The sequence below is a fragment of the Saccharothrix deserti genome (assembly GCF_009769385.1).
GTDB classification, from domain to species: domain Bacteria; phylum Actinomycetota; class Actinomycetes; order Mycobacteriales; family Pseudonocardiaceae; genus Actinosynnema; species Actinosynnema deserti.
Window position 1 is genome coordinate 57,672 of sequence record NZ_VKAB01000002.1, and the last position, 57,671, is coordinate 115,342.

Genomic DNA, 57,671 nt, shown 5'->3' on the forward strand with positions numbered 1-57,671 from the left:
CGATGATCGACTTCACCGAGGCGACCTCGGCGTCCTGGCCGGTGACGATCGGGTACGGGTTGCCGCCGGTGCCGTAGCCGCTGCTCTTGAGCGCGGACAGGATGCCGATGGACAGACCGTCGTAGGGCGAGAGCACGCCGTGCACCTGGGCGCCACCGTAGGTGGAGGTCAGCAGGTCTTCCATGCGCTTCTGGGCCGTGGCCGGGTCCCAACGCAGGATGGCGACCGTCTTGAAGTCGGTCTGGCCGCTCTTGACCACCAGCGTGCCCTTGTCGATGTGCGGCTGGAGCACCGACATCGCGCCGTTGAAGAAGAACGTCGCGTTGTTGTCGTCCGGCGAACCGGCGAACAGCTCGATGTTCAGCGGGCCGGTCGCGGTGCCCGGGGTGCCGTCGGCGTTGAGCACCTTCAGCCCGGTCAGCAGCGAGGTCGCCTGCTGCACGCCGACCTTGAAGTTGTCGAACGTCGCATAGTAGTCGACGCTGTCGGTGTTGCGCAGGAGGCGGTCGTAGGCGATGACCGGGATCTTCGCGTCCTCGGCCTGCTGCAGCTGCGACGTGATCGCGGTGCCGTCGATCGAAGCCACGATGAGCAGCTTCGCGCCCTTGGTGATCTGGTTCTCGATCTGGTTGGCCTGCGTCGGGATGTCGTTCTCGGCGTACTGGAGGTCGACCTTGTAGCCCTTGTCCTCCAGCGCCTTCTTGATGTTGTCGCCGTCGTGGATCCAGCGCTCGGACGACCGGGTCGGCATGGTCACGCCGACCAGCGCGCCCTCGGTGGTGCCGGTCTGGGTGTCGACGGACTTCTCCGCCGAACCGCAGGCGGTCAAAGTTAGGGCTGCTGCCGCCACGGTGACGGCGGCGAACCGTGGAAACTTCATCGTTTCTCTCTCCTCGGGGTGGTGCCAAGCCCAGATCTGCTAACGCAGGCCCTGCGCGAGTCGGAAGTACGCCTGGTTCCAGCGCAGGCGATCGCTGAACGACGTGGTCGTCGTGTCCTGGTCGATGACCACCAGTTCGGTGTTCACCATGTTCGCGAAATCGCGCAGCACGTCCGCGCCCACCGCCTGCGTCATGACGGTGTGGTGCGGACCACCAGCGGTCAGCCACGATTCAGCCGACGTGGACAGCGACGGTGCGGGCTTCCACACCGCGCGTGCCACCGGCAGATTCGGCAGCGGCTCGTCCGGCGGCACGACCTCGACCTCGTTGGCCACCAGACGGAACCGCTCCCCCAGGTCGGCCAAGCCGACAACCACGGCGGGACCCTCCGCCGCGTCGAACACCAGCCGCACCGGGTCCTCCCGACCCCCGATGCCCAGCGGGTGGATCTCGCACGAGGGCTGGTCGGCCGCGATGCTCGGGCAGACCTCCAGCATGTGCGCACCCAGGATCTTCGGCTCCCCAGGCCCGAAGTGGTACGTGTAGTCCTCCATGAACGACGTGCCGCGGCCGGTGCCGGTGCCCATCGCCTTGACCGCGGCCAGCAGCGCCGACGTCTTCCAGTCGCCCTCGCCGCCGAAGCCGTAGCCGTCGCCCATCAGCCGCTGCACGGCCAGACCCGGCAGCTGCCGCAGCCCGCCCAGGTCCTCGAAGTTCGTGGTGAAGGCGCCGAAGCCGCCCTCGGTGAGGAACCGGCGCAGGCCGGCCTCGATGCGGGCCGCGTAGCGCAGCGACTCGTGCCGCTCCGCGCCGCGGTGCAGCGCGGGCGCGAGCCGGTAGGTGTCGGCGTAGTCCGCGACCAGGACGTCGATCTCCTCGTCGGACACCGCGTCCACGACCTCGACCAGGTCGTTCACGCCGTAGGTGTTCACCGAGACGCCGAAGCGCAGCTCCGCTTCCACCTTGTCACCCTCGGTGACGGCGACGCCCCGCATGTTGTCGCCGAACCGCGCCAGCTTCATCCCGTTCAGGTGGCTGTAGCCGGTGGCCGCGCGCACCCAGCCGTCGATCCGCTCGGCCAGCAGCGGGTCGCTCGCGTGACCCGCGACGGTCTTGCGCGGCACACCCAGCCTGGTCTGGATGAAACCGAACTCGCGGTCGCCGTGGGCGGCCTGGTTGAGGTTCATGAAGTCCATGTCGATGGTGGACCACGGTAGCGCCTCGTTCAGCTGCGTGTGCAGGTGCAGCAGCGGTTTGCGCAGCGCGTCCAGCCCGGTGATCCACATCTTGGCGGGCGAGAACGTGTGCATCCACGCGATCACGCCGATGCACGACGGGTCGGAGTTGGCCGCGAGCATCACGTTCCGGATGGCGGCGGTGTCGGTCAGCACCGGCTGCCACACCACCTCCGCGGTGATCCTCCCCGACTCGGTGAGCATCCGCTGGATCTGCTGCGACTGCTGGGCGACCTGCTCGAGCGTTTCCGGGCCGTAGAGGTGCTGGCTCCCGGTGAGGAACCAGACTTGCGGCTTCCCAGCAGGCGACATGCGGGGCTCCCCTCGTGGGCTCATTGCCCGTAGACGTTCTGGTAACGCGCGTGAAGGCTGTCGATGTGGTGCTGTTCGATCGGGTCGGGCTTGCCGAGCTGGTGTGCGAAGTGGACGGTGCGCGCCACGTCCTCCAGCATCACCGCGGCCTTCACCGCCGACCGCGCGTCCTTGCCGACCGTGAACGGGCCGTGGTTGCGCATCAGCACGGCCGGCGACCGGCTCTCGCGCAGCGTCTCCACGATCCCCTGGCCGATCGAGTCGTCACCGATGAGCGCGAACGGCCCCACCGGGATGTCGCCGCCGAACTCGTCGGCGATCATCGTGAGCACGCACGGGATCGGCTCGCCGCGTGCCGCCCACGCCGTGGCGTACGGGGAGTGAGTGTGCACCACGCCGTTCACCTCGGGCATGTGCCGGTACACGTAGGCGTGCGCGGCGGTGTCCGAGGACGGCGAGTAATCACCCTCCAGGAGGTTGCCGTACAGGTCGGTGACGACCATGGCCTCAGGGGTCAGCTCGTCGTAGGACACGCCGGACGGCTTGATGACCATCAGGTCCTGGCCGGGCACGCGCGCCGAGACGTTGCCCGCGGTCCAGATGACCAGCTCGTAGCGGGTCAGCTCGCGGTGCAGGTCGGAGACCGTGCGGCGCAGGTCGGAGACGACGGACATGGACTCACTCCCCCTTGGCGGCGCGACGCCGCGCCTTGAGCCGGTGCATGACCTCGTTGACGCCGCGCCCGAAGTAGTCGTGCAGCTCCTGGTACTCGACGAACATCCGCTCGTAGGCCTCGACGTTCGACGGGATCGGCAGGTAGACGCCGCGCTTGACCGAGCCCATCGCCTTGGCGGCGGCGCGGATGTCCTCGTAGGCCTTCGCGGCGACGGCGGCGTGCATCGCCGAGCCGAGCGCGGGACCCTGCTCGGAGCCGATCACCGACAGCGGCAGGTTCGTCACGTCGGCGTAGATCTGCATCAGCAGCGGGTTGCGCAGCAGGCCGCCCGCGATCACCAGCTCGGTCACCGGGATGCCCGCGTCGGTGTAGGAGTCCACGATCACGCGGGTGCCGTAGGCCGTGGCCTCCAGCAGCGCCCGGTAGGTGTCCTCGGCGCGGGTGGCCAGCGTCTGCCCGACCACCACGCCCGACAGCTCGTGGTCCACCAGCACCGAGCGGTTGCCGCTGTGCCAGTCCAGCGCGATCAGGCCGTGCTCGCCGATGCGCTGCTGCGCGGCCAGCTCGGTCAGCAGCTCGTGCACCGAGATGCCTCGCTCGCGGGCCGTCTCGTGGTACTCGGCGGGCACGTTGTGCTCCACGAACCAGGCGAAGATGTCGCCGACACCGCTCTGGCCCGACTCGTAGCCCCACAGGCCGGGCACGATCCCGCCGTCCACCACGCCGCACATGCCGGGCACGTCGCGCAGGATGTCGCCGTTCATCACGTGGCACGTGGAGGTGCCCATGATCGCGACCATCTGGCCGGGTTCCACGGCCTGCGCGGCGGGCGCGGTCACGTGCGCGTCGACGTTGCCGACGGCCACCGCGATGCCCGGCCTCAGGCCGGTCCACTCGGCGGCCTGCTCGGTGAGCCCGCCGGCGCGGTCGCCCAGCTGGCCGAGCGGGTGCTCCAGCTTGTCGGTGACGAAGTCCTTGAAGTCCGGGTTCAGCGCCGCCAGGAACTCGTCGGACGGGTAGCCGTCCTGGTAGATGCCCTTGTAGCCGGCCGTGCACGCGTTGCGCACGTAGACACCGGCGAGCTGCCAGACGATCCAGTCCGCGGCCTCGACCCAGTGGTCCATCTCCGCGTAGACCTCGGGGGCCTCTTCGAGCAGCTGGAGGCCCTTGGCGAACTCCCACTCCGAGGAGATCAGGCCGCCGTAGCGGGGCAGCCAGCTCTCGCCGCGCTGTTCCGCGAGGTGGTTGATCCGGTCCGCCTGCGGCTGGGCCGCGTGGTGCTTCCACAGCTTCACGTACGCGTGCGGGTTGCTCTCGAACTCCGGCAGCTCGTTGAGCGGCGTGCCGTCCGCCTTGACCGGGACCATGGTGCACGCGGTGAAGTCGGTGCCGATGCCGACCACGTCCGCCGGGTCCACCCCGGCGTCGGCGATGGCCGCGGGGACCGCGTGGCGCAGCACGTCCACGTAGTCCTGGGGCACCTGCAACGCCCAATCGGGGGGCAACGCGCGGCCGCCGGGCAGGGCCCGGTCCAGCACGCCGTGCTTGTAGTCGTGCACCGCTGTGCCCAACTCGAGGCCGTCGCGCACCCGCACGACGACCGCGCGGCCCGACAACGTGCCGAAGTCGACACCCACCACCAACGGATCGCTCGCCATGGAGAGGAGTGTTATCGCTAACATTCACGACGTCAAGACCCGCCTGCAACGTGGTCTTAACGACTTGGTGAGCGTGCACAAAACGAGGTGCTCAGCAGGGTGTCGACCGGCACGGCCCACAGCCCAAGCCTAGGGGTGTCCGCGCGCCGTGCGGAGACGTGGATACGGGGGAGAGGGTACGGAAGTGTGACGCCGCCTACACAGGCGGCGTCCACTACGAGCCGGACGACGTCACTCCGAGGGCGGAGCGACGCTGTCCCGTTGCACCAGCGACGGCGCGATGGTGCGCTGCGGTGCGCCCACGTCGCCGTCGGAGACCTGGGCCAGCAGCAGCTCCAGGGTCTCCTTGGCGACCGCGTCGAAGTCCGGCTTGATGGTCGTCAGCGGCGGGATGAAGTACGCCGCCTCCGGCACGTCGTCGAACCCCACGATGCTCACGTCGTGCGGCACCCGGCGACCGCGTTCGCTCATCGCCCGCAGGATGCCGAGCGCCAGGTGGTCGTTCGCCGCGAAGATCGCGCTGACCTCCGGCATCCGGGCCAGCATCTGGCCCGCCCGGTAGCCGGAGGACGCGCTCCAGTCCGCCGGCACGACCGGCGGCACCTCCAGGCCGGCCGTCTCCAGCGCCGACCGCCAACCCCTTATGCGACCGAGGCTGTCGAACCAGTCCGACGGGCCCGACACGTGCCACACCGTGCGGTGGCCCGCGCTGAGCAGGTGCGTGGTGGCCGCGAAGGCGCCCGCCGCCTGGTCGACCGTCACCAGCGGGGTGGACCGCTCCGGGTCGCCGTCCACGGTGACCAGCGGGATGCCGGCGGACACGTCCCCGACGGCGTCGTTGGCCGACGCCGTCGGCGCGATGACCACTATTCCGGCGACCCGCTGGTCACGGTGCCGTTCGACGGCGTCCGAGATGGAATTGCGGTCCAGCACGTTGACCCGGCCGACGCTCACCGCGAACCCGGCCTCGGCCGCCGCCGCCTCGAACGCGGCGAGCAGCGACGCGGGGCCGTAGAGCGTCGAGTTCTGGGCCACCACGCCGATCAGCTGGGATCGGCCGGTGACCAGCGCGCGGGCCGCCTTGTTGGGCCGGTAGCCCAGCTCGGCGATGGCCGCGCGCACCCGCAGCCGGGTCTGCTCCCGGACGTTGGGGTGCCCGTTGAGCACCCGCGACACCGTCTGGTGCGAGACCCCGGCGAGCCGGGCGACATCCGTCATCGCGGGATCGCGCGAGGTCCTGTGGTCCACTTGCTGCTCCATCTCCCGGGGGGGAACTACGCCTTCGATTTCGATGTTAGCGATAACAGCCCCTGGTCACGCAGGTTCTACCGGTCCCATTGTCCATCAGGGACCGGTTCCCACCCGATCAGGGGACGCGATCATCCCAGCCGGAATGTCGCCCGTTCGCGGGCGCGCCGGTCGTCGCCCGGCTTGGACACCACGAGCCGCCCGTTGTCGTGCGCGAGGTACGCCTCCGGGTCGCCCGCCAACCGCAGCGACACCGCGCCGCGATCGGTCAGGCCCGGCACCCGGACGAACGACGCGGCCCGCCCGTAGGCGTCGGTGTCCTCGTACGGGTCGACCCGGACCGCGGTCGGGTCGACGACCCGCGCGTAGCGGTCCGGGAAGTTGACCGACTGCACCGCGACCGTGCCCGCGCCCAGGAAGCCGGGCACGAACCGGAACTGCGAGTCGGCCACCTCGCGGACGTTGCCGTCCACCCGGAGCCGGTACTCGTAGTGCCGCACGAACAGGTTCGGCGCGTCGAGCGGCGACAGCCGCACCAGCGGTCCGCCCTTGCCCACCGGCACGCCGAAGCTGGGCGTGCCGTCGGCGTTCCAGTGCACCCGCTGCACGCGGGTGTGCCGGTTCGGGTCGAACAGCGGGTCGCCGGTGATGTCCCGGTAGTCGCGCGCGTGGTAGACCAGCACGTCCTGGTCGCCGACCGTGGTGAACGAGTTGTGACCGGGGCCGTACTGCCTGGTCGCGTCGTTCGTGGTGAAGATCGGCGTGGGCGTCTTGGTCCACGACCGCGCGTCGAGCAGGTTGGCGTTCTCGTCCGCGGTGAGCAGCCCCATGCAGTAGCGGGCGTCGGTGGCGCTGGCGGAGAAGGTCACGAAGACCCGGCCGTTGCGGATGAGCACCGCCGGGCCCTCGTTGACCTTGAAGCCCTGGGTCTCCCAGGACAGCGTGGGCGTCGCGATCCGCACCGGCGGCGTCTTGAGCGCCAGCGGTGAGGCCATCTCGGCGATGTAGAGGTTGCTGTTGGTGGCGATGCCGGGCTCGCTCTGCGCCCACAGGAAGTACCGCTTGTCGCGGTGCTCGAAGGTGGTCGCGTCGAGGGTGAACGTGTCCCAGGCGGTGATCATCTGGCCGCGCAGCTCCCAGCCGCCCTCGCGCGGGTCGTCCTTGGACGACTCCAGCACGTAGGTGCGGATGCGGAACGGCTGGTCGGAGTCGCCGGCGGCGAAGTAGACGTACCACTTGCCGTCGATGCGGTGCAGTTCCGGCGCCCAGATGTAGCCGCCCATCTTCCCGGACGCCGGCCGCCGCCAGGCGGTGCGCTCGCGGGCGTCGGCGAGGCCGTCGAGGGTGGACGCGCCGCGGATCACGATCCGGTCGTACTCGGGCACCGAGCCGGTCAGGTAGTACATCCCGCCGACCGGAGGGGTGATGAACGGGTCGGCGCGCTGCTCCACCAGGGGGTTGCGGGTGGGCAGGCCGCCGCCGGGCGCGGCGGCCGCGGTCCCGGCCTCGGGCTGGCTCTCCGCCGCCACGGCCGTCGAGGCGGACAGTCCGCCCACCACGGCCAGCGCGCCGCCCGCGCGGAACAGGCTTCTGCGGTCGAGGGTCACGTTGATCTTTCCAATCCCGGTCATCGACGGCGGTCCTTGATCCGCAGGAACGTCACGGAGTTGGGCGGGAAGGTGTGGGTGAAGGAGCTGGACACGCGGACCTGCGTCTGCCTGGCCTTGACGGGCTGGGTGAACTCGGTGTTCACGTCGTCCGGCAGGCCCTCCAGCACGGTCGCCTTGGCGGTGGGCACGACCCAGGTGTCCGGGCCGAGGTCGATCTTCGTGCGGGCCGCGTTCGACTGGGCGTTGACCACCTTGACGATCAGCTCGCCGGTCGCCTCGTCGCGGGTGACCACCTGGCGGAACGGCTCGGCGACGGAGTCGTCGGTGAACTCGCCCCACTTCTGCCCGTCCATGAACAGCTGCACCTTCCGGCCGCGCACCTCGATCCGCAGGTCGTAGGTGCGGCCGGTCTCGACCTTGGTGGCGTCGGTGATCAGCGTGCTCTTCGCGCCGCCCTCGGCCTTCTCCACGGCGGACTGGGTGTTGTTCCAGCCGCCGAGGTTCCACCAGTAGTAGTTGCCGGTGTCCTTGACGCCGAAGGCGACCAGGAAGCCCTCGCGGCCGGACTGCTTGGTGGCCTTGACGTTGAGCGTGTAGTCGCGCCACGTCGGGTCGCCCGCGGTGACGAGGGTGTTCTCGGCGGCGGCGTCGGACTGCACGTAGGCGCCGTTCACCACGCTCCACGCGCCCCGGCCGCTGCCGGTCCACTTGCCCGCGCCCGCGGAGAAGTCATCGGCGAACAGTTCCTGGCCGGCCGCCGAGGTGACCTTGACGTCGTCGTAGGACGCGGCCGTCGCCCAGGTGGAGAGGCCGACCGCGCCGGTGATCGGCTCACGGGTCGAGGGCGTGCCGGACGCCGTGCTGCGCACCACGTGGTCGCCCACGTTGGTCATGAACAGCTTCTGCATCTCGTAGGAGGTCGAGCCCCAGGAGGCGTGGTTGTTGAACCAGATCATGTCCGGCCGCCACTGCACGTAGTCCTCGTTGGCCAGCAGCGGCGCGTACGAGGCGAGCTTCACGACGTCCGCGTTGCGCTCCAGACCGGTCATGAACGCGGCCTCGGCCAGCGCGTTGGCGAACCGGTTGTCCTGGGAGGCGTACTCGCCGAGGAACACCTTGGGCCCGTTGCGGTCGTAGCTGTCGTACCGCTCGTTGTTCTCCAGGAACCAGCTCGGGCTGTTGTAGTAGTGCTCGTCCACCATCTTCACGCCGGCGTCGCGGTTGAGCTGCCAGAGCCGGTCGAAGGTGGTGCCGGTGTCGTCCGGTCCGGTGTTGCCGACGACCGTGATGTCGGGGTGCTTCGCCTCGATCGCGGCCTTGAACTGGGTGAACCGGGCGAAGTACGCGTCGGGCAGGTTCTCCTCGTTGCCCACCGCGACGTGGGTGAGCTCGAACGGCTCCGGGTGGCCCATCTCGGCCCGCTTGCGGCCCCAGGTGGAGTCGGCCGTGCCGTTGGCGAACTCGATCAGGTCGAGCGTGTCCTGGATGTGCCGTTGCAGCAGCGCCGGGTCGTCGGTGGCGCGGTTCTGGCCGCACCCGGTGACGAGAGCGGGCACCACGGGCAGCGGCATCGCGCCGATGTCCTCGGAGAACTGGAAGTACTCGTGGTAACCGAGCCCGTACGACTGGTTGTAGCCCCAGAAGTTCCAGTTGGTGGCGCGCTGCTCGACCGGGCCGATGGTGTCCTTCCACTGGTACGAGCGGCGGCGCTCGAAGTTCGGCGCCTCGTAGCCGTAGTGGCTGCCGGTGTTCACCAGGCACCCGCCGGGGAAGCGGACGAAACCGGGGTCGAGGGCGGCGATCTTCTCCGCCAGGTCCTTGCGCAGGCCGTGGCCCTTGTAGGTGTCCTGCGGGAACAGCGACACCATGTCCAGCCGCAGCGTGCCCGTGCCGCCCGCGTTCAGCAGCAGTCGGCCGGTGGTGGAGGACTCGCGCGCCTCGAACGTGCCGGTGTACTTGGCCCAGCCGTCACCGCTCACCTGGATGTTCACCGGCGGCGCGAAGTACTTGCCCGCCGGGTCGGTCAGGCCGACCGTCATCGGCGTGCCGGCGGCCTGGTCGGTGCGGGCCCAGACGGAGAAGTCGTACCGCTTGCCGCTCTCCACGGCGATGCCCGAGTTGTACCCGGAGTTGATCACACCGGCGGGCAGGCCGAGGCGGAGGTAGCGGCGGTTGCGCTCGTTGAGGCGGGCGTCGTCGTCCACCACGTCGAGCGTGCCGCCGGTCGGGGCCCACCCGGTGAGCGGCGTGTAGGCGGCGTTGTCCGCGCGGTCGTACTCGAACGATCTGTTCTGCACCAGCTCCGCGTAGAGGCCGCCGTCGGCCGCGCGGTTGATGTCCTCGAAGAAGACGCCGTACATGCTGTCGTCGATCGACGCGCCCTTGACGGTCGGGTCGATGCTGAGGGTGTAGTCGGTGTCGGCCGCCGTGCCCGAAGCGGGCACGGCGACCAGCAGGCTCGCGGCGAGCGCCGCGGCCATCACAACGCGTGACATTCGTGCTCCAGGGATCAGGGGAAGGCGGCGCGGAGGCGGTCGAGTTCGGCCTTGGTGACGGGCAGCACCGTGCCGTGGCGCGGGCGGCTCGGCAGTTCGTAGCCGGTGGCGAGCTGCCACTTGCCGGAGGCGAGGTCGGTGGTCTCGAACGGGACGTAGCCGCGTCCGCCGAACTCGTCGATGAACAGGTACCACTTGTCCTCGGTGTTGGACTTGAACACCGTCGGACCCTCACCCTGGTTGATCGCCCCCTTGCCGATACAGTCGGCGACGAAGTCGTAGGAGGTGTCACGCAGCTCCGCGGACCTCTCGGCGAGGATGAACTTGCTGCACGGCGTGGTGGACGTGTTGTTCCGCTCGTCCTTGGTGAACCGGTAGTACTCCGCGCCGTGCTTGATCACGGTGGAGTCGATGACCGAGTAGCCGGGGTCGACCCACACCTGCGGCTCGCTGAACGTGCGGAAGTCGCGCGTGGTCGCGTACAGCATCTTGTTGTAGGTGTTGCCCGTGTGCTCCGGGTCGTTCTCGGCGTAGATCTTGGAGGCCCAGAAGACCACGTACGCGCCGATCGACTCGTCGTAGTACGCCTCGGGCGCCCACGTGTTGCCCGCCGTCTCCGGCGAGACCTGCACGTGGCGCTGCTGCGACCAGTTGACGAGGTCGGTGGACTCCCACACCTCGATGTAGCGGCTGCCCTTGCGCTGCACCAGGTCCCAGTTGCCGTTGCCGTGGATCTTCAGGTCGGTGGCGATCATGTAGAACTTGTCGCCCTCGGGCGACCGGATGATGAACGGGTCGCGCACGCCCTTGTCCCCGAGCGAGGACGTCAGCACCGGGTTGCCCTTGTTGAGCTCGTCCCACTTGAGCGCGTCGTTGCCGCGGCTGGCGGCGAAGTAGACCTGCTCGCCGTTGGCGGAGCCCTCACCGGTGAAGTAGCCGAACACGTAGCCCTCGTAGGCCTGCTTCTCCGGCAGCGGGGTCACGGTGACCTTGAACTTCTTGCGGGTGGTCTCCTCGCCCGCGCGGATCTCCGCGGTGAGCTGCACCTTCACCGGCTTCTCGCCGAACGCGGGCCGGGTGACCTCGCCGGTGGCCGTGATGACCTCGGGCTTGGCGCTCTTCCACGTGATCGTGGTGCCGTGCAGGCCCGTGGTGGGCAGGGTGATGTTGCCGCGGATGTCGTCCTGGTCCCACACCACCAGCGCGGTGTCGGCCTCGGCGACCTTCTCGTCGTCGGTCAGCTGCGGGCGCACGGTGACCTGGAAGTCGCGGGTCTGGCCGAACGCGCTCGCGGTGAGCGTCACGGTCGCGGCCGGGCTGCCGGGCGCGGGACGGGTGACGACACCCGTGGTGGACACGGTCGCGGCGTCGCTGGACTGCCAGGTGATCGTGGAGCCGTACGGCCCGGTGACGGGCAGCGTCAGGTTCTCCGTGACGGCCGAGGTGTCGCCGAGGTCGATCGCGGCGAGGTCGATCCGGCCCCTCTCGTCGTCCGGCACGAAGCCGAGGTCGTGCGCTTCGGCGGCGGTGAGGGCCCGGTTGTAGAGGCGGAAGTCGCGGACCGCGCCCTTGAGGTGGCGGTCGCCGCTGTAGACCGAGCGGCCGATGTAGTTGGCGGTCGTGGTGCCGCCGCCGATCATGGCCGGGGTGATGGTGACGTCGGTCTTGCGGGCGACTTCGACGCCGTCCTCGTACAGCACGGCGGTGCCGCCGCCGAGCGTGTAGGTAAGCGTTTTCCAGACGCCCCTGGCAAGGTTGCGCCCGGTGGACACGGTCTGCTCCGTCGACCAGTTGCCGGTGGCGATCGAGGAGCGGTACGCGTTGCCGGTGGTGAACAGGTAGCCGTTGCCGACCGTGCCCAGCGAGTTGCCGAGGCCGTAGATGAAGTAGGGCGCCGCCTGGTCCGGTGCGATGCGCACCTGCAGCGAGACGCTGACGTCGGTCAGGCCGCTCAGGACGTTGTCGGGCAGCTTCACGTGGCCGTTGACACCGCCCAACTGGAGGCCGTCCGCACCGGCCGGGGTGGCATCACCGACGATGGTGCCGTTGCGCCCGCCGCCGGAGGTGTCCGCCGCGACGGCTCCGGCCGCCTCGGCGAGGGGGTAGTGCAACACCAGGCCGTCGGCGGCAGAGGCCGACGGTGCGCTCAAAGCCGCCGCGGCGAGCGCTACAACGATTGTCGCAACGAACGGACGTGGGCGGTGACGAAGGGAGACCATGGGACGTCGCTCTCGTCTTGCGTGCGGCACGTGGCCGCGGATGAACAGGGCATCCGGTTGTCGAAGTGGGCCGAGTCACAAAAGTGAGCGCTAACATACGACTGGCTAACAAACGTGTCAAGAACGCTAAGTTCGGGTTTCGGAGGGGTTGACGACGCCAATGTGAGCGTTCACTCTGTGCGCCAGGTGACCGCCGTCACGCGGTTCGCGTCACGTCAGTGTCTCGGGTTCCCACGGAGGAAGACCAGTGTTGAAGAAGATCACGACCGCCACCGCCGCGGTCCTGTTGGCCGCGCTGACCGCGTGCGGGTCGGGTGGCGACGCCGCGTCGTCGTCCGGGACCGCCGACGACGGCAAGATCACCATGGGCTTCGCCCAGGTGGGCGCTGAGAGCGGCTGGCGCACCGCGAACACCAAGTCGATCCAGGAGTCCGCCGCGGCGGCCGGGATCGACCTGAAGTTCTCCGACGCGCAGCAGAAGCAGGAGAACCAGATCAAGGCGATCCGGTCCTACATCCAGCAGAAGGTGGACGTCATCGCCTTCAGCCCGGTCGTGGAGACCGGCTGGGACACGGTGCTGCTGGAGGCCAAGCGCGCGAACATCCCGGTCATCCTGACCGACCGCGCGGTCGACTCCGAGGACACGTCCCTCTACAAGACCTTCCTCGGCTCGGACTTCGTCAAGGAGGGCGAGAAGGCCGGCGAGTGGCTGAAGGCCAACGCGGGCAGCGCGGTCAACGTGGTCGAGCTGCAGGGCACCACGGGCGCGGCGCCGGCGATCGACCGCAAGGAGGGCTTCGAGAAGGCCATCGCGGGCTCGAACCTGAAGATCGTGGCCAGCCAGACCGGTGACTTCACGCGGTCGGGCGGCAAGCAGGTCATGGAGGCGTTCCTGAAGTCGGTCCCGCAGATCGACGTCGTCTACGCGCACAACGACGACATGGGCCTGGGCGCCATCGAGGCGATCAAGGCCGCGGGCAAGGTGCCCGGCAAGGACATCAAGATCATCACCGTGGACGCGGTGAAGGACGGCATGACCGCGCTGGCCGCCGGTGAGATCAACTTCATCGTCGAGTGCAGCCCGCTGCTGGGCGACCAGCTGATGGACCTGGCGAAGAAGGTCCTCAAGGGCGAAGAGGTGCCGGCCCGCGTGGTGACCGAGGAGACGACGTTCACCCCGGAGCAGGCCGCGGCCGCGCTCCCCACCCGCAAGTACTAGTCACCACAAGCAGCGGCCCCCGCCACCCTCCGGGTGTGGTGGCGGGGGCCGCACCCACTCATGTGAGGGGAGTTGTCCGGTGACCGAGCCGGTCGTCGACATGCGGGGCATCTCGGTGGAGTTCCCCGGAGTGAAAGCCCTGCAAGAAGTGGATTTCCGGCTGTTCCCCGGTGAGGTCCACGCGTTGATGGGCGAGAACGGGGCTGGTAAGTCCACGCTCATCAAAGCGCTGACCGGGGTGCACCCGCTCGCGGCGGGCGAGATCCGCTACGCGGGCGAATCCGTGTCGTTCGGGGGGCCGGCGCAGGCGCAGGCCGCCGGGATCAGCACGGTGTACCAAGAGGTCAACCTGTGCGTGAACCTGACCGTGGCGGAGAACATCCTCCTCGGGCGTGAACCGCGGAAGTTCGGGCGCATCGACGGCAAGGCGATGCGCGCGCGTGCCGCCGAGCTGTTGGCGCGCATCGGGCTGCACATCGATCCGGGTTCGGTGTTGGAGAGCCACCCGATCGCCGTGCAGCAGCTGGTCGCGATCGCGCGCGCGGTCGCGGTGGACGCGCGGGTGCTGGTGCTGGACGAGCCGACGTCGAGCCTGGACGCGGACGAGGTCGCGGAGCTGTTCCGGATCATCCGGGTGCTGCGCGACGAGGGTGTCGCGGTGCTGTTCGTGTCGCACTTCCTGGAGCAGGTGTACGAGATCTCCGACCGGATGACCGTGCTGCGCAACGGCCGGTTGGTCGGCGAGTACGCCACCGCCACGTTCAGCCGGATCGACCTGGTGTCGGCGATGCTGGGCCGTGAGATGGGCGTGCTGGAGGAGATCGAGCGCCGCAGCGGCACGCCGGGCGACCCGCTGCTGGTGGCCGAGGGCCTCGGCCGCAAGGGTTCCGTCGCGCCGTTCGACCTGGAGATCAGGTCGGGCGAGGTGGTCGGCCTGGCCGGGCTGCTGGGTTCGGGCCGCACCGAGGTGGCGCGGCTGCTGTTCGGCGCGGACAAGGCCGACTCGGGCCGGGTCCTGGTGGACGGCAAGCCGGTGCACCTGCGCGGGCCGCGGTCGGCGATCGAGGTCGGCGTCGCGTTCTGCTCGGAGGACCGCAAGGCCGAGGGCGTGGTGGCGGACCTGACCGTGCGGGACAACCTGATCCTGGCGATGCAGGCCGCCCGCGGCTGGGCGCGGCCGGTGCCGCGCAAGCTGGCCGACGAGCTGGTGGCGAAGTACATGGAGATGCTGGACATCCGGCCCGCCAACCCCGAGGCGATCGTCGGCAACCTGTCCGGCGGCAACCAGCAGAAGGTGCTGTTGGCGCGGTGGCTGGTGACCGAGCCGAAGCTGTTGATCCTGGACGAGCCGACGCGCGGTATCGACGTCGGCGCGAAGGCGCAGATCCAGAAACTGGTGGCGGACCTGGCCACGGAGGGCATGGCTGTGCTGTTCATCTCCGCCGAACTGGAGGAGGTCGTGCGGATCGCCGACCGGGTCGTGGTCATGCGCGACCGGCAGAAGGTCGCCGAGTTGGACGGCGAGGTGGGCGTGGACGACGTGATGGCGCTCATCGCCGGCGGCGGCGACGTGAACGAGATCGAGGCGGTGGCGTCGTGAAGAACCGACTGCTCTGGCCGGTGCTGGCGCTGGTCGCCCTGCTGGTCCTGAACGTGGTGGTGACGCCGTCGTTCTTCTCGCTGCGGCTGCAGGACGGGCACCTCTACGGCAGTGTGATCGACATCCTGCGCAACGGCGCGCCGACGCTGCTGATCGCGTTGGGCATGACGCTGGTGATCGCCACCCGCGGCATCGACCTGTCGGTCGGCGCCGTCGCGGCGATCGCGGGCGCGGTGACGTGCACGTACATCGCCTCCGGCGGTGACCCGTGGATCGGCATGGGCATCGCCCTGCTGCTGTGCGCGGTGCTGGGCCTGTGGAACGGGTTCCTGGTGTCGGTGCTGGGCATCCAGCCGATCATCGCCACGCTGGTGCTGATGACGGCGGGCCGCGGTATCGCGATGCTGATCACCGAGGGCCAGATCATCACCGTCGACTCGCCGACCTACCGCGAGGTGGGCGCGGGCTTCCTGGTGCTGCCGATCGCGATCCTGATCAGCCTGGCCGTGCTCGGCCTGGTGGCGCTGGTGACCAGGCGGACCGCGCTGGGCCTGCTGATCGAGTCGGTCGGGGTCAACCCGTCGGCGTCGCGGCTGGCCGGGGTGAAGTCGCGCACGATCATCTGGACGGTGTACGTGTTCGCCGCGGTGTGCGCGGGCATCGCCGGTTTGATGATCAGCTCGAACGTGAGCGCGGCGGACGCCAACAGCGCCGGTCTGTGGATCGAGATGGACGCGATCCTGGCCGTCGTCATCGGCGGCACGTCGCTGGCGGGTGGTCGGTACTCGCTGACCGGCACGCTGCTCGGGGCGTTGATCATCCAGACGTTGACCACGACGGTGTACACGGTCGGCATCGCGCCGGAGATCACGCTGGTGTTCAAGGCCATCGTGGTGATCGCGGTGTGCCTGATGCAGGCGCCGATTCGGATTCGGGTGAGGCAAGGGGTACCCGCGTGAAGAGTTCAGTGATGACGCCGCCCGCCAAGCCCGCCGGGACGTCCGGCGGCTTCGGCCAGGTGGTGTCCAAGGTGCCGTCGCGGTTCCTGCCGGTGATCGCGACGTTCGTGGTGTTCGTGGCGACGTTCGGCGTCGGCTCGGCCCGGTACGAGGGTTTCGCGTCCGGGCAGGTGATGGCGAACCTGTTCATCGACAACGCGTTCCTGATCGTGCTCGCGGTCGGGATGACGTTCGTGATCCTGACCGGCGGCATCGACCTGTCGGTCGGTTCGGTGGTGGCGCTGTCGACGATGATCGCGGCGGCGGCGCTGCAGGCCGGGTGGCCCGCGTGGCTGGTGGTGATCGTGGTGCTCGCGGCCGGGTCCGGTCTGGGTCTGGCCATGGGCTGGGTGATCCACCGGTTCGGCGTGCAGCCGTTCATCGTGACGCTGGCGGGCATGTTCCTGGCCCGCGGGCTGTGCTTCGTGATCAGCGTGGAGTCGGTGTCGATCAAGAACCCGACGTTCCGCGACCTGGCCACCGGGTCGATCGAGCTGCCCGGCGGCGTGACCATCACCTACGGCGTGGTGATCGCGCTGGTGGTGGTGATCGCGGCGATGTACGTGCTGCACCTGACCCGGTTCGGGCGCACGGTGTACGCGGTGGGCGGCAGCGAGTCGTCCGCGCGACTGATGGGCCTGTCCACCACGCGGGTGAAGATCGGCGTGTACGTGATCAGCGGGTTCTGCTCGGCGCTGGGCGGGCTGCTGTTCAGCCTGTACATGCTGTCCGGGTACAGCCTGCACGCGGTGGGCATGGAACTGGACGCGATCGCCGCGGTGGTCGTCGGCGGCAGCCTGCTGTCCGGCGGTGTCGGGTTCGTGATCGGGTCGGTGGTGGGCGTGCTGGTGTTGGGCACGATCCAGACGCTGATCTCGTTCGAGGGCACGCTGTCGTCGTGGTGGACGAAGATCGTGATCGGCGCCCTGCTGCTGGCGTTCATCGCGTTGCAGCGGATCATCGTCCGGAAGACCTAGGGTTCGTCGCGGGACTTGATCGACGGGAGGGACCGGCGTGCCGCGCCGGTCCCTCCCGCGTTCGCCGTCAGTCGACCGGGTGCAGATGCGGGTGGTCGGGTGGGATGAGGCCGCCGTGGTCGAGGTAGGCCGTGAGCACTTCGATCACCACGTCGCGCGGCACGACCTGCCGCGCCGGGATCTCCTGGGTGTGGGCGACGTAGTCGAATGGGACGGTCCCGACGGCCTCGGGATCACCCACCGTCGACCGTGGCGGGTCGGCCATCTCCTGCACGAACCCGTGGTCGGTCCCGATGCCCACGTACAACATCGGGAAACCGTAGGGGTCCTCGAAGATGGTGATCTCGGCGACCGACGGGACTGGACCGCCGGTCAGCGCGGTCAGCCGCTCGACCAAGGCGGCCAGCTCATCATGTGTGGCGACCGACAGCGGCGTCTCGCCGGTCTCGTGGTCGAAGATCGCGCTCAGCGTTGCCGCGGCGCTCGCTGCCCTCCGAGAATCGTCTTCATGTAGCCGTTCGTACCGTAGACCGTCAGCGTCGAGCCCTTCGAGAGGATCAGCCCGACCAGGGTTTCACAGCCGTACCGGCCGGCGCACGACCGATTGTTGATCACGACCGTGGCGTGCCGGATGCCGTTCTCGCGCATGTGCATGGCCAGCGCACGCCTGTTCGCGAACACGACAACGTCCCGCCCACCGACTTCGCACGTAGGCGCTCTCCGGTCGGCCTTTGCGAGTACCGGTGCCAACTCTCGCGGCATGGTTGCTCCACCACCGGGACTCTGTGTCCTTGGGGTTGATGGCTTCTCTGGCCATCTTCGCCGCCAGGCGCTTCGGGTTGGGGCCTTCGAGGGATCGCGAGCGATTGCAAGGGACGTGTCCCAGTCAAACTGCAACATCCGCGACACCACCGACGCCAGGCAAACAGGCGCACCTCGTCGATCAAGAACCCGACGTTCCGCGACCTGGCCACCGGGTCGATCGAGCTGCCCGGCGGCGTGACCATCACCTACGGCGTGGTGATCGCGCTGGTGGTGGTGATCGCGGCGATGTACGTGCTGCACCTGACCCGGTTCGGGCGCACGGTGTACGCGGTGGGCGGCAGCGAGTCGTCCGCGCGGCTGATGGGCCTGTCCACCACGCGGGTGAAGATCGGCGTGTACGTGATCAGCGGGTTCTGCTCGGCGCTGGGCGGGCTGCTGTTCAGCCTGTACATGCTGTCCGGGTACAGCCTGCACGCGGTGGCCGGGGTGCGGCTCATCGCGCGTGCCCCCGGTGCTTCACGTGATCGTTGATCCGTCGCGTGATGTCGACCGCGTGCTGTCCCTTCCGAACCCACAGCACGACGGGTTCGGGCGCCCCGGCGAAGTGCAGCACCGCGGTCCGCTCGGGCAGCTCGGACCGCAAGCCGTCCGGGTCGTGGTCGACCAGTTCGCATCCCTCGAGCAGCGACAGGTCGAACACGACCGCCGGAACGACCGAGAACCAGCGCCACCGCCACGGTTCCAGCGACTTCGAGCGCAGGGACGTCGAGGTGAGGACCAGGTACAGGCGTCCGCGCACGAGCTTGCGCGGTTCGACAGCGCCTTCGCCGACCCTGGCGGCCACAGGTCACGACGCGCTCACCCGCGGTCGCGGGTCCTGGCGTTGGCGGCGGCGATCCCGTCCACCACGGCGACGGCGAAGACGAACACGACTGCCGCCACGAGCACCACGACCGACACGTCCGTGCCCCATCCGAGCAGCATCGTGGTGATGAACAGGGCAGCGGCGCCGACGGCGAACACCTTGGCGCACAAGCGCAGTTGCGACCTCCACCGTTGCTCCACAGCGCCCCTCCCGTGTATCTCTCGCACGAGAGCCCAGGGTCGCAAAGCCCTGTGGTCTGCGGCGGCGCTTGGCAGGTTCGCGCCATCACTCCCAGCCGGCCAGCAGTTCGGCCGCTTCCCGGGTGCGCGGGTGGTTCGCGCCCTGCACCCGGGCCATCTCGGCCAGCACCGCGCGCAGTTCGTCGACCGCTTCGGCGCGCTGCCCGGCGCGGTGCAGGAGTTCGGCGCGTTGCTGCCTGATCCGCAGCACGCGCGGGTGGTCGGGGCCGAACACGGCCTCGACCTCCGTACGCAGGGCGGCGAGGCGGCCCACCGCTTCCGGGTCGCCCGCCACCCCGTGCCAGAAAGCCAGGTTCGACCGGTAGGTCAGGGTCGTCGGGTGGTCCGCGCCGAGTGCCCGTTCGGCGTCGGCGCCCGCCGTCTCGAACTCGGCGATCGCTTTCTCCAGGTCGCCCGCGACGGCACGCCAGTAGGCCAGGTTGTGCCGCGCGATGAACGTGTCGTGGTGCCCGATCCCAGCCACCTCCACCAGCCCGTCGAGCGCCTCCTGGTAAGTGCCCACCGCGCCGCGCGCGTCACCGGTCTCGCCGATCCAGCGGCCCAGACCGAGCATGGCCCGCAACGTCCGCGCGTGCCTCGGTCCCAGTTCCTCGCGCAGCACGGCCACCAGCGCGGTGGCCGCGTCACGCGCGCCGGTGAGGTCGCCGGACAGCCCCAGGCACAGCGCCCGGTCGTCCTCGGCGGCCACCAGCAGCGGGTGCGCGGCGGGCAGGTCGCAGGCGGCGACCAGGGACGTCAGCTCGGCGAGCGCGATCTCGATCAGTCCCGATTCCATCCGGAACGTGGCCTGGTAGAGGCGGACCCACAGGGTGTCGATGTCGGTCGGGCCGAGGTCGCGTTCGGCGGCGGCCCGGATGTCGGTGAGCCGCGCCAGCGCGGTGGCCGTGTCGCCGAGGTCGCCGATGGCCCTGGCCACCTGGGTGCGCAGGTCGAGCACGTCCCTCGGCTCGACGGCGCGGGCCAGCAGCTCCGACGCGACGTCGCGGGACGCCGCGGTCCCGCCGATGGCCGCCAGGTGCCGGGGCAGCCGGTGCAGCACGGGGTGCATCGCGCCGTCCCACAGGTGCTCCCCCGCGACCGACCGCAGCACCTCGACGTTGCGGTACAGCGCCGCCGCGGTGTCCGGGTCGGCCGTCGCCCACTCGCGTTCGATCGCGTCGGCCGCCGCCACCGCGACCGCGGCGAGGTCGGGCACGAGGTCGCGTGCGGCGCGCTGGACGAGTGCGTGCGCCTCGACCCGGCCGTGGTGGGTGACGAGGTTGAGCCGGTGCAACGCGCGCAGCGCCAGCAGGTTGCGACCGCCGTCGAGCAGCACGGCCTCCGGGATGCCGTCCGGCGCGAGCACCGAGACCAGGCCCAGCACGTCGACCGCGTTGGCGGCCAACGACTCCGCCCGTTCCGCGGCCAGCCGCACGGAGCCCGCGACCGTGTCGCCGTGCTCGTCGCCGGGTGAGGACGGCGGGAACAGGTCGGCCACCCGTTGCCGCCGGTCGGCCAGCAGGTCCAGGTAGGCGGGCACGTCCGTGCCGGTGTCGATGAGGAACGCGGCGGCCTGGGACAGCGCCAGCGGGAAGCACCCGAGCGCGTCGGCGAGCACGGCCAGCCGGTCCGGGTCGTGCCGGGGGTCGACCGACAGCCGGGCGGACAGGTAGGCCGCCGCCTCGTCCGGGTCGAACGTGCCCACCGGGATCACCCGCGCGTCGGGCCGCAGCAGCGCCGCGTCCCGCCGTTGCGTGGTGATCAGGGTGCGTCCGGTGTCGCCGGCGGGCCACAGCCCGGCCAACTCCGCCGGGTCGTCCACGTCGTCCAGCACGACCAGCCACGACGTGGTGGTGGACCGCAGCCAGGCCAGGAACAGGTCGGCCTGGGCCTCGTCGTCGGCGCCCGCGTCGGCCTTCACCAGCGCACGCCACGCGCGGGCGTACCCGGTGAGCACGGACTGCCTGGTCCGCGCGCCCACCCACACCAGCACGTCGGCACGCGCCCGGTGGAACGCGGCGGTCGCCAACTGCGATTTGCCCACGCCGCCGGGTCCGGTGAGCAGCACCTGGCGGACGTCGTCGGCCTGTAACGCGGCGTCGATCTCGTCGGCCAGCTCGGCACGATCGCGCAACGCCGCCGCGTCCGTGGGCGGCCGTCCGACGACCACGCGTCCGGTTTTCGGGGTCGCACGGCGGTCTTGGTGCGCGGCCCGCCACAGGTCGCGCAGCGGGTTCAGCTTCGGCACGCCGCCGGTCGCGAGGGCGACCGCCAGCACGGCGTCGAAATCGCGCGGCACGGACTGCCCGCCGACCCACTCCCCCAGCCGCCGGGCGTTCACCGCGATCTTCCGCCCGGACGGCAGGACGACCGCGCTCGCGCGCCGCGCCACCGCCTCGTCCGACACGTCGGGCAGCCGTTCCCGCAACCGCGCCAGCGCCTGCGCGAACGCCGTTTTCGGGTCGCTCACCCGCCACCTCCCCAAGGTGATCGAGTCTAGATCGCCGCAGCGGCCCGGAACGGGGAACCGGGGACCGTTGGCTTCCCGGCGCCACCTCTGCGACTGCCGACGCGGTTGCGACTGCCGACACGGTCTGCGAATCGACAACTCGCGCGGCGGGCAGCCGTGGTCCGTACATTTGAACCGGAGCTGGACAGGGCCGGACAGAGGAGGTGCGGATGGTCGCGCGTGCGCTCGACCGGGGCGGTGCCACACCGCTGTGGCGGCAGCTCCAGGACGACCTCGTCGCCCGGCTGCGGTCCGGGGAGTTCGCGGCCGGGTTTCCCGGTGAGCTGGCGTTGGTCGAGGACTACCGGGTCAGCAGGCACACCGTGCGCCAGGCGTTGCACCAGCTCCGGGCGGACGGTCTGGTGGTCGCCGAGCGCGGACGTCAGCCCAGGGTGAGCCCGGCGGCCGACGTGGAGCAGCCGTTGGACACGCTGTGCAGCCTGTTCGGCTCGGTCGAGGCCGCCGGGCTGGAGCAGCGCAGCGTGGTGCGGGTGCTGGACGTCCGGGCGGACGGTGTGATCGCCGACCGGCTCGACCTGGAGGGTTCCACGCCGTTGGTGCACTTGGAGCGGCTGCGGTCGGCGGGCGGTGAGCCGTTGGCGATCGACCGGGTGTGGCTGCCCGCCGACCTCGCCGCGCCGCTGTTGGACGCCGACTTCACCCGCAGCAGCCTCTGCGCGGTGCTGGTGGAGCGGACCGGTGTCCGGCTCGACCACAGCCGCGAGACGATCAAGGCCGTCGTGCCGACCGCCGCCGAACGCGCGCTGCTGCGCTGCGGCCCGGACGTGGCCTGCCTGTCGATCCACCGGCTCGGCCGCGCGGAAGGGCGGCCGGTGGAGTGGCGGCACACAATGGTGCGCGGCGACCGGTACGCGGTGACCACCGAGTCGAAGGCGACCGGTCGACGGCACTGACTCAAATGTCCGAACATTAGCTGCGTCACCCTCGGAACACGGTGTCCTCCGACCGTTGTCCGGCTTAATGTGCGGACAAATGGTGGAGGCGCGCATGAACGTCGAGACGATCAGCACCGAGGCCCTGGGCGATCGCGGCTACGTCGTGCACGACGGCGAGTCGGCCCTCGTGGTCGACCCCCAGCGGGACTTCGACCGGGTCGAGGACCTGGCCGCGCGGCTGGGCGTCCGCATCACGCACGTCGCCGAGACCCACGTGCACAACGACTACGTCAGCGGCGGTCTGGCGCTGGCCCGCCGCCACCGGGCCACCTACCTGGTGGCCGCCGCCGAGGACGTGTCCTTCGAACGCCACCCGGTGCGCCCCGGCGACGAGTTCGCGGTCGGCACGATGACCGTCACCGCCGTCGCCACTCCCGGCCACACCGAGCACCACCTGGCCTACGTGGTCGAGCACGAGGGGCGGCGGGCCGTGTTCTCCGGCGGCAACCTGCTGTTCGGCTCGGTCGGGCGCACCGACCTCGTCGCGCCCGACAAGACCACGCACCTGACCCACGCCCAGTACCGCTCGGCCCGCGCGCTGGCCGACCAGGCCGGTGACGACGCCACCCTGTACCCGACGCACGGGTTCGGCAGCTTCTGCTCGTCCGGGCCGGCGGTCGTCGCCGACTCGTCCACGATCGCCGAACAGCGCCGGACCAACCACGCGCTCACCGACCACGACGAGCAGCACTTCGTCCGCACCCTGATCGAGAACCTCACCGCGTACCCGTCGTACTACTCGCACATGGCGCCGCTGAACCTGCGCGGACCAGGCGCACCCGACCTGTCGGTGCCCGAACCGCTCCGCGCCGACGAACTCAAGGCGCGGATCGCGGACGGCCAGTGGGTGGTCGACCTGCGCGACCGCGTGGCGTTCGCCGCCGGCCACCTCTCCGGCACCGTGGGCATCGAGTACGGCCAGAGCTTCACCACCTATCTGGGCTGGACGCTCCCGTGGGGCGAGCCGATCACCCTGGTCGGGTCCGAGGACGACGTACGAGCGGCGATCCGCGACCTGTCCCGCATCGGCATCGACCAACCCGACGCCGCGATCGGCAACCCGGCGGGCGGCATCGCACCAGGTCACCCGGTGGTCGGCTACCCACGCGCGACCTGGCCCGAACTAGCCGCACAAGCACAACTCCCGACCGTGCTGGACGTCCGCCGCACCGACGAGCACAGGGCCGGTCACGTCGCCGGCGCCCTCCACATCCCGCTGCACGACCTGGTCCGACGACTGGACGAGGTGCCGACCGGCGAGGTGTGGGTGCACTGCGCCTCCGGCTACCGGGCCGGCATCGCGGCGAGCCTCCTGCACCGGGCCGGGCACGACGTGGTGCACGTGGACGGCGACTGGGCCGAGGCCGCAGACGCGGGCGTGCCGATCGCGACACCGTGACCGCGCTGCCCTCGCGCTGGTCGCCAGCCTGACGGCGCTGCTCCTCGCGCTGGTAGCCACTGTGACGACGCTGCTCCTCGCGCTGGCCGCCAACGTGACACGGCGCTGCTTCTCGCGCTGGTGGCCACTGTGACGGTGCTGCTCCTCGCGCTGGTGGCCGGAGCCGTCGTCGGGCTGTCGCTGGGTGCGCTCGGTGCGGTGGGGTCGTGTGGGTGGGTTCGGTGGAGTCGGGTGGGTGGGTTCGGGGTCGTGTGGGTGGGGTCGGGTGGGCCTTGCGTGCCGCCCGGGGAGTGCCGCCTCCTTTCTTTCCCGGCAACGTCAATGGTGCGCTGAAAGTTGCCCATTGACGATTTGTTCGCTCGTCTGGGTGATCTTGGCGGTTAGCGGGAGATACCTCGTCGCCCAGCCGATCTACCGGGTTGACCTGCTCGTCGTCACGGTCAACGCGGGCGACGCGCGCCTCGGCGGCCTGGCCCTGGTGGACAGGTGGACTGGGCGCTGGTCGGGCCACCGGCGTGCGGGGGGCGGCCCCTGGCGGGAGAGTAGCCAGGGGCCGCCGATTTCCGGCAGGGCGCTAGATCTTGCCCGTGCCCGCACCGCTCTGCACGATCGACTTCACGCTGCTCGCGCTGTCGAGGGTGTAGGAGTACGGGATCGCCTTGACGCTGCCACCCTGGTCACCCGAACCCGAGTTCACCATGTGGTTGTTGCGCGCCACCAGGTTCGCGGCGGGCGAGGAGCCCTCGCCGCGGTGGAACGGGTCCTCGGTGTTCTCGAAGAAGTTGCCCTCCACGAGCACGCCCGCCTCCAGGGTGGAAGCGACACCGTACGACGTCACGCCGCCGTAGTAGTTGTTGTAGACGTGCACGGGGTTGCCGAAGCGCACGCGCGGGTGGCGCTGGTTGGTGCCGTCGAACCAGTTGTGGTGGTAGCTGACGCGGAGCTTGCCGCGGTCTTCGCCAGCGTTGTCGTCGCTGTGACCCAACAGCATGGACTTGTCGTGGGCGCTGATCTTGTTCCACGACACGGTCACGCAGTCCGACGCGCGCTTGATGTCGATCGCGCCGTCGTAGCCGTTGCGCAGGCTGTTGTGGTCGATCCAGACCCTGGTCGAGTACTGGACGTTGATCGCGTCGTCCTTCCAGTCCCTGAAGTTCAGGTTCCGGATGATGACGTTCGACGCGTTGGCGACGTTGAGGCCGTGGCCTGCGATGGTGGCGCCGGAACCGACACCGATGATCGTCTTGTTGGACGCCACCTTGGTCATGCTGGACAGCGTGATGGTGCCGGAGACCCGGATCACCGACGCGCTCGATGAGCCGACGGCCGAGACGAACGCGGACGTGGTGCTGACGTTGACCGGCGTGGCGCTGCCGCCACCGGTCGTGCCGCCGCACTGCGTCCCCCAACCTTCGAGGTTGAACGACGCGGCGTTGGCCGAGGGCGCCATGGCCGCGGTCGCGACCAGTGCCGTGGCCGCGAGCAGCGCACGGGAAATCTTGCGAGACATGCGGTTTCCTCCATACAACAGTGGATGACAGGAAACGGCGGCGGTAGAACGTGGCGGCGGCCTGAGGTCTACACCGGACTCACCACCTCTCCACGGTGTGCTTGCGGATGTGCTCGACGTCGAACTCGTCCCCGAGACCGGGAGAGGAGGTCATGGCGACGTGGCCGTCCGCGTCGAGCGGGTCGGCGATCGCGAGCCGGTGGGGCGGCACGCGGTCGAAGTCGTGCAGCGGGTGCAGCAGGCCGCGCTCGTACCAGCGGCCGTTGTCGGTGCCGCCGAGGACGGCGAGGCTGGCCGATCCGTCGCCGTGGATCTCGCAGTCCATGTTGAACGCCTCGGCCAGGTGCAGGGCCTTGATCGTCGGCGAGATGCCGCCGACGTCGGTGGGGCCGGCGCGCAGGATGTCGCACGCGCCGGAGGTGATCCACTCGGCGCGGCTCATGTGCTTGCCCCAGGCCACTTCCGGGCCGATCACGGGGATGGACAGCTGCTCGGCCAGCCACCGGTAGGAGCTGATCGACGCCTCTTCCATCGGCTCCTCGAACCAGTAGAAGTCCAGCGCCTCCAGCGCACGGCCGAGTTCCAGCGCCTCCGTGCGGGAGTACCAGTGGTTGGCGTCGAGCATCAGCGCCACGCCGGGGCCGACGGCGTCGCGGACGGCCTCGCAGGCCGCGATGTCGGCTCGCACGCTGGGCGCGCCGGGCACCGGCGGCATCCAGGTGTGCAGCTTGATCGCCCGGTAGCCCTGTTCCACCAACTGCTTCGCGAACGACGCGTAGTCGCCCGGTGTGCTCAGCCCGCCGGGGGTCTCGTCGCCGCACATGGTGCTGGCGTAGGCGGGGATGCGGGACCGGGCGCCGCCGAGCAGCTTCCACACGGGCTGCCCGACCTTCTTGCCCACCAGGTCCCACAGCGCGGTGTCGACGTAGCCGAGCGCCCGGTCGGTGAACCGGCCGTGCGATCCGCGCTGCTTGCGCGCCATCGACCGCCACAGCCGTTCCCGGTCCCACGGGTCCGCGCCGAGCAGCACCGGTCGCACGATCGTGTCCAGCACGGCGGGCCGCAGCTGGTCCGGGTGCACCTGGACGCGTCCGACGACGCCGTCGGAATCGGTGATCTCCAGCAGCGCCTCGCGAACCTCGTGCTCGGCGCTGGGGTGTCGGTGCCCGGCCGGGTCCACCGCGGTCCACGCGGTGGTGGTGAACACCGACACCTCGACGCGTTCGATCACTTGCGGTCCTCCCACTCCTTTTGCGCCTCGGTGAGCTTCTTCGCCATCTCGTCGAGGAACTGCTGGGCGGTCAGCTCACCGAGGAGCACCTTCTGGTACTGGGGCTCGCTGTCGGTCTTGGTGATGGACGAGTACTGCGGCAGGTAGACCGGGGCGGGCACGATGACGGTGGACGGGTCCTCCAGCACGCCGAGGGCCATCTTCACCGGCTTGTTGCCGTCGATCCACGCGGCCGAGCGCACGTCGGTGTTGGCCGGGATCTGGCCGACCTTCTCGTTCCAGTAGCTGTTGGACTCGGAGGAGGCCAGGAATTCCGCGAACTTCCACGCGGCGTCGGGGTTCTCGCTGTTCTTGAACACCGCGAAGCCGTCGGTCGGGTTGGGCACGACGGTCCGCTTGCCGCCCGGGCCGACGGGCAGCGGGATGGCGGCGACCTTGTCGCCGAGCGCCTTGTTGACGTCGCCGGAGGAGCCGAGGTTGTGGTGCATCATCGTGACGGAGCCGCCGGTGAACTGGGCGACCATCTGGGTGTAGCTGTTGTTGATGTCGGCCTCTGGGGTGGCCTTCTTGTAGAGGTCGGCGACCTTGTCGACGAGTTCGGCGTTGGCCTTGTCGTTGAGGGTGCTCTTGCCGTCCTTGAAGAAGTTGTCCACGCCGGAGTACGCGTAGGCCTCGGTGATCAGCTGGAACACCGAGCCCGCGCCACCGCGGATGGTGTAGCCGTACTTGTTCGCGGCCGCGTCGGTGAGCTTCGTGGCGGCGGTGGTGAACTCGTCCCACGTCTTCGGCGGCTCCAGACCGGCCTGCTGGAACAGGTCGGTGCGGTACCAGATGATGTCCATGTTGCCGGAGGTGGGGACGGAGTAGAGCTTGCCGTCCGGTGCGGTCTGCCGGACCGTCTCCACCAGCGAGGGCAGCAGCTTGTCCTTCAGCGGACCGCTGTTGATGCGGTCGTCGAGGGGGATCAGCGCTTCCTGGCCGACCAGGTTCGAGAGGTACGAGGTGGTCACGCCGCCGACGTCGGGCGTCTCGCCGCCGGCGATGGCGGTGTCGTACTTCTGCTGCACCGACGCGCTGGGGATGCCGACGTACTCGACCTTGATGTTCGGGTTGGCGGCCTCGAACCGCTTGATCAGCTCCTCGTAGATCGGCGTGCGGCCGGGGCCGCCGTTGTTGTCCCAGAACGTGATGGTGACGTTCCCGTCACCACTGCCCGTTCCTCCGGACCCGCAGGCGGTCAGCGCCAGCGCGGCGGCGGCAACGGCGACCAGCAGTTTTCTCATGATGCTCCCTATCCCTTGACAGCCCCGGCGCTGAGCCCCTGCACCAGGAACCGCTGCACGACGGCGAAAACCAGGACGACCGGCACGGCTGCGACCACGCCACCCGCGGCGAGCGCGCCGAAGTCGGTGTTGAACTCACCCAGCGCGTAGCTGAGGCCGACCGGCAGGGTGAACTTGTCCTGCCGCGTCGCGAACATCAGCGCGAACAGGAAGTTGTTCCAGGCGCCGATGAACGCGAACGACCCGACCGCCACCAGCGCGGGCTTGAGCTGCGGCAGGACGACCGCGAAGAACGCGCGCAGGCGCGAGCAGCCGTCCACCATGGCGGCTTCTTCGAGCTCCACGGAGATGTTGCGGATGAACCCGCTCATCAGGATCAGCGACAGCGGGAGCTGGAACGCCACCTCCGCGACGATCAGGCCGGTGAGGGTGTTGAGCAGCCCCATGCCCTTGAAGATCACGAACAGCGGGATCAGCATCATCGCGCCGGGGATGAACTGGCTGCACAGCATGGCCAGCAGGAACAGCCGCTGGCCGCGGAACTTGAACCGCGCGAGCGCGTACCCGCCCATCACCGACAGCACGGTCACGAACACGAGCACGCCGAGGCCCATGACCACGCTGTTGTAGAAGAAGATCCCGAAGCCGATGTCGTTCCACACCGTGTCGAAGTGCTCGAACGTGACGGGCCAGGGCACGAGCTGCGTGGAGCCGGTCGGCCGCACCGCGAACACCAGCATCCAGTAGAACGGGATGAGGGTGAACAGCAGGTACAGCACCAGCGGCACGTGGATGAGCCACCGCTTGCCGGGTTCCTCGGCCACGGCCCGGCGGCGCCGTTTGGTCGGCTGCCGGGGCGGGGGCGGGGTGTCCACCGGGGGTCGGATCAACGTCTCGGTCATGCACGGCTCCCGAACTTCGACACCCGCAGGTACAGGATCGAGAAGAACAGCAGGATGAGGAACCCGGCGACGGTGAGCGCCGAGCCGTACCCGAAGTTGTGCGAGTCGACGGCCTGCCTGGCGACGTACAGCGGCAGCGTGGTGGTCTGGTTCGCGGGGCCGCCGCCGGTCAGGGTGTAGATGAGGTCGACGTTGTTGAACTCCCACACGGCGCGGAGCAGCGTCGACAGGATGATCGCGTCCTTGAGGTGCGGCAGGGTGACGCTGGTGAAGCGCCGCCACCGGCTGGCGCCGTCCACGGACGCCGCCTCGTAGAGGTCCTTGGGGATGCTCTGGAGGTCGGCGAGCAGCAGGATCGCGAAGAACGGGACGCCGCGCCACAGTTCGGTGACGACGAGTGCGTCGAACACCGTGTCGGGGTTGCCGAGCACCGAGGTGCCGGGCGAGCCGATGCCCCATTCGGAGAGCACCTGGAAGATGCCGGTGGACGGGTTGAGCAGCAGGATCCAGATGCCCGTGGTGAGCACGCCGGACACCGCCCACGGCGAGAACACCATCGCGCGGGCGATGCCGCGGCCGATGAACGTCTCGTTCACGATCAGCGCCAGGATCAGGCCGAGCAGCAGTTGCAGCGCGACTTCGACGAAGACCCACTTGGCGCTGAACGCCAGGCTCTGCCAGAACAGCGGGTCGTCGAACAGCATCTGCTTGAAGTTGTCCAGCCCCGCGAAGCCGTTCTTCCACGGCTGCGTGACGTTGTACCGCTGGAGGCTGTAGTAGACGACGCTCCCGATCGGGTAGACCAGGAAGACCGCCATCAGCACCAGCGTCGGTGCGATCAGGGCGTAGGGCGCCCAGGTCTTCGTCCTCATGCGGGGTTCCAGTCGCCGAGGTAGGCGCGCAGGGTGTGCTGCGCGGCTTGGTCGGCCGTGAGCAGGGGCCGGTCGACACCGGCGGTGGCGCCGGGACCGGAGTTCCGGAACTCGGCGAACCGGGCGTCGCGCCAGGAGAAGCCGGACATGTCGGTCCACGGCGCGGTCTTCACCGCGGCGGGCAGTTTCGTGTCGCGCACGACGACGGACGCGATGGCGTCCGGGTCGCCGCCGGGGTGCCAGGGCCGCCCCAGGTAGTAGGTGCCCGCGGGCGCGTCGCTCACGATGGTGGAGTTCATGATCAGGAACCCGTGGGGGTTGTCCCGGCGCGTGCTGGCGGCGGTGATGTAGCCGTTGGGGTCGCGGTCCCGGTTCAGGGCGGTGATCTTCACCTGGTCGAACACGGCGGTGGCGCGGCCGAAGATGAAGTCGACGTCGCCGACGATCTCGCCGCCCCGGTAGTACTGGCGGGCCTTCGTGTTCACGTTGCGCGTGTCGGCGTACAGGGTGTCCTGGTGGCCGAGGAAGCGGACGCGGTCGTAGTACTGCCGGTCGCCGGTCGCCTTCACCGCGACGGCCTGCGTGTTGGTGATCTCGGGGTGCGCGGCCCGGTCGAACGAGTTGCTGAACGTCAGGTCGCGGGCGGTGAACCCGTCCGCCTCGATCGTCGCCGTGGCCGATCCGGTGGTCCCGTACGTGGTCCCGTCGGGCTTCTTGGTGCCGTTGGCGTTGTCGTAGTCGATGACGACGTCCCGCGCGTTGCCGGTGGAGCCCTTCAACAGCAGGTCCGGCTTGGTCCGGGGCACCCGGACGACCTCGCGGTACACGCCCTTGCCGATGGTGATGGTGGTGCCCGGCGGCGCGGCGTCGATCGCGGCCTGCACCGTGTCGAAGTCGGTGCCCTTGGCCACGTGGTAGCGCTCGCGCTGCTGCGCGCCGGCCTTGAGGTTCTTGATCCGCGAGGCCGGTTCCAGACCGCGGTTCAGCGTGGGCGTCCAGCCGGCGTCGCCGGAGAGCTGCTTGGTCGGGTTGGCCGCGTTGAACGCGTCGAGCGCGTCGACCGGCTTCCCGTCCACGAGCGTGCCGACCTCGGTGATCGCGGTGCCGCTCCAGTTGTAGATGAGCTTGTCGACCGAACCTCCGTTGCCCAGCTTGACGTAGTTGTTCTCCACGTAGAGCGCGGACTGCACGCCGACGCCCCACGCGTAGACGAACGACGGCCCCGGCTCGATGAGGTTGTTGTAGACGTGCACCTGGCCGAACCTGACCCGCGGCAGGCGCTCCTCGACGTTGCTGAACACGTTGTGGTGTATCGAGACGCGCAGCTTGCCGGGGTCGACGGTGGAGGTGTTGGACCCGCCGATCAGCATCGTCTTGCCGTGGTCCTCGAACCGGTTGTACGACACGGTGACGAGGTCGGCGCCGGCGGTGATGTCCAAGGCGCCGTCGTGCATCTGGAACGGGCGGTCGAAGTACTTCGGGAGCTCGCTGTCCGGGTACGGCTGGTCGGTGAACGTGACGTGGTCGACCCAGACGTTGGTGCTCCCGCCCATCACCCACACCGAGTCGTAGAGGGAGTTCCAGTTGCCGACCACGTCTTCGGTCGGGTTCCACTGGGGGAAGCAGTCGCGGGTGTCGCGCATGGTGAGGTTGCGGATGATCACGTTGTGGGCGCCGTTGAGGCGCAGGTTCGCGCCGGTGATGCCCGCGCCCTTGCCGTCGCCGACGATCGTGGTGTCGCTGCCGATGTCGAACCGGATGGCCTCGGTCTGCTTGGCCGCGGATGCCGCGCGGGCGTCCTCCATCGGTCCCGACGGCCTCGTGTCACGCCCCCAAACGGCGGGGTCGTATGCCGCCAAATAGCCCGCGAGGGTATATCCGTCCGTCGCGTAAGTGGAGCAATCCTCGCGCACGTCGATGACACCGCGCACTTTGATGATGCGCGGCGCGGGTGCGGCCAGGGCAGCCCGCAATTCATCCTTGTTGCGCACGACGTGAATCGTCGTGGCGGCCGACCCGCCGGTCGTCCCAGTGCCGCTCGACGCCCAGCCGTCACCCGCCTGCAGAACCTGTCTTCCCAGGTCATCACCTGCGTGCGCGGGTGCCGCCGCGACCACGCCGAGGGCGCATGAAAGCACGAGCGCAGAACTCAGTATCCGCATGGCGAGGAGCCTTCCCCGGCGTGATCGTTCATATTTGTGAACACTATCCAGAAGTGCGAACAGAGTATTACGAAGATGTCCGCCGCACGTCAACGACGTAACTCCGTTCGATCGGCGTTCGACAGTGTGATTCGATGTTTCGTCGAATTCGAATCGAATTCGATGCCGAGGGCTGCTCCAACCGTGCGCGACCACGCGAAACCGGGCCGGACGTTCGGCCGGATGGTGCAGTGCCGCGCATTGGCCCCCTGCGCCCGAGCCCGCGACGGGACCAAAATCGAGGAGTGATCACGTTCCACGTCGTGGCCTCGGCGACAGCCCGCGTGCTCGTGGCCGATCCGGGCCGGTGGCCGTGCCGCGAGAACCCGGCCGCGACGCCGGTCGGTACGCCGCTCACGTGAGCGGGCGTCACCCCCAACTCATCAGCAGCTCCGACGACGTGGCTGCCCGCGGTCGACGTCGACAGGAGTAATCCCATGCAACGGCAAGCGTTGAACGGACAGGCACCCGGGGAGGCACTGCGGCTCGCGGACGGACGGGAGGTGCGGATGACACCGGTGACGCCGGCCGACCGGGAGGAACTGGCCGACGCGCTGCGACACGCGGACGTGGACACGCTGTTCCAGCGGTTCTGCGGCGCGGCGCCGCCGGTGACGCCCGCGCTGCTCACCCACCTCACCGACCTGGACCACGTGCGCCGCTGCGCGATAGCGGCCCGTGACGCCACCGGCCGCGGTGTGGCGATCGCCCGTTACGAGGCGGTACCCGAGCCCGGCGCGGCCGAGGTCGCGGTGGTGGTCGCCCCGGCGTGGCGGCACGTCGGCCTGGCCACCGCGATGGTCGGCCGGCTGGCGTCCCTCGCGCTGGCCAACGGGTTCGACCGGTTCACCGCGACGCACCTGGCGGGCCACCGGGCCGTCGCCCGGATGCTGCGCTCGGCGGGCGCGGTGCGGATCGGCACCGGCTCCACGGTGGAGTGGTCGGTACGGCTGTGCCCGCAGCCCGGTGGACGGCATCACCGCATTGCGCAATTGAATGCGCGGACACACGTGGAACAATAATGACGCCACTCGCCCGATACAGGGAGGTCGCTCGCAGTGCCCCGACCAGCCGCACGAGACACCGAGGGACGCCGACCGAGACCGATCAGCACGATACTCCCCGAACTGCGGCGCGGACGCGGCCTGACCCAGTACGCCCTGGCAGCGGAGCTGCACGCGGTGTCCGGCAACGTCAGCATCACCCGGGAGGAGGTGTCCCGCTGGGAACGCGGAAAACGCATTCCCGGACCGTATTGGCGGGCCTGGCTGGGACGCGTTCTCGGCACGTCCCAACAGGAGTTGGAACAGGCTGCGGCAATTGCCAGGAGCACCCGCAGGCGCCATTGACACCCGATTCCACGATTACCGGTTTCACCACCGCTCACGAATAGCCGCGACTCGGCCGGCCGAGCACGACCGCGACGGTCCTGCTCGACGCGGCGGGAGTCGCCTAAGCTCGCGGGTGAAGTGATCACACCGGGGGGCGGATCGCCGATGGAGTCCGAACTGTGGTTCTCGCTGCGCGAGGCACAGGCCATGGAGCACACCGACACCAGGACGGCGCTGCTGGAGGACGTCGTCCGCCGGGCCGAGCGCGCCGACGTGCCGCGGGCGACGTACCTGTCCCGCAGGCTCCTCGCCGACGCGTACCGCGTGGACGGGCGGTGGGAGCAGGTCTACCGGCTCTTCGAGGACTGCCGGGACGAGTACGACCGGCGGCCGGCGCGGTTCGAGCCGGACGACGAGGCCGACCTGCTGCACTGGTACGCCTGGCTGGTCGAGTGCATGGTCGACTTCCCCGACTACGGCGTGGACGACATCCGCGAGGCGCAGCACGCCGTGGAGCACCGGTTCACCAAGGCCGGGCTGGACTGGCACGAGGTCTACTCCAGCAGGCGCGGTGTGGCCGCGCACTTCGGCGACTGGGTCGCCGCGGACCAGGCCTACCTCCAGTGGATGGCCACCGCGCCGACCGACCAGGACGACCGGTGGCTGCACGTGACCGGCATCGACCACTTCCTGGCGCGCGGTGACGAGGAGTCGCTGGCCAAAGCGCACGCCCTCGCCGCGCCGATGCTCGCCGACCCGACCGTGTCCGACGAGCCGCTGGTGCTCGCACGGTGCCTGATGCTGCTGCCGTTGGCGCGGGCGGGCGCGTGGGACGAGGCGGCGCTGGCGTACCGGCGGCTGCTGCGCGGCATGGCGGGCGAGTTCCACTCGTTGGAGCACCACGGTCTGGTGATCGAGTTCTGCGCGCTGACCGGCAACGCGGCGGCGGGCGTCGACTGGCTCGCGTCGATGCGCGGGTTCGAGACCCGCCGGCGCCCGTTCGCCACCATGGAGTACGCCACGGCGGTGGCGGTGCTCGCCGACGCGCAGGTCCGCGCGGGCCGTGGGGACACCGTCCTCGACCTCGGTACCGACGACCCGAACTCGGTGCCGTTCCGCGTCCTGGCGGGGCGGATGCGGCGGCTCGCGCTGGACCTGGCCGACCGGTTCGACCGGCGCAACGGCCACTCGGCGCAGGGCGACCGGGTCCGCGCCCGGCTCGCCGCCGTGCCGCTGGCCGAGTTCCTCCCGCTGAACCCGACCAGCCGCCCGCCGCTGCCCACCCTGCCGCCGGGCCTGTCGGACGAGGCCCTGCTCGACCGCGCGCACTGGCACGACCTGCGGTCCGAGCAGGACGAGGCACGCGCGTGCCTGACGGTGTTGTCGGACGACTTACCCGAGCACCTGAACGCGCGGCTGGTCGAGCTGCGGGCGAAGTTCTTCCAGAGCCCGGACACCGAGCCGGCGTTGCGCCGGGCCGCCGAGGTGCACCGCCGGTACGGGGACGAACGGCGCGCGCTGCTCAACCAGTGCTGGCTCGGGCTGTGGATCGCGCACGACGGCCGGATCGGGGAGGGCGTGGCGACGACCGCGGACGCCGTCGCCGGGTTACGCGCTCTGGGTGACGACAGCGACTGCGCGTGGGGCGAGCACTGGCTGGCGTACGTGCTGGTGGGTCGGGGTCGGCGCCCGGAGGCCGTTGGGGCGCTGTGGCGCGGCAAGCAGCACGCGGAGGCGGCGGGCGACCTGCTCGCGTTGGGGACGCTGCTCCTCCTGGAGGGCGTCATCCAGCCCTCGACCGCCACCGCCACGGCCGCGCTGGAGACGTTGATCGCGGCGGGTGTTCCGGAGAAGGCGTTGGAGGCCTTGGAGCAGCTGCGCAGCCTGGACGCGCACGAACCGGTGGTCGACCGCCTGCTGGCCCGCCCACCCCGTGACGTGCCCCGGTTGCTCGGACAACTGCGGTACCTGCGGGCGTGCGCGCTGATCGACGCCGGCCGGGTCGCGGACGCGGTCGACGACCTGAACGAGGCGATCGGCCAGGCGGCGCTGCGCGGCGGTGACACGGTCGAGCAGTGGTACCAGCTGGTGCACGCCGATCACGCCGCCGGGCGGCACGAGGACGCCGTCGACGCGGGCCTGCGCGCCGCGAACTGGCTGGACCAGCTGCGCGACACCGAGGACGCGGGCTGGGCGGACTGGGCCGACCAGGCCAGGTACCTGGTGGCCGACAGCTACCGCCGGCTGGGCGACGTGAAGGCGGCGCTGCGCGAGTACCGCAGGCTGGCCGACGGGCAGGGCGCCCTGTCCGCCACGGCGTTCGTCGCCGGCACCGCGCTGCTGGAGGAGCTGGGCGTCAGCGAGTGGCCGACCTAGCCCGCCACTGCGCCACGACGTGCTCCACGTCGAACGGCATCAGGTTCAACGGCGGCCCGGACATCGGCTTCCGGATCGCCTCTTCGATCCTGGCGTTGATCTCGGCCAGGATCGACCGCACCTCAGCCTCACTCGACGCCCGCCCGGCGGCTTCCCGCGCCGCGGCCGCCTCCTTGCGCAGCAACAACGTCGGCGGCAACGCGGTGCCCTCTTCGCGGCGCAGCTTCTCCTTCACCCACCACAACTCGTCGTGCGGCGCGTGCAACCCGCTCAACGGCTTGCCCGCACCGGACAGATCCTCGAACTCGCCGCGGTCCTGAGCCTCCCGGATCTGCCGCTCGATCCAGGTCTCGAACCCGACGCCGGCCGGTTTGCGCTCGGTCATCGCCACCACCCCGCTTCCGAGATTACCGGGCACACGGCCGATCACGGCTGACACCGACAGGCAGGTCCGCCATCTCGCCGTTGGTGAACTCGCGGTCCAGCAGGCCGCACAACCGTGTCACGACCTCTGCCGGGTCCAGCGGGAACGAACGCAGTTCACGGATCAACCGCCCGTCACCCCAATCGGACGCAGCGAGGTAGTGCAAGCCGGTATCGCTCACGTGGTAATACCCGCTCAGCACGCCGAAGTGGTCGATCTCGCCGACCAACCGGTCCGCGTGCCACAACTGGATACCCGCCGGCACCCGCACGAGCAGCGTGTCGCCGTGGAAGCCGATCGGCTCGACCACTCCATCCGAGAACTCCCACAACCGCGAGTGCCGCTCGACGTCCCAGACCTCCACGCCGGCAGCGGCCGGCACTGCCACGCGCGTGCCGGTCGCGTCGAACGCGATCCCACCCGTACTTTCGGCGGGTGTCACCACCAGATTGGCGATCACCCGCCTGCCCTGCACGTCCCACACCTTCAAGCCGCCGGGGTTCTTCACGGCGACCTGTCCGGGGTGGCCGGGCCGCGGGTGGACCTCCACCACTTCACCGGCCACCACCCGAACAGCTCGGGTAGGCGTGGCACCGTCGAGACTCCGCACGGTCAGATCGCCGGCGTGCAGCACGGCCACCTCCCGGTCGGACAGCACGGCGAGCGACAGCTTCCCGTCGGGCAACTCGATGGTGCGTTCGAGGCGCATGTCGGGCACCGAGTGCACGCGCAGCTGCCCCGGTGATGCGACCACGAGCCAGCGGCTGTCCGGGGTGAACCGGACCCACGAGGCGTCCGGGTCGGCCGCAGTCCGCCGTATCCCGTTGCCGGACACCAACCTCAGCTCCCCACTGGTCGCCTCCGCCCATGAGCCGCCGTCCGGGGCCACCGCACAGAACGCCACCAGGACCTCCCCCACCCGGCTGCGGACCGTGTAGGTCGAACCCGTGGCCCAGTGCAGGTAGGTGTGCGTGTCCGTGTCTCCATCCTCCGACGTGAGCGGGATGAAGTGCCCGCTGATATCGGTGAACGGCGGGAATCCGTGGTCCACGCACGTCTTGAGGGGCCGGGAGTAGGACCTCTCCTCGCCAGTGGCGACGACGTGTACCCGGTAGCCCCCAGGCGTGCACTCGGCGACCGCTTCACCGTGCCCGAGGAGCCTGGTCGGCGTCCCGTAGTCCCGACGCCGACCGGTCGACACGTCGAGCGCCACCACACCGGCGGGTCCAAGGCGCTCCTCGTACGCTACGACGGTCCGCCGATCCGATGTGAGCACCGCGTCGTCGACCGGCAAGTGCTTGTCGAGAACCATCGCGGCGGTGGCGACGTCCCAGGCCAACACGTGGTCGTGCGCGGACTCCGCCTCGACCGTCGCGGTGAGGGTGCGCCCCTCGGCGTCGAAGCGCGCGGTGATGTCACCGGCGATCCTCGCGCTCCACCGCTCGGTTCTGTCCGGGATGTGCCACAGGGTCAGCGCGGCACCTGCGGCCACCGCGAGTGCGGTCCCGTCCGGGCTGACCGCGTGCGCGCGGACCGCTCCGACCGGGAACTCCCACCGCCGCTCGTGGTCCCACACCTCCATGCGTTGCGTGTCCTCCGACCGCACGGCGATCACGCCGCCGTCCCGACTGGTTGCGTACGAACCCGACCCGAGCGGCAGGAGGCGGTCGGCGGAACCCCGGTCCTGTTGCTGTGCGACGAGCGCGCGCCGGGCGTCGGGGTTGCCGGGCTCCTCCCGCCACGCGGCGAGCGCGAGTTGCAGCGCCGACTCCGGTCGGGAGTCCCGCAGCCTCAACGACTGCTGCGCCAGTTGGCTCGCGTTGCTCTCCCGCAACTGCGCCTCGGTCCGCACCCACAACCCGGCCGCCACCAGCGCGACGACCGTGACCAGTGCCGTGACGCCGCGCCACGTCCACACCTCCCGCCGCTGCCGCGCCTCGCTCCGCGCGATGAAGTCCTGCTCCCCCGCCGACAGCTCCCGCTTCGACCGCCACACCAAAGCCCGTGCCAGCGCGACACCGCCGAGCAGGCTCTTGCGGTCCCGGCCGGCGTCCTCCCACTGCGCCCGCCGCTGGCCCAGCTCCGCACGCCACGCCACGAACTCGCGGTCCGCCGCCAGCCACGAGCGCAACCTCTCCCACCGGTCCACCAAGGCCTGGTGCGCCAACTCCACGACACCGTCGTTGACCACCACCAACCTGGTGGCCACCAACGTCTCCAACACCTCCGGATCATCCACTTCGGACACGTCGAGGCGTTTGCGGACGAACCCACCGGCACCGTCGGGACCCGCCAGGCGGGTCAGCACGTCCTTCGCCCTGGTCTCCGGCAACCACAGCGTGCGGTCGGCGTAGTCGGTCAACGCGCCCGACACGCCACCGATCCCGTCGTACGCCTGGTGCGTCAGCCAACCCCCGGTACGCCGACGCCACAGCTCGGTCAACGCGAACTCCACCAACGGCAGACGACCGGGTTCCCGGCCCGCGTCCGCGATGATCCGCTCGACCAGGCCGTCCTCGAAATCGACACCACCCACCACCGCCACCGGCTCGGTGATCGCCGCACGCATCCCGTCCGCGTCCAACGGCCCCACGAACATCACCGCGTGATCCAGGGCGCGGGCCGTCGAGGCGGTCAGGAGCCGGTCCAACGAGTCCGACCGCATGGTCAACACCACCCGCGACCGAGCCCCGGCCAGCCGGTCGAGCACGGCGCGCGCCAGGTCCGGGTCCTCGTCCACCACCTCCTCGAACTGGTCCACGAACAACAGCGCACGCCGGTCACGCGGCAACTCGGGCAGGCTGGAACCCAGCCGAGCCACCGAGATGTGCACGCCGTCGCGCCGCAACACCGGCAACAGCCCCGCCCGCACCAACGACGACTTGCCGCTCCCCGACGGCCCCACCACCAGCACCAACGACCGGTCCGCGACGTGATCCAGAAGACGCGCGACATCGGCCTCCCGCCCGTGGAAGAACGGCTCGTCCTCCTCCTCGAACGCCGCCAACCCGCGAAACGGCTCCGGGAGGTCGTCCCACTCCCCCAACGCCGCCGACGGCACGACGAACGCGGTGCCGTCGCCCGCCCTCGCCACCAGCATGCCGACCACGCCCGCCCGGTCCTCGTCCCACACCGGCGCACCGCTGAAACCGGACCGGACCCCCTCCACCTCGGCCTGCAACCACCCGGTCCCCTGCTTGGCCCGCAGCACGCCGGACAACCACCGGCCGTCCTCGAAGCCGGCCGGGAACCCGCACACCCGGATCCGGTGACCCCAGACGTTCTCGGCGGAACTCAGCGGCACGTGTTTCGCGCCCGGCGGGGGTTGCAGGCTCAGCACGGCCACGTCACCGGTGCCATCGGCACCGATCGGCTGCCACGACACCACCGACGCCGGCACCGGATCACCGCCCAGCAACGGGAAGTCCACCGTCAACGCGTCCGAAGGCGGCACAGCGGCACGGGCGTCGTCCGCGATCACATGGGCGCACGTGACGGCCGAGGTCGGGCCGACCAGGAACCCGGCGCCCACGACGACGCCCGAGGCGTTCCGGACCCGGATCAACGCGGGCCCGATCCGATCACCGACAGTCACGAATGATCACTGTAACGGCACGACGTCAGTGGGCGAGTCGAGCCGCCTTCTCCATCAGGTACCGCTGCTCGGGCGTGCTCGTCGTGCGCGCGGCAGCCGCCCGGTAGTGCGCCACGGCGCGCGGCACGTCACCGGCCATCTCGTGCAGGTGTCCGCGCACGGCGTCCAGCCGGTAGTGGCCGGGCAGCCGCGCGTCCAGGGCGTCGATGAGCTTCAGCCCTTCGGCGGGCCCGTGCACCATGGCCACCGCGATCGCCGCCTGCAGCTGGTACTCGCCGATCGCGCCGCGCTCCACCGCCGCCATGATCAGCTCGACGCCCTCCACGATCAGCGCCTTGTCCCACAACGACCGGTCCTGCTCGGCCAGCGGGATGAGCGCGCCGTTCGGGCCGGTGCGGGCGGGCCTGCGCGCGTCGGTGAGCAGCATCAGCGCCAGCAGGCCCGCCACCTCGGCGTCGGACGGCAGCCGGGCGTGCACGGCCCTGGTCAGCCGGATCGCCTCGCCGGACAGCTCGGTGCGGTGCAGCGACCCGCCGACGCTGCTGGTGTAGCCCTCGTTGAAGATCAGGTACAGCACGTGCAGCACGGACCGCAGCCGGGCCGCGAACTCGTCCGGGCCGGGCATGGCGAAGTCCGCGCCGCGCGGGTTGTCCGGCACACCGTCGACCGGCCAGTGCCGCGCCGCCGCCAGCAGCGCCTCCTGCACGGCGTCCTCGGCCAGCGCGAAGTCGCCGAACCGGCGTGCGACCACGCCGAGGACCTGCGGCGCGCACTCGCGCAGCAGGTCCTCGACGACGTGGCTCACAGGTCGGCGCCCACGGGGTGGGAATCACAGGTCGCAGGGGTGGTCTCGCGGTTGTGCCCGGCGAACAGGGCACAACCGCGAGGTCCGGTCAGGACAGCGCGCAGGTCGGCACGGGCACCCAACCGGCCGCGTCACCGGTGCCGGTGAAGCCGACCTTGGTCGACGCCGCCGGCTGGATGGCGCCGTTCCAGGACGTGTTGGACACCGTCACCGACGTGCCGCTCTGGGTGAAGGTGCCGTTCCAACCCTGGGTGATGGACATGCCTGCGCGGAGGCTGAACCCGACGCTCCAGGCCCGGGTCGCCGTGCCGCCGCCGTTGCGGATGGTGATCTCCACCTGGAACCCGCCCGGCCACTGGTTGACGACCTTGATCTCGACGTCGCACGACCCGCTCGGAGGCGTGGTCGTGGTCGTCGTGGTGGTCGTAGTAGTAGTAGTAGTAGTAGTGGTTGAGGTGGTGGTCGTGGTCGACGTGGGCGTGGTGCCGTTGAGCGCGGACACCACGGCCGGGAACCACTTGTCCGCGATCTTGCGATCACCGGACGAGTTCGGGTGCACACCGTCGTAGGTGTCGCTCCCGGTGGAGAACCCGCTCCACTGGTCGACCACGGTGACCGGCGACTGCGCGGTGGACTTGCCCGCCGCCCAGCCGGGGATGGCCGCGTTCAGGTCGACCACCCGCTGGGGGCACTCCGCGCAGGCGCTCGCCGCCATCGGGATGATCTTGGCGACGATCACCTTCATGTTCGCGTTGTTCGCGCGCATCTGGTCGACCAACTTGCCGTACGCCGCCAGGATGGTCGCGGTGGACCGGGCGCTCCACACGTCGTTGGTGCCGAAGTGCATGATCACCACGTTCGGGTTGGTGGCGCCGAGCCACCCCACCAACTGGTTCTGGTCGGCCACGTTGGTGACCAGCACGCCGCCGTGGCCCTCGTTCTCGCCGTCGTAGGGGAACCCGCAGCCGTCACCGGCCCGGGTGCCCACGAAGTCGATGTCGGTGTGCCCGGCGCCGCGCAGGTCGCGGTCCAGCAGGGCCCGCCAGCAGCCCGGCGAGCCGGTGATCGAATCGCCCAGCGCCATGATCCGGGTCGGCGCGGCGGCCTCGACCGCCTGACCCGGCGCGGCCACCAGCAGGCCGACCAACGTGGCCAGCGCGGCCAAGAGTGCGGCTACAGCGGATTTTCTCGTCATCGCCGACTCTCCTGGACCGCGGTGCAGCTTGCGCCGTTGAGGGTGAAGGCCGTGGGCGCCGGGTTGGTGCCGTTCCACGACCCGATGAAGCCGAAGTTGACCGAGCCGTTCACCGGGATGTTGCCGGTGTAGGACACGTTGGTCGCGCTCAGCGTCGAGCCCGACTGGGTCGTGGTGGCGCCCCAGGACTGGCTGACGGTCTGGCCGTTGGCCCACGCCCAGCGCAGCGTCCAGCCGTTCACCGCGGCCGTGCCGGTGTTGGCGATCTTCACGTCGCCCTGGAAGCCGCCCTGCCACTGGCTGGTGACCTTGTAGGTGATCGCGCAGCCCGCGGGACCGCCGCCACCGGACTGGGTGGTCACGTTGACCGTGCCGGAACGGGCGGAGCGGTTGCCCGCCGCGTCCCGCGCGTAGACGGCGAAGGTGTAGGTGGTGTTGGCCGACAGGCCGGTGATGGTCGCGGTGGTCGTGGCAGAGCTGCCCGCCGCGGTCTCCGCGGTGCCGCTGATCCGCACCACGTCGTAGCCGCTGACGCCGACGTTGTCGGTGGACGCGGTCCAGGACAGGGTCGCGCCGGTGGACGTGACGCCGGACGCCGACGGGGTGCCGGGCGCGGACGGCGGCGTGGTGTCCGTCGGGTTGCCGCCACCGCCGTAGACGCTGGCCTCACGCGAGGTCGCCTTGATGCCGTTCGCGCCGTTGAACGCGCGCTGGCCCCAGGAGGAGAGGTTGGCCGCGTTGAAGCCCACCGCCAGGTCCAGGTACTCCACGCCGCCGCCGTTGCCCGACCACGACCAGGCCAGGTAGCCCAGGCCCAGTTGCTGCGTGGTGGCGAAGATCGTGTCCTCGTCGGGGTTGCCGTCGGAGTGGTCGTGGCCGAATTCGCCGACCACGATCGGCAGCTTCGCCGTGACGAACCGGTTCAGGTAATCGTTGATCTCGGCCGCCGTGTCGAACACGCCGTACATGTGGATGGAGAACACGGTGTTCTTCTGCGGGTCGGCGGCGAACACCGAGGCCGCGTTGTCGCGCATGGTGAAAGCCCAGTCCTGGCCCCAGTTCGGCGCGTCGACCATGAGGGTGTGCTGGAAACCGGCCGTGCGCAGGCGGGTGATGGCGTCCTTGGTCGCCTGCGTCCACCCGGCGTAGCCGGTGTTGCCCCACGGTTCGTTGCCGATGTTGAGGATGGCGTACTTCTCCTGGCCGGCCATGGCGCTCTGGACGCTGATCCAGTAGTCCACCGCGCGGGCGAGGCTGACGGCCCCGCTCTGCTCCTGGTAGCCGGTGGTGTCGTGCACCTCCAGCACGCAGATGAGCTTGTTGGTCTTGCACTGGTTGATGACGTTGGTGACGTCGGCGGCGTCGTTGCGGGTCCACCGGTCGCCGCTGGACAGCACCACGCGGACCGTGTTGGCGCCCAAGGCTTTGATGTCCTTGAGCGACTGCGTGGTGCGGTCGACGTACCAGGTGTGCGCGTGGTTGACGCCGCGCATCACGAAGTCGTTGCCGTTGGCGTCCAGGAGTCGCCCGTTGCTGACGGTGAACCCGGCCGCGGCTTGCGCCGGCACCACCGTCAGCAGTGACAGGACCAAGGCGGCGATGGCGGCGCCTACCAAGGCGAATCGCTTGCGCATGGATGTACCTCGCGTTGTTGTCGACGTTGACGTAGCGAGCGCAGGGCAGCGCACCTGCCGTGGCAGGCATTCACACTCAAACACTTAACCGCTTAAGTGTCAACGGCGTGATCAGGGCGTGAAAACACTGCTCGCCGGGGCCGGCGGCGTACCGCGGCGACACGTCTGGGACCGCTCCCAGAAGCGCCTCGGGCACAGTCTGCCCCGCCACACCGCTCCCGGTCGACCCCCGGCCGCGGAAGCCGGCGGATCAGGCCGGGGCTTGGCCGGTGCTCGAACGCGGGACGAGTTCGGGGTCCGAGGTCTTCACCTGTTCGGCGGGCGCGCCGCCGATGACGTCCAGCAGCAGGCGCACGGCGGCGGCGCCGCGTTCGGCGATCGGACGGCGCACGGCGGACAGCGCGGGCCGGACCAACCGGCACAGCGCGGAGTCGTCCCACGCGACCAACGACAGCTGGTCCGGCACGGACAGGCCCAACTCGTGGGCCACGCCCAAGGCGGACACGGCCATCACGTCGTTGTCGAACACCAGGGCCGTCGGCGGGGTGCCGCCCGTCAGGACCCGGCGGGTCACGCGCGCGGCGGCCTCGTCGGAGTAGTCGGCGTGCACGACCCGGGCCTCGGTCAGGCCGAGCCGGGCGGCGGCCGTGGTGAAGGCGCGCGATCTCGTCTGCGTGTGCACGAACTTCGTCGGCCCGGCGACCCGGACGATGCGCCGGTGCCCCAACGCAACGAGGTACTCCAGCACCTCTTCGACGGCCATCTCGTCGTCGGTCCACACGCACGGCAGGTCCGGCACGACCGGCTCGCCCAGCACCACCGCGGGCAGCCGCAGTTCCCGCACGAGTTCCACCCGCGGGTCGTTCTGGACCAGGTCGACCAGCAGCACGCCGTCCACCCGCCGCTCGCCCCACCACCGCCGGTACGCCGCCAACTCGGCCGCCGAGTTGTCCGTGACCTGGAGCAGCAACGACATCGGCCCGCCCGCCAGAGCGCCCTGTATGCCGGAGATCAGCTGCATGAAGTACGGCTCGACGCCGATCACCCTGGCCGGCCGGTCCACCACCAACCCGATCGCGTTCGCGCGGCCGTCGCTGAGCGAACGGGCGGCGCTGCTGGGCACCCAGCCGAGGCGGTCGGCGATGTCCATGATCCGGCGGCGGGTCGGTTCCGAGACGCCCGGCCGGTTGTTGAGCGCGTACGACACCGCGCCGGTGGACACGCCCGCGGCCTTGGCGATGTCCGAGATCGTCGGACGCTTGGCTACCACCCGCGCCTCCTCGGTCGGTGATCATCAAGTCTAGACCGCTGTTCCGGCCGTCATGCCCGGTAGGGTAATTAAGCGCTTAACGGAATTAAGTGAAAGGGGACCACCGTGCCCTGGTTCGACCTCTCCGAACAGGAACTGGCCCAGTACCGGACGAGCACCGCCGAGCCGGACAACCTCGACATGTGGTGGAAGTCGCGGCTGGAGGAGGCCCACGCCGCCGCGCTCCCGCCGGTGCTGACGCCGTACGGGACCGACGCCTACGGACCGCTCTCGGTCTGGGACGTCGAGTTCTCCGGGTACGGCGGCGACCGGGTGCGCGGGTGGTACATCCGCCCGGCCGGTTCCGGCGTGGAGTCGCTGCCGACCGTCGTCTGCTACATCGGCTACGGCGGCGGGCGCGGGTTCCCGTCGGAGCACGCGTTGCTGCCGGCCGCCGGGTACGCGGTGTTCGTGATGGACACCCGCGGCCAGGGCGGGCGCTGGGCCGTCGGCGCCACCCCGGATTCCGGGCACACCGGCCCCGAGTACCCCGGCGTGATGACGCGCGGCATCGCCACCCCCGAGACGTACTACGTGACGCGGCTGATGGTGGACGCGGCCCGTGCCGTGGAGGTGGCCGCCTCGCTGGACGGGGTGGACGAGACCAGGATCGCGGTGTCCGGCGGCAGCCAGGGCGGCGGGCTGGCGCTGGCCGCCGCCGCGCTGAACGGCGAAGCCGTGAAGGTGTGCCACTCGGACGTGCCCTTCCTGTGCGACTTCCAGCGGGCCGTCACGATCACCGGCTCGGACCCGTACGCGGAGATCTCCGCGTTCCTGTCGCAGCACGTCGACCTGATCCCCGCCGCGCTCGACACCCTGCGGTACGTGGACGGCGCGTTGCTGGCCAAGCGGATCACCGCGACCTCGCTGCTGAGCGTGGGTCTGATGGACGAGGTGTGCCCGCCGTCCACGGTGTACGCGGCGTACAACGAGATCACCGCGCCGAAGGAGATCGCGGTGTACCCGTTCAGCGGTCACGCCGTGCCGAGGGCGCACGACGAGCGCAGGCTCCGGCACCTGCGCGAACACCTCTGACCCCGGAAGCACGCTCCCTCTCGATCGGGTGAATTCCCGTGCATTCCCCCCGGATCGACCTATTCTCGATGACGGGCGTTTCGCGGCGGGTGAGCCGCAGCGCCCGTGATTCGGGGGGATCGCGTCTCGTTCACCATTGGTCCTCCCGGAGTGAACACTATTTCCTGGGGGAAACGTGAATCGAATCCGACCAATGGTCGCCGTCCTCGTCGCCGCGGCGTGCGCGTTCGCGGCGCCGGGGGCCGCGTCGGCGGACCAGCGCACGTCGGTGGCCGCCGCCTCCGCACGCGCCAACGGCACCGCCGTCTTCGACGCCGACGGCGTGCGCATCCGGGAGACGCCGCGGCTCAACGGCCACGTCAACGGCTACGGCAACAACGGCCAGGGTGCCGACGTGTGGTGCGCCCGCGACGGCGACGTCGTCAACGGGGTGGCCACCTGGTACCGGCTGACCAACCGGGAGACGGGGGTCACCGGGTGGGTGCACTACGACCTGCTCCGCGAGGTGTTCTGGACGAACCCCACCGGCGGGTGCGGATCGCGCGAGGGGGGAACGGCATGATTCGCAAGATGATGTCCGCCGGGTTCGCCTGCGCGGCACTGGGGTTGGTTCTCGTGGCGCCGAATGCCACCGCCGCGCCGGACGGGCGATCCGCGTCGCCGGCGGCGGGAATCGCGGCGGGAATCGCGGTGGATAACATCGCGGTGGAGAACTGGGTCACCGATTTCAAAGAACCGGGCGTGCGCATCCGCACCAGGCCGCGGCTCGACGCCACCGTGGTGGGGCTGGGCAACCCGGGTGACCGGGCAGGCGTCATCCAAGCGGTGGAAGGGGACGCGGTGACGTGCCCGGACGGCAGCCGCACCACCGAGTGGCGGGAGCTGGCCAACTCGCGCACGGGCGTGACCGGCTTCGTCAGCATCTGTTACGTCTACTGACCCGGCGGTGCTCGTCGCGCCCGACCCGGCGGTCTCCGGGGTGGGCGAACCGCGAGGGGGCCACCGCCATAGCCCCCTCGCGGCCTCCCGGTCAGTGGACTCGGAGGCTCTCCGGGGACCCCGGTAGCTCGGTCCGGGGTCCCGCGTCCACGACCAGCTCGTGGCGGTGCTTCAGGAAGTCGTGACCGGGGTGACCAGCACCCGGTCGTGGCCGACCACCCGCGGTTCGCCCGTCACCCGGACCGACCGCTCCCAGCGGATGTCGTCGCTGGAGCAACCCACCAGCAGCACGACCTCGCCGGTCTCGACGATCCGCCGCCCGTCGCGGCCGGTGAACGAGGTGCGGTCGGCGTGCAGCCGGAACGTCACCCGCCGCTGCTCGCCCGCGTCCAGCTCGACCCGCGCGAAGCCGACGAGCTGGCGCACCGGGCGCGTGACGCTCGCGACCGGGTCGTGCAGGTACAGCTGGACGACCTCCGCGCCGGGCCGGTCGCCGGTGTTGCGCACCAGGCACGACACCTCGACCTCGCCGTCGGACGGCAACTCCTCGCCGGCGGCGAAATCGGACAGCTCGAACGTCGTGTAGGACAGGCCGTGCCCGAACGGGAACGCGGGCGTCGGGTCGACCGAGCTGGCACCGCCCTTGGCACCCAGCGGCGGGTGCAGGTAGGTGGTGGGCTGGGCGCCGGAGCCGCGCGGCACCTGCACGGGCAGCTTGCCGGACGGGTTGACGCGTCCGCTGAGCACGCCCGCGACCGCGCCGGCGCCCTCCTCACCGGGGAAGAACGCCTGCACGACCGCCGCCGGCCGGTAAGAACCCAGCGCGTACGGGCGGCCGGTCAGCAGCACCAGCACCACCGGCACGTCCTGCGCCAGCAACGCCTCCAGCAGCTCGCCCTGCACGCCCGGCAGCGACAGGTCTTCCGCGTCGCAGCCCTCACCGGACGTGCCGCGGCCGAACAGCCCGGCCCGGTCGCCGAGCACGGCCAGCACCACGTCGGCGTCCCTCGCCACGGCCACCGCGCCCTCGATGCCCGACCGGTCGTCCCCGTCGACCTCGCAGCCCTTGGCGGTGGTGACCGTCGCGGCCGGGAACTCCTTCAGCACGGCCTGCGCCATCGTGTCCATCTCCACGCCCAGCGGCACGTCGGGGTGCTGCACGCCGACGTGGTTCGGGAAGGCGTAGCAGCCCATCAACGCCAGCAGGTCGTCCGCGCACGGCCCCACCACGGCGAGCTTCGACGCACCGAGCGGCAGCACGCCGGACGCGTTGTCCAGCAGCACCACGGAACGCTCGGCCATCGTGCGGGCCAGGTCGCGCAACGCGGGCGGGTCGAGGTCGACCGGCTCGCCGCGCAGCACGGCGGGCGACTCGGGCCGGTAGTCCTCGTCCAGCAGGCCGAGTTCGCACTTCTGGGTGAGCACGCGGGTCACCGCGCGGTCCACCAGCCCCTCGTCCACCACACCGGACCGCACCAGTTCGGCGAGCGGCTCGCCGTAGCAGCGCACGCTGGGCAGCTCCACGTCCACGCCGGCGGCCAGCGCCAACGCGGCGGCCTCACCCGGCGAGCCCGCGATGCCGTGCGCGGTCTCCAGGAACGACACCGCGAAGTAGTCCGCGACCACCACGCCGTCGAAGCCCCACTGGTCCCGCAGCAGGTCGGTGAGCAGCGACGGGTCCGCGGCCGGCGGCACGCCGTCCACCTCGGCGTAGGACTGCATGACCGATCGAGCGCCACCCAGGCGCAGCGCCATCTCGAACGGCGGCAGCACCACGTCGGCGAACTCGCGCGGGCCCATGTGCACCGGCGCGTGGTTGCGCCCGCCGGCCGAGGCCGAGTACCCCGCGAAGTGCTTGAGCGTGGCCACGATCCCGCTGGACTCCAGGCCCCTGGTGTACGCCGCACCGAGGAGACCCACGAGGTACGGGTCCTCGCCGATGGTCTCCTCGGTGCGCCCCCAGCGCGGATCTCGCGACACGTCCAACACCGGCGCCAATCCCTGGTGGACGCCGACGTCGCGCATCGCGAGACCGACCTCGTGCGCCATCCGCTCGACCGTCTCGGGGTCGAACGAGGCGCCCCACGCGAGCGGGGTCGGGAAGACGGTGGCCTGCCAGGCGGTGAACCCGGACAGGCACTCCTCGTGCGCCATGGCCGGGATGCCGAACCGGGTGTTGGCCACCAGCCTGCGCTGCGTCTCGGCCAGCACCTTCGCGCCGACCAGCGGGTCGACCGGCCCGGTGCCGAACACGCGGGTCAGCTGGCCGAGGCCGGGCTTGGTCAGCTCGTCCCACGGCGGCAGCGGCTCGGCGAACTCGTGCTGCGCGGGCGCCACCTCCTGGTCGGTCTCCGAGATGCCCACCCACACGCCGACCAGCTGGGCCAGCTTCTCCTCCAGGGTCAGCTCGGCCAGCAGGGCGGCGACCCGCTCACCGGTCGGCCTTCCGGGGTCGGCCCAGGTGTTCAGCACGGCGGCTCCTTCGTTGACGATCGGACGACGAGTTCGGTGGCCAGTTCCACCCGCTCGGTCTCCACCGGGCGGCCCGCGATCAGGTCGGCGAGCATGCGGCCCGCGTGGCGACCCATCTCCGTTAACGGCTGGCGCACGGTGGTGAGGGCGGGCGACGACCACACCGCGACCGGCAGGTCGTCGAACCCGACGACGCTCAGGTCCCGCGGCACCGACAGCCCGACGACCCTGGCCGCCTCGATCGCGCCCAGCGCCTGTTCGTCGTTGCCCGCGAAGATCGCCGTCGGCCGCTCCGGCAGCGCCAGCAGCTCGGCCGCGCGGCGGAACCCGCCCTCGTGCTTGAAATCGCCGTGCTTGACCAGCTCGGCGGTGAACGGGATGCCCGCCCGGTCCAGTGCGGCGCGGTAGCCGTCGACCCGCGCCCGGCTGCACAGCATCCCGGCCGGTCCGCCGATGACGCCGACCCGGCGGTGGCCGAGTCGCAGCAGGTGTTCGGTGGCGGCCAGACCGCCGGCCCAGTTGGTCGCGCCGACGCTCGGCACGTTCGGCTGCGGCAGGTCGACCGGGTCGATGACCACGACCGGGATGCGGGAGTCGGCCAGCACCCGGCGGTCGGCGGCGGTGAGCTGGGAGGTGACCAGCAGCGCGCCCGCGCGCCTGGCCTCGACCAGCGACGCCGCCCACGACGTGTGCTGACGGGGTTTGTCGGTGGACGACACCACCACGTGCAGTCCGGTGTCGACGACACCGCGGATGATCTCCACCGCCCAAGGGCTGTCCAGGGCGGTGAACACGAGGTCCACCAGCAGGTGACCGGAGGCCCGACGGGACCCCACCGGCACGTAGTCGTATTCGGCGAGCAACTGCCGCACGCGAGCCCTGGTCTCCGCGCCGACGTCGTCCTTCCCGTTCAGGACTTTGGACACCGTCGGGAGGGACACCCCCGCTGCTGCGGCAATCGTGGCCAACGTGGCTCGACGCATGTGGCCGATAGTATCGAAACTCGATCGAAACACAAGAGTGACCGTTTGACGTGCATAAACGTCACCTGGACGCGCCAATTGGTGATGCTTGACACGCATCGGGCACGGGCCTAGGGTCTGCGCAAGTCGTGGATGTTTCGAAATGTTTCGTTGCCACGAACATTCCGCAGCGTGGCAGAAGGGTGGCGGTCCAATGTCCCGCCGTTCATGGGTGCGTCCCCTCCTCGCGATGGGGCTCGTCGCCGTGACCGCAGTGGTGTCCGCGTGTGGAACGTCCGGTCCGGGCGAGTCCAACGCCGGTTCCCTGAAGATCTGGGCCCTCGAGGACCCGGTGCTCAACAAGATCGAACAGAAGTCGATCGACTCGTTCAAGGCGAGCGGTGGCAACGCCTCGCTGGAGACGTTCGGCAACGACCCGTACAAGCAGCGACTCCGGGTGGCCATGGGCTCGCCCCAGGCCCCCGACCTGTTCTTCAACTGGGGTGGGGGCAACCTCAAGGAGTACGTCGACGCCGGCAAGGTCGCCGACCTGACCTCCGTGCTGGAGGAGAACAAGGCCGCCAAGGACGCGTTCATCCCCAGCGTGCTGGACGGCGCGAAGCTCGACGGCAAGTACTACGGGGTACCGATGCGCGGTATGCAGCCGGTGCTGCTGTTCTTCAACAAGAAGGTCTTCAAGGACGCCGGCGTGGAGCCGCCGACCACGTGGGACCAGCTGCTCACGCTCGTGGACACCTTCAAGGCGAAGAACATCACCCCGATCGCCCTGGCCGGCAGCCAGGCGTGGACCGAGTTGATGTGGGCCGAGTACGTGCTCGACCGCTTCGCGGGCCACGAGGTGTTCAAGAACATCCGGGACAACGGCCCCGCGGGCTGGAAGGACCCGGCCGTGGTCCAGGCCATGGCCAAGCTCAAGGAGCTCATCGACCGGGGCGGCTTCGGTCAGAGCTTCGCGTCCGTCGCCTACGACGCCGGTGGCGCCTCGACGCTCCTCGCCCAGGACAAGGCCGCGATGCACCTCATGGGTACCTGGGAGTACACCAACCAGCTCGACCAGAGCCCGGACTTCGTCAAGCAGGGCAACCTGGGCTGGGTGGCGTTCCCGTCGATCCCCGGCGGCAAGGGCGACCCGTCGAACCTGGTGGGCAACGTGAGCAACTTCTACTCCGCGACCGCGGACTCGAAGAGCCTGGACGCGGCGAAGAAGTTCGTCACGACCACGCTCCACGAGGACTCCTACGTCGACGCGCTGATCGAGGCCGGCGACGTGCCGCCGGTCGTGGGCGCCGAGGAGAAGCTGAAGAAGTCCCCGAACCCCGAGTACGCGTCGTTCATCTACGAACTGGTGCTGGACACGAAGAACTTCCAGCTGTCCTGGGACCAGGACCTGCCCGCCGACGACGCCACGTTCATGCTGACCCAGCTCCAGGAGTTCTTCCTGGGCAAGGTCTCGCCGCAGCAGTTCGTCGACGCGGTGGCCGCGCGCTGATGTCGTCCCAACGGCCCTCGGCCTGGTATGCCGTCCCGGCGTTCGGGTTCTTCGCCCTGTTCGCGGCGTTGCCCATGCTGCTGGTGATCTACCTGAGCTTCACCGCTTGGGACAGTCTGGGCACGCCGCAGCTCAACGGGGGCGAGAACTGGGCCCGGTTACTCGACGACGCCGAGGCGCGCGCCTCGGTGTGGCGGACCCTGGTGCTGATGGTCGTGTCGTGGCTCGTCCAGACCCCGATCGCGTTGCTGATCGGGGTCTGGGCGGCAGGCAAGCAGCGGTCCCGGGCGGTGCTCAGCTCGATCTTCTTCCTGCCGCTGCTGCTGTCCACGACCGCCATCGCGTTGTTGTGGAACGCGCTGATGGAGCCGAACTTCGGCGCGTTCGTCGGCGGCCCGCTGTTCCTGGGCGACCCCGACATCGCGCTCTACACGGTGGTGCTCGTCATCTCCTGGCAGTTCATCCCGTTCCACACCCTGCTCTACCAGGGCGCGGCACGGGCGGTGCCGCCCTCGCTGTACGAGGCGGCGACCATCGACGGCGCCTCGCGGGTGGGCAAGTTCCGGCACATCACGCTGCCGCAGCTGCGGTACACCATCGTCACGTCGTCGGTGCTGATGCTGGTCGGCTCGCTGACCACGTTCGACACCGTGCTGATCCTGACCGGCGGCGGACCGGGCACCGCGACCCGCATCCTGCCGCTGCACATGTACATCACCGGCTTCAAGGGATTCGAGATGGGCTACGCGAGCGCGATCGCGGTCGTGCTGGTCGTGCTCGGCACCGCGCTGTCGCTCGCGGTCATGCGCTGGAGCGGTTTCCGCTCGATGAGCAGCCAGCAGGAGGGGTCGTGAAGTCTCGTCCCAACTGGCCCGCCGGGCTGTTCGCCCTGGTGTGGCTGGCGATCGTGGTCGGACCGCTGCTCTACCTGGTCACGGTGTCGCTGCGCTCCCGTGCCGAGTACCTCGGCAAGAGCGCGTGGGAGATACCGGACGCGTTGACGCTGGACAACTACGTCACCGTGCTGACCGGCAACTTCAGCCAGTACCTGCTGAACAACGTGATCGTGACCGTGGCGACGGTGGCGATCGTGGTGCTGGTGACCGTGCCCGCCGCCTACGCGGTGGTGCGCAACACCAGCCCGTTCCTGCAGCGCGGGTTCACCCTGCTCCTGATGGGGCTGGCGATCCCCGCGCAGGCCACGATCATCCCGGTGTACCTGATGATCACCCGGATGCGGCTGTACGACACGCTGACCGCGGTCATCCTGCCGACGGCGGCGTTCGCGCTGCCGGTGGCGATGCTGGTGCTGGTCAACAGCCTGCGCGACGTGCCGCGCGAGCTGTACGAGGCGCAGGCCATCGACGGCGCGGGCCCCCTGCGGGTGCTGGTGTCGTTGGTCCTGCCGCTGGCGCGGCCCGCGATCATGACCGTCGTCGTCTACACGGCGCTCAACGCGTGGAACGGGTTCCTCTTCCCGTTGGTGCTCACCCAGTCGGAATCGTCGCGGGTGCTCACCCTCGGGTTGTGGGACTACCAGGGGCAGTTCGGCACCAACGTGCCCGCGCTGCTCGCGGCCGTGACGTTGTCCGTGCTGCCGATCTTCGCGGTGTACCTGATCGGGCGGCGGTTCCTGCTCAGCGGCCTGACGGCCGGTTTCGGCAAGTGAAGCCCGGCTCGGGCCCGACTCTCCCACGGGCCCGAGCCACCCACTTGCGCGTTCCGGTAACGTTGCCGGCACACCAGTCGAGACGGGTGTTCGACAGTTTCGAATACAACCCCGATTGTTTCGATCGTGTTAACTGGTCACCCCGTGACCGACACCCCACCACGCCACCCCCGCTTGAAGCGGCCGGAACTGCGCAGGGCTGTCGTAGACTGCCCTCATGCCGACCAAAGCCGACCCGTCTCCCTCGGATGGCACCGCCTCAGGCAAGATCACCATTGCCGCCATCGCGGCCGAGGCCGGGGTTTCGGTTCCGACTGTTTCGAAGGTCATGAACGGTCGCGCGGACGTGGCTCCGCACACCCGCGAACGGGTCGAGGCGATCATTCGCCGGCACGGCTACCAGCGGCGGGCGGACGAGCGGTCGAGGCGGTCCAACCTGGTGGAACTCATGTTCCACGAGTTGGAGAGCGCCTGGGCGCTGGAGATCATCCGCGGCGCCGAGCAGGTGGCCGCCGAGCAGGGTCTGGCGCTGGTGCTGTCCGAGTCCCAGGGCAGGCTCACCCCCGGCCACGGCTGGCTCGAAGGGGTCATCGCGCGCAAACCGCTCGCGGTGATCTCCGTGTTCTCCGACCTCACGTCCTCGCAGCTGGCGAAGCTGCGCGCGCGGGACATCCCGGTCGTCGTGGTCGACCCGATCGGCGAACCCCAACTGGAGACGCCCTCCATAGGGGCCACCAACTGGAACGGCGGCCTCACCGCCACCCGTCACCTGATCGAACTCGGCCACCGCCGCATCGCCATGATCGGCGGCCCCGAGCGCGTCCTGTGCAGCCGTGCCCGGGTCGACGGCTACCGCGCCGCGCTGGAGACGGCGGGCCTGGCCTACGACCCCGCCCTGGTCCGGTACGGCGACTTCCACGTGGAATCCGGCCGCGCCCAGTTCGCCCCGCTGCTCGACCTGCCGGACCCGCCCACCGCGGTGTTCGCGGGCTCCGACCTCCAGGCCCTCGGCGTCTACGAGGCGGCACGCGCCGCCGGCCTGCGCATCCCGGAAGACCTGAGCGTCGTCGGCTTCGACGACCTGCCGGTGGCGCAATGGGTGGGCCCGCCGCTGACCACGGTCCGACAGCCGCTGCAGGACATGGCCGCGGCGGGCACCCGTCTCGCCATCACGTTGGCACGTGGTGAAGAGCCCGAACACCGCCGAATCGAGCTTGCCACCACGCTGGTGGTGCGACAGAGCACCGCCGCGCCACGCTGACGAGCCGCCTCTAGTGGTGGTGGCCTGACGTCTGCGTGTAGACGCACCCCTGTGCCTCCGCGGGCACGGTGTGTCCTACGTCGTCGTCAGGCCGCACCGGTGTGCAACGCAGTTCGTGCAGTCCCAGCAGTTCCAAGCCGAGCGTGCCGCTCAACGCGAAGCCGTTGCCGAACCCGAAGTCCGGGTCGTCCGAGACCTCGCCACTCGACAACGCCCCCTGCCAGGCGCGCTGGAAGTCCGCCAGCTTCTCGCGCTGGAACACCACCAGCCCGAGTCGTTCGTACGGCCCCGCCTCGCACGTCGCCCACTCCGCCACGTACGGCGCGTAGAGCTTCGACCGCAACGGGCCGACGAACTCGGTGAACTCCTCCATCGTCCGCGGCACCACCTCGTCGCACTGCCCGGTCTTCTCCCGCACCCACTCGGCCACCTCGGACGACGTGGCGAGGGGCGGCCCCAGGGCGTTGGACCCGAGGCCGGTGGAGCCGGTCGCCGACGAGGAGCAGGCGACCGACCCCACCAGGAGCGCGACCAGGGCCGCGCACCGGCCGAACATCAGGCCGTGGCGCACAGAGCGCCGTTGAGGGTGAACGCCGTCGGGTTGGCGGGCGTCCCCTGCGACGAGCCGTTGAACCCGAAGTTCACCGTCTGGCCCGGCTGGATGTTCTGGTTCCAGCTGGCGCCCTTCGCGGTGGCCTTGCCCGCCGCGACGGTGACCTCCGCCGACCACGCCGAGGTGATGCCCTGACCCGAGGGCACGTCCCAGACCAGCTGCCAGGCGTTGACCGCGCTCGTGCCGGTGTTCTTCACCGTCACGTTCGCGGTGAAGCCGTTCGACCACGAACTGGGGATGGCGTAGGTGACCGAGCACGCGCCGGGCGTGCCGCCACCGCTGGTCGTCACCGACACCAGGGCCGACGGCGGCGAGGTGTTGCCCGCCGCGTCCCGCGCCACCACGTAGAACTGGTACGCGGTGCCCGCGGTGAGGCCGGTGACGGTGGCCGTGGTGCCGGTGCTCGTCGCGACCGACACGTCGGTGGCGCCCGCCTCGCGGTACACCGTGTAGCCGCTGACGCCGATGTTGTCCGTGGCCGCGGGCCAGCTCAACGCCACCGAGTTGGCCGAGGCCGTCGCGGTCGGCGCGCCGGGCGCCGTCGGGGCCTGCGTGTCACCACCGCCGTTGCCGCCGGTGAAGATCACGTCCGAGCAGCTGTAGAACGCCTCGGGGCTGTCGCTGCGCTGCCAGATCGAGTAGATGACGTGGCGGCCGGTCTTGTTGGGCAGGGTGCCGTTCCAGGAGTACTCGCCGCCGACCGCGACCGGGTTGGTGATGCTGTCGAACGGCGCCGGCTCCAGGTCCGACCACTTCAACGGCTGGTTGACGTCGAAGCCGTCCTTGGTGACGTACTGGTCCCAGGTTCCGGGGTGGGGCGCCCACGCGTTGTACTTGAAGTTGATCGGCGCGCCCGCCCGCAGGGTCGTCGTCGGCCAGTCGCCGCGGGCCATGTTGTAGGCGTCGTACTTGGTCGTCGGACCGCACAGGTCGCCGTCGGCGATGATCTCGCGGTGCCGGCCGCCCGCCTGGCTGATGAGGTTGCCGTACCAGTCCCAGAGCGGTTGCTTGCCACCGATCTCCACCGCGGCGACGCACGCCGGGTTCGTCGGGTAGAGGTCGCCGCCGCCCGCGGCTCTGCCGTCCTCGTAGCAGGCGTAGGTCCGGCTGGCCGGGTAGGTCATCGAACCGTGTGCCACCGCTACGCCGCTCTGGACGAAAACGCTGGTCACACCGACGATACCGAGCGCGGCAACGGCCAACGCCCCTAAGCGCTTGAGTCGCAAAGGACATCTCCTTCAGATCGACGGTGATCTGGTGAACCCGGAACTGGGAGCGCTCCCAGAATCACGATCGCATTACCTGTGACGTCGCGTCAACGGCCCGTTTCAACTGGTGGCCACCGGGTACCGCTCGACCATGCGGATCGCGGTGGTCGGTCAGATAGCCCGTGACCTGGTGCTGGTGGTGCCCGAGGTGCCCGGATCCGGTGGCAGCGCGGAGGTTCGGGAACGCCGCGAAGTGCTCGGCGGGAAGGGCGCCAACATCGCCCGCGGCACCAGGCAACTCGGCGCGACGGCGGCGTTGATCGGCGTCGTCGGGGACGACCGCGAGGGCCGCCTGCTGGTCGAGCAGCTGGGCGCGGACGGCGTAGCCACGACGGCGGTGGTGCGCCGGGAGGCCACCCGGACCGCGCTGATCGTGGACGTCGTGTGCGACGGCGAGTACCGGTACCTGGAAGACATCCCCGGCCCGACTCTCGTGACGGTGGAGGACGTGCAAGCCGCATCGGCGCTGCTGGCCGGGGCGGACGCGGTGATCGTGCAGCTCCAACAGCCCGCCGAGACCGCACTGGCCGCCGTCCGCGCCGCCGGCGGCCTGGTCGTGCTGGACGGGGCGCCCGGCGGACGGCAAGCCGAACTCCTGGCCGCCGCCGACGTGGTGCGCGCCGACCACCGCGAGGCGGAGGCGTTGACCGGACGTCGGATCACCGACGTCGAAGCGGCCGTGAAGGCGGGTCGCGAACTGCTGGCGCGGGGGCCGTCGGTGGTGGCGCTGGCGGTTCCCGGCGAGGCGAACGTGGTGGCGTGGGACAACGGCTCGGCGGTGATCCCGTTGACCGCGGCGGAAGTGGCGGACACGACCGGCGGCGGTGACGCGTTCGTGGCCGCCCTGACCGTGGCGCTGGTGCGCGGTGATCACCCGGAGGACGCCGGCCGCCTCGCCACCACGGCGGCGGGTCGCGCGGTACGCCACCCCGGCGGGCGGACCGACTTGACGGGACTGAGCCAGGACTAGGCCGAGGCGACTTCGGGTAGCTGTTCTCCGGGTAGCTGTTCTCCGGGTAGCTGTTCGAAGGGTGTGTCGGAGCGCCGCGGGCGGGATACTCGCTTCGACAGCGACTCAGCGACTCAGCGACCTTCCACGGGCCGGATCCACGACGAGACGGAGCACCATTGATGCCCAACACCTCCTCGCCCACGACGCGCGGCTGGTTCAAGAGCAGCTTCAGCGCGACGACGGGCGAGTGCGTCGAGGTCCGATTCGTCGGTGATCTCGTCCAGGTCCGGGACACCAAGGACCGCGGGCGTGGTCCGGTGATCAGCCTCGACGCCGACCAGTGGGACGCCTTCGTCCGCCGGCTGGCGTCCGGCGAGCCGATCGATCCGGACGGCGCGCTCGCGGTGGAGCGGACACCGAATGGTGCGGTAACCCTTCAGACTCACAACGACGACACCTCC

Annotated in this window: 48 protein-coding genes (2 of these 48 cut by a window edge); 19 read left to right on the top strand and 29 right to left on the bottom strand. The window is 70.2% G+C overall.

The features are described 5' to 3' along the window. From chvE to FM051_RS14920, 8 genes are all read right to left on the bottom strand, one after another. Positions 1-880, bottom strand: the 5' portion of a protein-coding gene (gene chvE / locus FM051_RS14885) for a multiple monosaccharide ABC transporter substrate-binding protein (protein WP_158843555.1). Its footprint begins 236 nt before the window's first position; 880 of the gene's 1,116 nt are visible here — the first part of the coding sequence; the start codon lies at positions 878-880; the stop codon falls past the left edge of the window. Positions 881-919: 39 nt separating this feature from the next. Further along, a complete protein-coding gene (gene araA, locus FM051_RS14890) occupies positions 920-2,428 on the bottom strand; it encodes an L-arabinose isomerase (RefSeq protein ID WP_158843556.1) in 1,509 nt (502 codons plus the stop codon). 20 nt (positions 2,429-2,448) lie between these two features. Beyond that, positions 2,449-3,102 carry an L-ribulose-5-phosphate 4-epimerase gene (locus tag FM051_RS14895; RefSeq protein WP_158843557.1) on the bottom strand — a complete coding sequence of 218 codons (654 nt, stop codon included), beginning with the start codon at positions 3,100-3,102 and terminating at the stop codon, positions 2,449-2,451. A gap of 4 nt (positions 3,103-3,106) precedes the next feature. Then, the gene (araB, locus tag FM051_RS14900) at positions 3,107-4,762 is read right to left on the bottom strand and encodes a ribulokinase (RefSeq protein WP_158843558.1); all 1,656 of its coding nucleotides are present in this window, start codon (positions 4,760-4,762) and stop codon (positions 3,107-3,109) included. A gap of 231 nt (positions 4,763-4,993) precedes the next feature. Beyond that, complete coding sequence (locus FM051_RS14905; RefSeq protein ID WP_158843559.1) at positions 4,994-6,022, bottom strand: LacI family DNA-binding transcriptional regulator; 1,029 nt, start codon at positions 6,020-6,022, stop codon at positions 4,994-4,996. Between the two features lie 119 nt (positions 6,023-6,141). Next, positions 6,142-7,641, bottom strand: coding sequence for a family 43 glycosylhydrolase (locus FM051_RS14910; protein WP_158843560.1), 1,500 nt, complete (start codon positions 7,639-7,641; stop codon positions 6,142-6,144). Beyond that, positions 7,638-10,115 (bottom strand): alpha-L-arabinofuranosidase C-terminal domain-containing protein, encoded by a 2,478-nt coding sequence (locus FM051_RS14915; protein ID WP_158843561.1) that lies wholly within the window; start codon positions 10,113-10,115, stop codon positions 7,638-7,640. Before FM051_RS14915 ends, FM051_RS14910 begins: the two co-directional genes overlap by 4 nt. Before the next feature lie 14 nt (positions 10,116-10,129). Continuing rightward, positions 10,130-12,265, bottom strand: coding sequence for an immunoglobulin-like domain-containing protein (locus tag FM051_RS14920; protein WP_338019473.1), 2,136 nt, complete (start codon positions 12,263-12,265; stop codon positions 10,130-10,132). A 316-nt stretch (positions 12,266-12,581) separates the two neighbouring features. On the opposite strand from FM051_RS14920, the gene FM051_RS14925 reads away from it, so the two are divergent. From FM051_RS14925 to yjfF, 4 genes are all read left to right on the top strand, one after another. Next, complete coding sequence (locus FM051_RS14925; protein ID WP_158843563.1) at positions 12,582-13,553, top strand: ABC transporter substrate-binding protein; 972 nt, start codon at positions 12,582-12,584, stop codon at positions 13,551-13,553. Positions 13,554-13,653: 100 nt separating this feature from the next. After that, on the top strand, positions 13,654-15,153 hold the full coding sequence (locus tag FM051_RS14930; protein WP_158844104.1) for a sugar ABC transporter ATP-binding protein: 1,500 nt from the start codon (positions 13,654-13,656) through the stop codon (positions 15,151-15,153). Further along, positions 15,150-16,112, top strand: coding sequence for an ABC transporter permease (locus FM051_RS14935; RefSeq protein WP_158843564.1), 963 nt, complete (start codon positions 15,150-15,152; stop codon positions 16,110-16,112). The genes FM051_RS14930 and FM051_RS14935 overlap by 4 nt, the downstream gene beginning before the upstream one ends. A gap of 11 nt (positions 16,113-16,123) precedes the next feature. After that, complete coding sequence (gene yjfF, locus FM051_RS14940; protein ID WP_158844106.1) at positions 16,124-17,128, top strand: galactofuranose ABC transporter, permease protein YjfF; 1,005 nt, start codon at positions 16,124-16,126, stop codon at positions 17,126-17,128. Positions 17,129-17,195: 67 nt separating this feature from the next. Here yjfF and FM051_RS14945 read toward each other — a convergent pair whose 3' ends face one another. Both FM051_RS14945 and FM051_RS51735 read right to left on the bottom strand, forming a co-directional pair. Further along, entirely contained in the window at positions 17,196-17,597 is a 402-nt protein-coding gene (locus tag FM051_RS14945) for an Imm1 family immunity protein (RefSeq protein ID WP_158844108.1), read from the bottom strand. Beyond that, positions 17,594-17,809: a DddA-like double-stranded DNA deaminase toxin gene (locus FM051_RS51735; RefSeq protein ID WP_238412399.1), complete on the bottom strand. Its 216-nt coding sequence runs from the start codon at positions 17,807-17,809 to the stop codon at positions 17,594-17,596. Before FM051_RS51735 ends, FM051_RS14945 begins: the two co-directional genes overlap by 4 nt. Positions 17,810-18,115: 306 nt before the next feature. On the opposite strand from FM051_RS51735, the gene FM051_RS14955 reads away from it, so the two are divergent. Beyond that, the gene (locus tag FM051_RS14955; RefSeq protein WP_338019479.1) at positions 18,116-18,424 is read left to right on the top strand and encodes an ABC transporter permease subunit; all 309 of its coding nucleotides are present in this window, start codon (positions 18,116-18,118) and stop codon (positions 18,422-18,424) included. Here FM051_RS14955 and FM051_RS14960 read toward each other — a convergent pair. From FM051_RS14960 to FM051_RS14970, 3 genes are all read right to left on the bottom strand, one after another. Continuing rightward, the gene (locus FM051_RS14960; RefSeq protein WP_158843566.1) at positions 18,387-18,737 is read right to left on the bottom strand and encodes a hypothetical protein; all 351 of its coding nucleotides are present in this window, start codon (positions 18,735-18,737) and stop codon (positions 18,387-18,389) included. The genes FM051_RS14955 and FM051_RS14960 overlap by 38 nt on opposite strands. A 14-nt stretch (positions 18,738-18,751) precedes the next feature. Continuing rightward, on the bottom strand, positions 18,752-18,958 hold the full coding sequence (locus FM051_RS14965; protein WP_158843567.1) for a hypothetical protein: 207 nt from the start codon (positions 18,956-18,958) through the stop codon (positions 18,752-18,754). A gap of 85 nt (positions 18,959-19,043) precedes the next feature. After that, complete coding sequence (locus FM051_RS14970; protein ID WP_158843568.1) at positions 19,044-21,467, bottom strand: tetratricopeptide repeat protein; 2,424 nt, start codon at positions 21,465-21,467, stop codon at positions 19,044-19,046. A 209-nt stretch (positions 21,468-21,676) separates the two neighbouring features. Between FM051_RS14970 and FM051_RS14975 the strand changes: the two genes are divergently transcribed. After that, on the top strand, positions 21,677-22,420 hold the full coding sequence (locus FM051_RS14975; protein WP_158843569.1) for a GntR family transcriptional regulator: 744 nt from the start codon (positions 21,677-21,679) through the stop codon (positions 22,418-22,420). A 94-nt stretch (positions 22,421-22,514) separates the two neighbouring features. Then, positions 22,515-23,861: an MBL fold metallo-hydrolase gene (locus FM051_RS14980; protein WP_158843570.1), complete on the top strand. Its 1,347-nt coding sequence runs from the start codon at positions 22,515-22,517 to the stop codon at positions 23,859-23,861. A 574-nt stretch (positions 23,862-24,435) separates the two neighbouring features. On the opposite strand, the gene FM051_RS14990 is transcribed toward FM051_RS14980, so the two are convergent. From FM051_RS14990 to FM051_RS51740, 6 genes are all read right to left on the bottom strand, one after another. Further along, complete coding sequence (locus FM051_RS14990) at positions 24,436-25,371, bottom strand: pectate lyase family protein (protein ID WP_158843571.1); 936 nt, start codon at positions 25,369-25,371, stop codon at positions 24,436-24,438. A gap of 79 nt (positions 25,372-25,450) precedes the next feature. Next, the gene (locus FM051_RS14995; protein WP_158843572.1) at positions 25,451-26,602 is read right to left on the bottom strand and encodes an enolase C-terminal domain-like protein; all 1,152 of its coding nucleotides are present in this window, start codon (positions 26,600-26,602) and stop codon (positions 25,451-25,453) included. Next, complete coding sequence (locus FM051_RS15000) at positions 26,599-27,885, bottom strand: ABC transporter substrate-binding protein (RefSeq protein WP_158843573.1); 1,287 nt, start codon at positions 27,883-27,885, stop codon at positions 26,599-26,601. The genes FM051_RS14995 and FM051_RS15000 overlap by 4 nt, the downstream gene beginning before the upstream one ends. Before the next feature lie 8 nt (positions 27,886-27,893). Further along, the gene (locus FM051_RS15005; RefSeq protein WP_158843574.1) at positions 27,894-28,787 is read right to left on the bottom strand and encodes a carbohydrate ABC transporter permease; all 894 of its coding nucleotides are present in this window, start codon (positions 28,785-28,787) and stop codon (positions 27,894-27,896) included. Next, positions 28,784-29,659, bottom strand: a complete 876-nt coding sequence (locus FM051_RS15010; protein ID WP_158843575.1) for a carbohydrate ABC transporter permease — start codon at positions 29,657-29,659, stop codon at positions 28,784-28,786. The genes FM051_RS15005 and FM051_RS15010 overlap by 4 nt, the downstream gene beginning before the upstream one ends. Then, a complete protein-coding gene (locus tag FM051_RS51740; RefSeq protein ID WP_238412401.1) occupies positions 29,656-31,650 on the bottom strand; it encodes a pectinesterase family protein in 1,995 nt (664 codons plus the stop codon). Before FM051_RS51740 ends, FM051_RS15010 begins: the two co-directional genes overlap by 4 nt. Positions 31,651-32,297: 647 nt before the next feature. On the opposite strand from FM051_RS51740, the gene FM051_RS15020 reads away from it, so the two are divergent. The 3 genes from FM051_RS15020 to FM051_RS15030 all read left to right on the top strand — a co-directional run bounded on the left by FM051_RS15020 (position 32,298) and on the right by FM051_RS15030 (position 35,567). Next, a complete protein-coding gene (locus FM051_RS15020) occupies positions 32,298-32,882 on the top strand; it encodes a GNAT family N-acetyltransferase (RefSeq protein WP_158843576.1) in 585 nt (194 codons plus the stop codon). Positions 32,883-32,918: 36 nt separating this feature from the next. After that, complete coding sequence (locus FM051_RS15025) at positions 32,919-33,209, top strand: helix-turn-helix domain-containing protein (protein WP_158843577.1); 291 nt, start codon at positions 32,919-32,921, stop codon at positions 33,207-33,209. A gap of 147 nt (positions 33,210-33,356) precedes the next feature. After that, positions 33,357-35,567 carry a hypothetical protein gene (locus tag FM051_RS15030; RefSeq protein ID WP_158843578.1) on the top strand — a complete coding sequence of 737 codons (2,211 nt, stop codon included), beginning with the start codon at positions 33,357-33,359 and terminating at the stop codon, positions 35,565-35,567. Here the strand turns inward: FM051_RS15030 and FM051_RS15035 are convergent. The 6 genes from FM051_RS15035 to FM051_RS15060 form a co-directional block, all read right to left on the bottom strand. Continuing rightward, positions 35,548-35,952, bottom strand: coding sequence for a DnaJ family domain-containing protein (locus FM051_RS15035; RefSeq protein WP_158843579.1), 405 nt, complete (start codon positions 35,950-35,952; stop codon positions 35,548-35,550). The genes FM051_RS15030 and FM051_RS15035 overlap by 20 nt on opposite strands. Positions 35,953-35,974: 22 nt before the next feature. Beyond that, positions 35,975-39,586 carry a serine protease gene (locus FM051_RS15040; protein WP_158843580.1) on the bottom strand — a complete coding sequence of 1,204 codons (3,612 nt, stop codon included), beginning with the start codon at positions 39,584-39,586 and terminating at the stop codon, positions 35,975-35,977. 25 nt (positions 39,587-39,611) lie between these two features. Beyond that, complete coding sequence (locus FM051_RS15045) at positions 39,612-40,391, bottom strand: RNA polymerase sigma factor (RefSeq protein ID WP_158843581.1); 780 nt, start codon at positions 40,389-40,391, stop codon at positions 39,612-39,614. Positions 40,392-40,479: 88 nt separating this feature from the next. Continuing rightward, complete coding sequence (locus tag FM051_RS15050) at positions 40,480-41,586, bottom strand: cellulose binding domain-containing protein (RefSeq protein ID WP_158843582.1); 1,107 nt, start codon at positions 41,584-41,586, stop codon at positions 40,480-40,482. Next, positions 41,583-43,220 carry a cellulase family glycosylhydrolase gene (locus tag FM051_RS53145; RefSeq protein ID WP_158843583.1) on the bottom strand — a complete coding sequence of 546 codons (1,638 nt, stop codon included), beginning with the start codon at positions 43,218-43,220 and terminating at the stop codon, positions 41,583-41,585. Before FM051_RS53145 ends, FM051_RS15050 begins: the two co-directional genes overlap by 4 nt. A gap of 250 nt (positions 43,221-43,470) precedes the next feature. Beyond that, on the bottom strand, positions 43,471-44,490 hold the full coding sequence (locus FM051_RS15060; protein WP_158843584.1) for a LacI family DNA-binding transcriptional regulator: 1,020 nt from the start codon (positions 44,488-44,490) through the stop codon (positions 43,471-43,473). A gap of 105 nt (positions 44,491-44,595) precedes the next feature. Between FM051_RS15060 and FM051_RS15065 the strand changes: the two genes are divergently transcribed. The 3 genes from FM051_RS15065 (at position 44,596) to FM051_RS15075 (ending at position 46,503) form a co-directional block, all read left to right on the top strand. Next, positions 44,596-45,564, top strand: a complete 969-nt coding sequence (locus tag FM051_RS15065; protein ID WP_158843585.1) for an acetylxylan esterase — start codon at positions 44,596-44,598, stop codon at positions 45,562-45,564. Between the two features lie 193 nt (positions 45,565-45,757). Then, a complete protein-coding gene (locus FM051_RS15070) occupies positions 45,758-46,126 on the top strand; it encodes a hypothetical protein (RefSeq protein ID WP_158843586.1) in 369 nt (122 codons plus the stop codon). After that, positions 46,123-46,503 carry a hypothetical protein gene (locus FM051_RS15075; RefSeq protein WP_158843587.1) on the top strand — a complete coding sequence of 127 codons (381 nt, stop codon included), beginning with the start codon at positions 46,123-46,125 and terminating at the stop codon, positions 46,501-46,503. Before FM051_RS15070 ends, FM051_RS15075 begins: the two co-directional genes overlap by 4 nt. Before the next feature lie 171 nt (positions 46,504-46,674). Here the strand turns inward: FM051_RS15075 and FM051_RS15080 are convergent, their stop codons facing one another. Continuing rightward, complete coding sequence (locus FM051_RS15080; protein ID WP_158843588.1) at positions 46,675-48,975, bottom strand: beta-xylosidase/alpha-l-arabinosidase; 2,301 nt, start codon at positions 48,973-48,975, stop codon at positions 46,675-46,677. After that, the gene (locus FM051_RS15085; protein ID WP_158843589.1) at positions 48,969-49,958 is read right to left on the bottom strand and encodes a LacI family DNA-binding transcriptional regulator; all 990 of its coding nucleotides are present in this window, start codon (positions 49,956-49,958) and stop codon (positions 48,969-48,971) included. Before FM051_RS15085 ends, FM051_RS15080 begins: the two co-directional genes overlap by 7 nt. A 229-nt stretch (positions 49,959-50,187) precedes the next feature. Here FM051_RS15085 and FM051_RS15090 point away from each other — a divergent pair, with 229 nt between their 5' ends. From FM051_RS15090 to FM051_RS15105, 4 genes are all read left to right on the top strand, one after another. Next, the gene (locus FM051_RS15090) at positions 50,188-51,447 is read left to right on the top strand and encodes an extracellular solute-binding protein (RefSeq protein WP_158843590.1); all 1,260 of its coding nucleotides are present in this window, start codon (positions 50,188-50,190) and stop codon (positions 51,445-51,447) included. Then, positions 51,447-52,301, top strand: a complete 855-nt coding sequence (locus tag FM051_RS15095; protein ID WP_158843591.1) for a carbohydrate ABC transporter permease — start codon at positions 51,447-51,449, stop codon at positions 52,299-52,301. The genes FM051_RS15090 and FM051_RS15095 overlap by 1 nt, the downstream gene beginning before the upstream one ends. Continuing rightward, positions 52,298-53,116 (top strand): carbohydrate ABC transporter permease, encoded by an 819-nt coding sequence (locus tag FM051_RS15100; RefSeq protein ID WP_158843592.1) that lies wholly within the window; start codon positions 52,298-52,300, stop codon positions 53,114-53,116. Before FM051_RS15095 ends, FM051_RS15100 begins: the two co-directional genes overlap by 4 nt. Before the next feature lie 217 nt (positions 53,117-53,333). Then, positions 53,334-54,377: a LacI family DNA-binding transcriptional regulator gene (locus FM051_RS15105; RefSeq protein ID WP_158843593.1), complete on the top strand. Its 1,044-nt coding sequence runs from the start codon at positions 53,334-53,336 to the stop codon at positions 54,375-54,377. Between the two features lie 10 nt (positions 54,378-54,387). Here the strand turns inward: FM051_RS15105 and FM051_RS15110 are convergent, their stop codons facing one another. Together FM051_RS15110 and FM051_RS15115 are read right to left on the bottom strand one after the other, a co-directional pair. Further along, complete coding sequence (locus tag FM051_RS15110; protein ID WP_158843594.1) at positions 54,388-54,948, bottom strand: hypothetical protein; 561 nt, start codon at positions 54,946-54,948, stop codon at positions 54,388-54,390. Continuing rightward, positions 54,933-56,216: a lytic polysaccharide monooxygenase gene (locus FM051_RS15115; RefSeq protein WP_202918845.1), complete on the bottom strand. Its 1,284-nt coding sequence runs from the start codon at positions 56,214-56,216 to the stop codon at positions 54,933-54,935. Before FM051_RS15115 ends, FM051_RS15110 begins: the two co-directional genes overlap by 16 nt. A gap of 133 nt (positions 56,217-56,349) precedes the next feature. Here FM051_RS15115 and FM051_RS15120 point away from each other — a divergent pair, with 133 nt between their 5' ends. Together FM051_RS15120 and FM051_RS15125 are read left to right on the top strand one after the other, a co-directional pair. Further along, positions 56,350-57,228: a PfkB family carbohydrate kinase gene (locus FM051_RS15120; protein WP_158843595.1), complete on the top strand. Its 879-nt coding sequence runs from the start codon at positions 56,350-56,352 to the stop codon at positions 57,226-57,228. 161 nt (positions 57,229-57,389) lie between these two features. Beyond that, positions 57,390-57,671, top strand: the 5' portion of a protein-coding gene (locus FM051_RS15125) for a DUF397 domain-containing protein (RefSeq protein WP_158843596.1). 93 nt of this gene lie beyond the right edge of the window; the window shows 282 of its 375 coding nt (coding positions 1-282); its start codon is at positions 57,390-57,392; its stop codon lies beyond the right edge, outside the window.

What these genes read in the sequence shown, in the direction of transcription:
- FM051_RS14975 (WP_158843569.1), top strand. Translation starts at nt 21,677, where the DNA reads ATGGTCGCGCGTGCGCTCGACCGGGGCGGTGCCACACCGCTGTGGCGG.
- yjfF (WP_158844106.1), top strand. Translation starts at nt 16,124, where the DNA reads ATGACGCCGCCCGCCAAGCCCGCCGGGACGTCCGGCGGCTTCGGCCAG.
- FM051_RS14980 (WP_158843570.1), top strand. Translation starts at nt 22,515, where the DNA reads ATGAACGTCGAGACGATCAGCACCGAGGCCCTGGGCGATCGCGGCTAC.
- FM051_RS15095 (WP_158843591.1), top strand. Translation starts at nt 51,447, where the DNA reads ATGTCGTCCCAACGGCCCTCGGCCTGGTATGCCGTCCCGGCGTTCGGG.
- FM051_RS14915 (WP_158843561.1), bottom strand. Translation starts at nt 10,115, where the DNA reads ATGTCACGCGTTGTGATGGCCGCGGCGCTCGCCGCGAGCCTGCTGGTC.
- FM051_RS15085 (WP_158843589.1), bottom strand. Translation starts at nt 49,958, where the DNA reads ATGCGTCGAGCCACGTTGGCCACGATTGCCGCAGCAGCGGGGGTGTCC.
- FM051_RS53145 (WP_158843583.1), bottom strand. Translation starts at nt 43,220, where the DNA reads ATGCGCAAGCGATTCGCCTTGGTAGGCGCCGCCATCGCCGCCTTGGTC.
- FM051_RS15035 (WP_158843579.1), bottom strand. Translation starts at nt 35,952, where the DNA reads ATGACCGAGCGCAAACCGGCCGGCGTCGGGTTCGAGACCTGGATCGAG.
- FM051_RS15120 (WP_158843595.1), top strand. Translation starts at nt 56,350, where the DNA reads ATGCGGATCGCGGTGGTCGGTCAGATAGCCCGTGACCTGGTGCTGGTG.
- FM051_RS14895 (WP_158843557.1), bottom strand. Translation starts at nt 3,102, where the DNA reads ATGTCCGTCGTCTCCGACCTGCGCCGCACGGTCTCCGACCTGCACCGC.
- FM051_RS14990 (WP_158843571.1), bottom strand. Translation starts at nt 25,371, where the DNA reads ATGTCTCGCAAGATTTCCCGTGCGCTGCTCGCGGCCACGGCACTGGTC.
- araA (WP_158843556.1), bottom strand. Translation starts at nt 2,428, where the DNA reads ATGTCGCCTGCTGGGAAGCCGCAAGTCTGGTTCCTCACCGGGAGCCAG.
- FM051_RS14910 (WP_158843560.1), bottom strand. Translation starts at nt 7,641, where the DNA reads ATGACCGGGATTGGAAAGATCAACGTGACCCTCGACCGCAGAAGCCTG.
- FM051_RS14905 (WP_158843559.1), bottom strand. Translation starts at nt 6,022, where the DNA reads ATGGAGCAGCAAGTGGACCACAGGACCTCGCGCGATCCCGCGATGACG.
- FM051_RS15020 (WP_158843576.1), top strand. Translation starts at nt 32,298, where the DNA reads ATGCAACGGCAAGCGTTGAACGGACAGGCACCCGGGGAGGCACTGCGG.
- FM051_RS15090 (WP_158843590.1), top strand. Translation starts at nt 50,188, where the DNA reads ATGGGGCTCGTCGCCGTGACCGCAGTGGTGTCCGCGTGTGGAACGTCC.
- FM051_RS15000 (WP_158843573.1), bottom strand. Translation starts at nt 27,885, where the DNA reads ATGAGAAAACTGCTGGTCGCCGTTGCCGCCGCCGCGCTGGCGCTGACC.
- FM051_RS15030 (WP_158843578.1), top strand. Translation starts at nt 33,357, where the DNA reads ATGGAGTCCGAACTGTGGTTCTCGCTGCGCGAGGCACAGGCCATGGAG.
- FM051_RS15010 (WP_158843575.1), bottom strand. Translation starts at nt 29,659, where the DNA reads ATGAGGACGAAGACCTGGGCGCCCTACGCCCTGATCGCACCGACGCTG.
- FM051_RS15070 (WP_158843586.1), top strand. Translation starts at nt 45,758, where the DNA reads ATGGTCGCCGTCCTCGTCGCCGCGGCGTGCGCGTTCGCGGCGCCGGGG.
- FM051_RS15050 (WP_158843582.1), bottom strand. Translation starts at nt 41,586, where the DNA reads ATGACGAGAAAATCCGCTGTAGCCGCACTCTTGGCCGCGCTGGCCACG.
- FM051_RS15075 (WP_158843587.1), top strand. Translation starts at nt 46,123, where the DNA reads ATGATTCGCAAGATGATGTCCGCCGGGTTCGCCTGCGCGGCACTGGGG.
- FM051_RS15105 (WP_158843593.1), top strand. Translation starts at nt 53,334, where the DNA reads ATGCCGACCAAAGCCGACCCGTCTCCCTCGGATGGCACCGCCTCAGGC.
- FM051_RS14930 (WP_158844104.1), top strand. Translation starts at nt 13,654, where the DNA reads ATGCGGGGCATCTCGGTGGAGTTCCCCGGAGTGAAAGCCCTGCAAGAA.
- FM051_RS15005 (WP_158843574.1), bottom strand. Translation starts at nt 28,787, where the DNA reads ATGACCGAGACGTTGATCCGACCCCCGGTGGACACCCCGCCCCCGCCC.
- araB (WP_158843558.1), bottom strand. Translation starts at nt 4,762, where the DNA reads ATGGCGAGCGATCCGTTGGTGGTGGGTGTCGACTTCGGCACGTTGTCG.